58 protein-coding genes (1 of these 58 running past the window's edge) are annotated in these 55,730 nt (G+C 67.5%); 50 read left to right on the top strand and 8 right to left on the bottom strand.

Annotated features, from left to right (window positions below; all coding sequences use genetic code 11):
- A protein-coding gene (metK, locus tag H0U68_RS08180) for a methionine adenosyltransferase (protein WP_296354459.1) crosses the window boundary here: on the bottom strand, positions 1-453 show its start. 729 nt of this gene lie to the left of the window's left edge; the window shows 453 of its 1,182 coding nt (coding positions 1-453); it begins with the start codon at positions 451-453; its stop codon lies off the left edge, out of view.
- A gap of 133 nt (positions 454-586) precedes the next feature.
- Between metK and H0U68_RS08175 the strand changes: the two genes are divergently transcribed.
- Together H0U68_RS08175 and H0U68_RS08170 are read left to right on the top strand one after the other, a co-directional pair.
- Complete coding sequence (locus H0U68_RS08175) at positions 587-1,411, top strand: lysophospholipid acyltransferase family protein (RefSeq protein WP_296354457.1); 825 nt, start codon at positions 587-589, stop codon at positions 1,409-1,411.
- Positions 1,408-2,274 (top strand): lipid A biosynthesis acyltransferase, encoded by an 867-nt coding sequence (locus tag H0U68_RS08170; RefSeq protein WP_296354455.1) that lies wholly within the window; start codon positions 1,408-1,410, stop codon positions 2,272-2,274. Before H0U68_RS08175 ends, H0U68_RS08170 begins: the two co-directional genes overlap by 4 nt.
- A 23-nt stretch (positions 2,275-2,297) precedes the next feature.
- On the opposite strand, the gene H0U68_RS08165 is transcribed toward H0U68_RS08170, so the two are convergent.
- Entirely contained in the window at positions 2,298-3,206 is a 909-nt protein-coding gene (locus H0U68_RS08165) for an alpha/beta fold hydrolase (RefSeq protein WP_296354453.1), read from the bottom strand.
- Positions 3,187-3,873: a ribosome biogenesis GTP-binding protein YihA/YsxC gene (yihA, locus tag H0U68_RS08160; RefSeq protein ID WP_296354451.1), complete on the bottom strand. Its 687-nt coding sequence runs from the start codon at positions 3,871-3,873 to the stop codon at positions 3,187-3,189. Before yihA ends, H0U68_RS08165 begins: the two co-directional genes overlap by 20 nt.
- A gap of 87 nt (positions 3,874-3,960) precedes the next feature.
- On the opposite strand from yihA, the gene H0U68_RS08155 reads away from it, so the two are divergent.
- From H0U68_RS08155 to H0U68_RS08135, 5 genes are all read left to right on the top strand, one after another.
- Positions 3,961-4,647, top strand: a complete 687-nt coding sequence (locus H0U68_RS08155; protein WP_296354449.1) for a c-type cytochrome — start codon at positions 3,961-3,963, stop codon at positions 4,645-4,647.
- 101 nt (positions 4,648-4,748) lie between these two features.
- Entirely contained in the window at positions 4,749-6,881 is a 2,133-nt protein-coding gene (locus tag H0U68_RS08150; protein ID WP_296354447.1) for a cytochrome c biogenesis protein ResB, read from the top strand.
- A complete protein-coding gene (gene ccsB, locus H0U68_RS08145; protein WP_296354445.1) occupies positions 6,878-8,248 on the top strand; it encodes a c-type cytochrome biogenesis protein CcsB in 1,371 nt (456 codons plus the stop codon). The genes H0U68_RS08150 and ccsB overlap by 4 nt, the downstream gene beginning before the upstream one ends.
- A 78-nt stretch (positions 8,249-8,326) precedes the next feature.
- The gene (gene msrP, locus H0U68_RS08140) at positions 8,327-9,325 is read left to right on the top strand and encodes a protein-methionine-sulfoxide reductase catalytic subunit MsrP (RefSeq protein WP_296354443.1); all 999 of its coding nucleotides are present in this window, start codon (positions 8,327-8,329) and stop codon (positions 9,323-9,325) included.
- A gap of 93 nt (positions 9,326-9,418) precedes the next feature.
- On the top strand, positions 9,419-10,081 hold the full coding sequence (locus H0U68_RS08135; protein ID WP_296354441.1) for a protein-methionine-sulfoxide reductase heme-binding subunit MsrQ: 663 nt from the start codon (positions 9,419-9,421) through the stop codon (positions 10,079-10,081).
- Here the strand turns inward: H0U68_RS08135 and lysA are convergent.
- Complete coding sequence (lysA, locus tag H0U68_RS08130; protein ID WP_296354439.1) at positions 10,045-11,334, bottom strand: diaminopimelate decarboxylase; 1,290 nt, start codon at positions 11,332-11,334, stop codon at positions 10,045-10,047. The genes H0U68_RS08135 and lysA overlap by 37 nt on opposite strands.
- Positions 11,331-11,567 (bottom strand): lipoprotein, encoded by a 237-nt coding sequence (locus H0U68_RS08125; RefSeq protein ID WP_296354437.1) that lies wholly within the window; start codon positions 11,565-11,567, stop codon positions 11,331-11,333. The genes lysA and H0U68_RS08125 overlap by 4 nt, the downstream gene beginning before the upstream one ends.
- A 12-nt stretch (positions 11,568-11,579) precedes the next feature.
- On the opposite strand from H0U68_RS08125, the gene cyaY reads away from it, so the two are divergent.
- The gene (gene cyaY / locus H0U68_RS08120; protein WP_296354435.1) at positions 11,580-11,912 is read left to right on the top strand and encodes an iron donor protein CyaY; all 333 of its coding nucleotides are present in this window, start codon (positions 11,580-11,582) and stop codon (positions 11,910-11,912) included.
- On the opposite strand, the gene H0U68_RS08115 is transcribed toward cyaY, so the two are convergent.
- The gene (locus H0U68_RS08115; protein WP_296354433.1) at positions 11,902-14,406 is read right to left on the bottom strand and encodes a penicillin-binding protein 1A; all 2,505 of its coding nucleotides are present in this window, start codon (positions 14,404-14,406) and stop codon (positions 11,902-11,904) included. The two genes, cyaY and H0U68_RS08115, sit on opposite strands and share 11 nt — an antisense overlap.
- Positions 14,407-14,671: 265 nt before the next feature.
- Here H0U68_RS08115 and H0U68_RS08110 point away from each other — a divergent pair, with 265 nt between their 5' ends.
- From H0U68_RS08110 to hisA, 31 genes are all read left to right on the top strand, one after another.
- Entirely contained in the window at positions 14,672-15,751 is a 1,080-nt protein-coding gene (locus tag H0U68_RS08110) for a pilus assembly protein PilM (RefSeq protein WP_296354431.1), read from the top strand.
- Positions 15,748-16,380: a PilN domain-containing protein gene (locus tag H0U68_RS08105; protein ID WP_296354429.1), complete on the top strand. Its 633-nt coding sequence runs from the start codon at positions 15,748-15,750 to the stop codon at positions 16,378-16,380. Before H0U68_RS08110 ends, H0U68_RS08105 begins: the two co-directional genes overlap by 4 nt.
- A 5-nt stretch (positions 16,381-16,385) precedes the next feature.
- The gene (locus H0U68_RS08100) at positions 16,386-17,054 is read left to right on the top strand and encodes a type 4a pilus biogenesis protein PilO (RefSeq protein WP_296354427.1); all 669 of its coding nucleotides are present in this window, start codon (positions 16,386-16,388) and stop codon (positions 17,052-17,054) included.
- On the top strand, positions 17,051-17,593 hold the full coding sequence (locus tag H0U68_RS08095) for a pilus assembly protein PilP (RefSeq protein WP_296354412.1): 543 nt from the start codon (positions 17,051-17,053) through the stop codon (positions 17,591-17,593). The genes H0U68_RS08100 and H0U68_RS08095 overlap by 4 nt, the downstream gene beginning before the upstream one ends.
- The gene (locus tag H0U68_RS08090) at positions 17,590-19,710 is read left to right on the top strand and encodes a type IV pilus secretin PilQ (RefSeq protein WP_296354410.1); all 2,121 of its coding nucleotides are present in this window, start codon (positions 17,590-17,592) and stop codon (positions 19,708-19,710) included. Before H0U68_RS08095 ends, H0U68_RS08090 begins: the two co-directional genes overlap by 4 nt.
- 25 nt (positions 19,711-19,735) lie before the next feature.
- Positions 19,736-21,622: a hypothetical protein gene (locus H0U68_RS08085; protein WP_296354408.1), complete on the top strand. Its 1,887-nt coding sequence runs from the start codon at positions 19,736-19,738 to the stop codon at positions 21,620-21,622.
- Between the two features lie 47 nt (positions 21,623-21,669).
- Positions 21,670-22,182: a shikimate kinase gene (locus tag H0U68_RS08080; protein ID WP_296354465.1), complete on the top strand. Its 513-nt coding sequence runs from the start codon at positions 21,670-21,672 to the stop codon at positions 22,180-22,182.
- A 9-nt stretch (positions 22,183-22,191) separates the two neighbouring features.
- Positions 22,192-23,310 carry a 3-dehydroquinate synthase gene (aroB, locus tag H0U68_RS08075; protein ID WP_296354406.1) on the top strand — a complete coding sequence of 373 codons (1,119 nt, stop codon included), beginning with the start codon at positions 22,192-22,194 and terminating at the stop codon, positions 23,308-23,310.
- An 8-nt stretch (positions 23,311-23,318) separates the two neighbouring features.
- The gene (locus tag H0U68_RS08070) at positions 23,319-24,449 is read left to right on the top strand and encodes a deoxyguanosinetriphosphate triphosphohydrolase (RefSeq protein WP_296354404.1); all 1,131 of its coding nucleotides are present in this window, start codon (positions 23,319-23,321) and stop codon (positions 24,447-24,449) included.
- Positions 24,450-24,517: 68 nt separating this feature from the next.
- A complete protein-coding gene (locus H0U68_RS08065; RefSeq protein WP_296354403.1) occupies positions 24,518-25,165 on the top strand; it encodes a hypothetical protein in 648 nt (215 codons plus the stop codon).
- Positions 25,166-25,176: 11 nt separating this feature from the next.
- A complete protein-coding gene (locus H0U68_RS08060) occupies positions 25,177-25,719 on the top strand; it encodes a DUF1415 domain-containing protein (protein WP_296354401.1) in 543 nt (180 codons plus the stop codon).
- Positions 25,716-26,594: an SAM-dependent methyltransferase gene (locus H0U68_RS08055; RefSeq protein WP_296354400.1), complete on the top strand. Its 879-nt coding sequence runs from the start codon at positions 25,716-25,718 to the stop codon at positions 26,592-26,594. The genes H0U68_RS08060 and H0U68_RS08055 overlap by 4 nt, the downstream gene beginning before the upstream one ends.
- A gap of 33 nt (positions 26,595-26,627) precedes the next feature.
- Positions 26,628-27,329, top strand: coding sequence for a transposase (locus H0U68_RS08050; protein WP_296354398.1), 702 nt, complete (start codon positions 26,628-26,630; stop codon positions 27,327-27,329).
- Between the two features lie 128 nt (positions 27,330-27,457).
- Positions 27,458-32,191, top strand: a complete 4,734-nt coding sequence (locus H0U68_RS08045) for a glutamate synthase-related protein (protein WP_296354396.1) — start codon at positions 27,458-27,460, stop codon at positions 32,189-32,191.
- A gap of 17 nt (positions 32,192-32,208) precedes the next feature.
- Entirely contained in the window at positions 32,209-33,675 is a 1,467-nt protein-coding gene (locus H0U68_RS08040; RefSeq protein ID WP_296354394.1) for a glutamate synthase subunit beta, read from the top strand.
- Positions 33,676-33,755: 80 nt separating this feature from the next.
- Positions 33,756-34,571, top strand: coding sequence for an ABC transporter ATP-binding protein (locus tag H0U68_RS08035; RefSeq protein WP_296354392.1), 816 nt, complete (start codon positions 33,756-33,758; stop codon positions 34,569-34,571).
- Positions 34,568-35,347, top strand: a complete 780-nt coding sequence (gene mlaE / locus H0U68_RS08030) for a lipid asymmetry maintenance ABC transporter permease subunit MlaE (RefSeq protein WP_296354390.1) — start codon at positions 34,568-34,570, stop codon at positions 35,345-35,347. Before H0U68_RS08035 ends, mlaE begins: the two co-directional genes overlap by 4 nt.
- 7 nt (positions 35,348-35,354) lie before the next feature.
- Positions 35,355-35,843, top strand: coding sequence for an outer membrane lipid asymmetry maintenance protein MlaD (gene mlaD / locus H0U68_RS08025; protein WP_296354388.1), 489 nt, complete (start codon positions 35,355-35,357; stop codon positions 35,841-35,843).
- On the top strand, positions 35,840-36,724 hold the full coding sequence (locus tag H0U68_RS08020) for a VacJ family lipoprotein (protein WP_296354386.1): 885 nt from the start codon (positions 35,840-35,842) through the stop codon (positions 36,722-36,724). Before mlaD ends, H0U68_RS08020 begins: the two co-directional genes overlap by 4 nt.
- A 39-nt stretch (positions 36,725-36,763) precedes the next feature.
- Positions 36,764-37,411 (top strand): ABC transporter substrate-binding protein, encoded by a 648-nt coding sequence (locus H0U68_RS08015; RefSeq protein WP_296354384.1) that lies wholly within the window; start codon positions 36,764-36,766, stop codon positions 37,409-37,411.
- 21 nt (positions 37,412-37,432) lie between these two features.
- On the top strand, positions 37,433-37,705 hold the full coding sequence (locus tag H0U68_RS08010) for an STAS domain-containing protein (RefSeq protein ID WP_296354463.1): 273 nt from the start codon (positions 37,433-37,435) through the stop codon (positions 37,703-37,705).
- Positions 37,706-37,762: 57 nt separating this feature from the next.
- Positions 37,763-38,704, top strand: a complete 942-nt coding sequence (locus H0U68_RS08005) for an ABC transporter ATP-binding protein (RefSeq protein ID WP_296354380.1) — start codon at positions 37,763-37,765, stop codon at positions 38,702-38,704.
- Positions 38,701-39,456 (top strand): ABC transporter permease, encoded by a 756-nt coding sequence (locus H0U68_RS08000; protein ID WP_296354378.1) that lies wholly within the window; start codon positions 38,701-38,703, stop codon positions 39,454-39,456. The genes H0U68_RS08005 and H0U68_RS08000 overlap by 4 nt, the downstream gene beginning before the upstream one ends.
- 2 nt (positions 39,457-39,458) lie before the next feature.
- The gene (locus H0U68_RS07995) at positions 39,459-39,704 is read left to right on the top strand and encodes a BolA/IbaG family iron-sulfur metabolism protein (protein WP_296354376.1); all 246 of its coding nucleotides are present in this window, start codon (positions 39,459-39,461) and stop codon (positions 39,702-39,704) included.
- Between the two features lie 37 nt (positions 39,705-39,741).
- Complete coding sequence (murA, locus tag H0U68_RS07990; protein WP_296354374.1) at positions 39,742-41,007, top strand: UDP-N-acetylglucosamine 1-carboxyvinyltransferase; 1,266 nt, start codon at positions 39,742-39,744, stop codon at positions 41,005-41,007.
- An 11-nt stretch (positions 41,008-41,018) separates the two neighbouring features.
- Positions 41,019-41,669 (top strand): ATP phosphoribosyltransferase, encoded by a 651-nt coding sequence (gene hisG, locus H0U68_RS07985; protein ID WP_296354372.1) that lies wholly within the window; start codon positions 41,019-41,021, stop codon positions 41,667-41,669.
- A gap of 18 nt (positions 41,670-41,687) precedes the next feature.
- A complete protein-coding gene (hisD, locus tag H0U68_RS07980) occupies positions 41,688-43,007 on the top strand; it encodes a histidinol dehydrogenase (protein ID WP_296354370.1) in 1,320 nt (439 codons plus the stop codon).
- 33 nt (positions 43,008-43,040) lie between these two features.
- A complete protein-coding gene (gene hisC / locus H0U68_RS07975) occupies positions 43,041-44,120 on the top strand; it encodes a histidinol-phosphate transaminase (RefSeq protein WP_296354368.1) in 1,080 nt (359 codons plus the stop codon).
- Positions 44,117-44,740, top strand: coding sequence for an imidazoleglycerol-phosphate dehydratase HisB (gene hisB, locus H0U68_RS07970; RefSeq protein WP_296354366.1), 624 nt, complete (start codon positions 44,117-44,119; stop codon positions 44,738-44,740). Before hisC ends, hisB begins: the two co-directional genes overlap by 4 nt.
- Positions 44,737-45,387 (top strand): imidazole glycerol phosphate synthase subunit HisH, encoded by a 651-nt coding sequence (gene hisH / locus H0U68_RS07965; protein ID WP_296354364.1) that lies wholly within the window; start codon positions 44,737-44,739, stop codon positions 45,385-45,387. The genes hisB and hisH overlap by 4 nt, the downstream gene beginning before the upstream one ends.
- Positions 45,388-45,423: 36 nt before the next feature.
- A complete protein-coding gene (hisA, locus tag H0U68_RS07960; RefSeq protein WP_296354362.1) occupies positions 45,424-46,164 on the top strand; it encodes a 1-(5-phosphoribosyl)-5-[(5-phosphoribosylamino)methylideneamino]imidazole-4-carboxamide isomerase in 741 nt (246 codons plus the stop codon).
- Here the strand turns inward: hisA and H0U68_RS07955 are convergent.
- Positions 46,127-46,828 (bottom strand): TetR/AcrR family transcriptional regulator, encoded by a 702-nt coding sequence (locus H0U68_RS07955; protein ID WP_296354360.1) that lies wholly within the window; start codon positions 46,826-46,828, stop codon positions 46,127-46,129. The genes hisA and H0U68_RS07955 overlap by 38 nt on opposite strands.
- A 46-nt stretch (positions 46,829-46,874) precedes the next feature.
- On the opposite strand from H0U68_RS07955, the gene H0U68_RS07950 reads away from it, so the two are divergent.
- The 11 genes from H0U68_RS07950 to tatC all read left to right on the top strand — a co-directional run bounded on the left by H0U68_RS07950 (position 46,875) and on the right by tatC (position 54,728).
- On the top strand, positions 46,875-48,200 hold the full coding sequence (locus H0U68_RS07950; RefSeq protein WP_296354359.1) for a hypothetical protein: 1,326 nt from the start codon (positions 46,875-46,877) through the stop codon (positions 48,198-48,200).
- 7 nt (positions 48,201-48,207) lie between these two features.
- On the top strand, positions 48,208-49,704 hold the full coding sequence (locus H0U68_RS07945) for an AMP-binding protein (protein ID WP_296354356.1): 1,497 nt from the start codon (positions 48,208-48,210) through the stop codon (positions 49,702-49,704).
- A 44-nt stretch (positions 49,705-49,748) separates the two neighbouring features.
- Positions 49,749-50,732: a tripartite tricarboxylate transporter substrate binding protein gene (locus H0U68_RS07940; RefSeq protein ID WP_296354354.1), complete on the top strand. Its 984-nt coding sequence runs from the start codon at positions 49,749-49,751 to the stop codon at positions 50,730-50,732.
- A gap of 37 nt (positions 50,733-50,769) precedes the next feature.
- Positions 50,770-51,549 carry an imidazole glycerol phosphate synthase subunit HisF gene (hisF, locus tag H0U68_RS07935; RefSeq protein WP_296354352.1) on the top strand — a complete coding sequence of 260 codons (780 nt, stop codon included), beginning with the start codon at positions 50,770-50,772 and terminating at the stop codon, positions 51,547-51,549.
- 7 nt (positions 51,550-51,556) lie between these two features.
- Positions 51,557-51,946: a phosphoribosyl-AMP cyclohydrolase gene (gene hisI / locus H0U68_RS07930; RefSeq protein ID WP_296354350.1), complete on the top strand. Its 390-nt coding sequence runs from the start codon at positions 51,557-51,559 to the stop codon at positions 51,944-51,946.
- Between the two features lie 5 nt (positions 51,947-51,951).
- On the top strand, positions 51,952-52,320 hold the full coding sequence (locus tag H0U68_RS07925) for a phosphoribosyl-ATP diphosphatase (protein WP_296354349.1): 369 nt from the start codon (positions 51,952-51,954) through the stop codon (positions 52,318-52,320).
- Positions 52,317-52,688: a hypothetical protein gene (locus H0U68_RS07920; RefSeq protein ID WP_296354345.1), complete on the top strand. Its 372-nt coding sequence runs from the start codon at positions 52,317-52,319 to the stop codon at positions 52,686-52,688. The genes H0U68_RS07925 and H0U68_RS07920 overlap by 4 nt, the downstream gene beginning before the upstream one ends.
- A gap of 13 nt (positions 52,689-52,701) precedes the next feature.
- The gene (locus H0U68_RS07915) at positions 52,702-53,064 is read left to right on the top strand and encodes a histidine triad nucleotide-binding protein (RefSeq protein WP_296354343.1); all 363 of its coding nucleotides are present in this window, start codon (positions 52,702-52,704) and stop codon (positions 53,062-53,064) included.
- Positions 53,065-53,154: 90 nt separating this feature from the next.
- Positions 53,155-53,394, top strand: coding sequence for a Sec-independent protein translocase subunit TatA (gene tatA, locus H0U68_RS07910; RefSeq protein ID WP_296354341.1), 240 nt, complete (start codon positions 53,155-53,157; stop codon positions 53,392-53,394).
- 22 nt (positions 53,395-53,416) lie between these two features.
- Positions 53,417-53,869 carry a Sec-independent protein translocase protein TatB gene (gene tatB / locus H0U68_RS07905; RefSeq protein ID WP_296354339.1) on the top strand — a complete coding sequence of 151 codons (453 nt, stop codon included), beginning with the start codon at positions 53,417-53,419 and terminating at the stop codon, positions 53,867-53,869.
- A 61-nt stretch (positions 53,870-53,930) separates the two neighbouring features.
- Positions 53,931-54,728, top strand: coding sequence for a twin-arginine translocase subunit TatC (gene tatC, locus H0U68_RS07900; protein ID WP_296354337.1), 798 nt, complete (start codon positions 53,931-53,933; stop codon positions 54,726-54,728).
- Positions 54,729-54,741: 13 nt separating this feature from the next.
- On the opposite strand, the gene H0U68_RS07895 is transcribed toward tatC, so the two are convergent.
- Positions 54,742-55,730: trypsin-like peptidase domain-containing protein (locus tag H0U68_RS07895; RefSeq protein ID WP_296354335.1), on the bottom strand; the 989-nt coding region annotated here is incomplete at its 5' end.

Raw genomic sequence — 55,730 nt, 5'->3', positions numbered from 1 at the left:
GCGCTCCACCAGCCGGTGGGCGTAGTGGATCGGCGCGGGCATGAGTTCGGGCGTCTCGTCGCAGGCAAAGCCGAACATCAGGCCCTGGTCGCCGGCGCCGGTGTTCAGGTGGTCGTCGCTCGCGTGGTCCACGCCCTGGGCGATGTCGTTGGACTGCTTGTCGTAGGCCACCAGCACCGCGCAGCCCTTGTAGTCGATGCCGTATTCGGTGTTGTCGTAGCCGATGCGCTTGATGGTGTCGCGCGCCACCTGGATGTAGTCGACGTGCGCGTTGGTGGTGATCTCGCCGGCCAGAACGACCAGGCCCGTGTTGGTCAGGGTTTCGGCCGCGACCCGGCTGCGCGGGTCCTGCTTGAAGATGGCGTCCAGGATGGCATCGGAGATCTGGTCGGCCACCTTGTCGGGGTGTCCTTCCGAAACCGATTCGGACGTGAAAAGGAAATCGTTCGCCATTTGAATACACTCCGCTGATTTGAAGGAAAGGCGCGTTGCCTTTCCGCCGGAGCCTGGGGCGAACGCTTTAGCAGTATCTTTAAGTCGCCCTGCAAGTAGTTCATAACTCGGCGACCGGATCATTCTAACCACAGTGAAAAGCCTGTTTAAAGTGATGGCTCTGTTGCCGCTGTGGGTGTTACACACCATCGGAAGCGGCCTCGGCTGGCTGGCGTTTTGCCTGTCGCCGACCTACCGCCGGCGCTTCGTCGCCAACGCCGCGCAGGCGGGCTACGGCTTCGCCAATGTGCATGCCGCGGTGGCCGCCGGCGGCCGCCTGATCGCGGAAGTGCCGCGCCTGTGGTTCGGCGCGCCGGTGCGCATGGAATGGGACGGTGCCGAGCTGATCGAGGCGGCCCGCGCCGCCGGCCGCGGCATCGTCTTCCTGACGCCGCACCTGGGCTGCTTCGAGGTCACGGCGCAAGGCTATGCCGCGCGCTTCGGCACCATCACCGTTTTATACCGGCCGGCGCGCAAGCCCTGGCTGCGCGAACTGGTGGATACGGCGCGCGCGCGCACGCGGCTGGAGACGGCGCCGACCACGCTGGCCGGCGTGCGCCAGATGCTGCGCACCCTGCGCGCCGGCGGCGCGGTCGGCCTGCTGCCCGACCAGGTGCCGCCGCAGGGCCTGGGCACGTGGGCGCCGTTCTTCGGCCGCGAGGCCTTCACCATGACCCTGCCGGCGCGGCTGGTGCAGCAGACCGGCGCTGCGCTGCTGCTGGCCTGGGGCGAACGCCTGCCGTTCGGCCGCGGGTATCGCATCCACCTGCGCTCCTGGGAAGGCGAGCTGCCCGCCGACCCACAAGCCGCCGCCGCGCAGGTCAACCTGCGCATGGAGCGCCTGGTACGCGAATGCCCGCAGCAGTACCTGTGGGGCTATGCGCGCTACAAGACGCCACGGGCGGAGAGAGCGCCTTGATCAGTTATCTGGGAATCGGCTTCATGCGGCTGATCGCGCCGCTGCCGCTTGCGTGGGTGCGCGCCATGGGCACGGCGCTCGGCCTGCTGCTGTACGTGCTCGTGCAGCCGCGGCGCAAGGTGGTGCGGACCAACCTGCGCCTGTGCTTTCCCGAGTGGAGCGAGGCGCGCCGGCGCACGGTGGAACGCCAGGTGTTTATGCGCTTCGCACAGGCCTGGCTGGACCGCGCCTGGCTGTGGCATGCCAGCCCCGAGGTGACGCGCCGCCGGCTGGTGGTGACGGGCGAGGTGCGCGAATTGGCCGGCACCGAGCCCACCATCCTCTTCGCGCCGCACTTCGTCGGCATGGATGCCGGCGTCACGGGTCTCTCGCAGCAGCTGCCGCGCCGCATGGTCGGCATCTACACGCACCAGAGCAACAAGGTGCTGGACGCCTGGATCCTGCGCGGGCGGCACCGCTTCGGCAACGCGCGGCCGCTGCGCCGCAGCGACGGTGTGCGCGAGCTGGTGTCGGCGCTGCGCCAGGGCGAGCTGATGTACTTGCTGCCCGACATGAATTTCGGGCCCGAGGAATCGATCTTCGTGCCGTTCTACGGCGTGCAGGCGGCCACGGTTCCCTCGCTCTCGCGCTTCGCGCGGCTGGGGCGCGCGAAGGTGGTGCCGGTGGTCACGCGCATGACCCCCGGCGGCTACGAGGTGCGCGTGCACGCGGCCTGGCCCGCGTTTCCCAGCGGCGACCTGCAGGCCGACACGGCGCGCATGAACGAGCGCCTGCAAGGCTACATCGACGCCATGCCGGACCAGTACTACTGGGTGCACAAGCGCTTCAAGACGCGCCCGCCCGGCGAGCCGCCGGTGTACTGAAGCCGCCCGATCGCGCTACTGCGCTATTGGGCCAGGAAGGCCGCGAGCCGTTCGGCGATGAACTGGGGCCGCTCATGGACCACCCAGTGCGAGGCACCGGGAATCTTCTCCAGCGTGAGCCGCGGGACGTAGCCGTCCAGGCCGTCGACCAGCTCGGGCGGCAGGGCGGCGTCTTCCATCGCCCACAGCACCAGGGTCGGCACGTCCACCGTCAGCATTTCGCGCGGCAGCTCCACCGCGGACGCGGCGCGATCTTCCGGTGTCGCCGGGCGCAGCGGCGAGGCGCGGTACCAGTTCAGCCCGCCTGTGAGGCTGGCGTCCCAGACGGCGCGGTAGCGCTGCTTGAGTTCCTCGGTCAGCCAGGGCGCGCCGCCCCACTGGGTGAAAAAGCCGAATAGGCGGCGGTAGCCGTCTTCGCGCAGCAGGGCTTCCGCGTCGGGGCGGACCAGGAAATTCATGTAGGCACTGGCCTTCCGCTGCTTGGCGCTGGTCTTCAGCTCGCGCAGGAAGGTGCCCGGGTGCGGCGAGTTGACGATGGCCAGCTTGTCCAGCAGCTGCGGCATGCGGTTGGCCAGGCTCCAGGCCACGGCGCCGCCCCAGTCGTGCGCCACCAGGCAGCCGAGCGGGGCGCCGCCGGCTTCGATGGCGATCAGCGCGGCCAGGTCCTGCACCAGGTGCTTGGGCCGGTAGGCCTCCACGTCCTTCGGCTGGCTGGACTGCTCGTAGCCGCGCAGGTTGGGCGCCACGCAGCGCCAGCCGCCCTGCGCCGGCTGCGCGAAATGTTGGAGCAGTTCGTCCCAGACGAAGGCCGCCTCGGGAAAGCCGTGCAGGAACACCAGCACCGGCCGGCCGCGAACGCCCGCGGCGCGGCAGCTCAGCGTGATGCCGTGCGGCAGGGCTTGCTGGTAGGTTTCAATCGGCGGCTGCACCATCGGCGGGCTCTTCCTTGTGCGTCCACTGCCACAGGGCGAGGGCAGTCTCCTCGACGCCCTGGCGCTTCAGGGCGGAGAACAGTTTCACCTCGCCGCCGGCGGTTTGCAGTCGCGCGATGGACAGCGCTTTCTGCCCTTCGCTCTTGTTGAGCTTGTCGGCCTTGGTCAGTAGCACCAGGAAGTGCATTCCGGCTTCGACGCGCGGGCGGATCACCTCCAGCAGGATGTCGTCCAGCTCGGTCAGGCCATGGCGCGGGTCGCACAGCATCACCACGCCGCGCAGGTTGCCCCGGCTCATCAGGTAGTTGGCCATGACCTCCTGCCAGCGGATCTTGTCGGCCTTGGGCACGGCGGCGTAGCCGTAGCCGGGCAGGTCGGCCAGTATCGCGTCGGTGATGTTCTGCTTGCCCAGCGTGAACAGGTTGATGGCCTGGGTGCGGCCCGGCGTCTTGGAGGCGAAGGCCAGGCGCTTTTGCTGGGTCAGCGTGTTGATGCAGGTGGACTTGCCGGCATTGGAGCGGCCCACGAAGGCGATCTCCGGGTAGGCATGGTCGGGCAGGTGCTCCAGCCGGGGAGCGGTGGTGAGGAAATGCGCGGTGTGCAGCCAGGCCAGGGCGCGCGCCTCGGGCGAGGGGGTGGTGGCGCGGGCGCCCGTGGGAGTGGTCATGTGAGCTGGGCGGTGGCCGTGGCGGCCGGAAGCGGCATTGTAGAATCCCAGGGTTTTGCGCCCCACAAACCGAAGATACGCTCGCTTATGAAGTCGCTCGCTTCCCTGCTGTTCGCCGCGCTCGTCGCTGCCGCACTCCCGGCCCTGGCCCAGCAGCCTGCCGCCACCGGCGCGCCCGCGGCAACGCCGACCCAGGCCCAGGCTCCCGCGGCACCGGCCGTGCCGGTGTCCCCGAGGGCCGATGCCGCCGCGGGAGAAGCGAAGTACACCGCCGTCTGCGCGGCCTGCCACGGCGCCGACGGCAACTCCGGCACGCCGGCCAACCCCAAGCTGGCGCAGCAGCACCCCGACTACATCGTCAAGCAGCTGCAGGAATTCAAGAGCGGCAAGCGCCCCAGCCCCATCATGCAGGGCTTCGCGTCGCAGCTGAGCGATGCCGACATGAAGAACATCGCCGGCTTCGTCGGCGCCAAGAAGGCCAAGGCCGGCTTCGCCAAGGACAAGGAACTGGTGGCGCTGGGCGAGCGCATCTACCGCGGCGGCATCGCCGACCGGCAGATCGCCGCCTGCGCCGGCTGCCACAGCCCCACCGGCTCGGGCGTTCCGGCCCAGTACCCGCGCCTGTCCGGCCAGCATGCCGACTACACCGCCGCCCAGCTGGCCGCATTCCGCGACGGCGCGCGCAAGAACAGCCTGCAGATGACGCAGATCGCCGCCAAGATGAACGACCGCGAAATCCGCGCCGTGTCCGACTACGTCGCCGGCCTGCGCTGAATCGCCGGACGCGCCGCTGAACTAACCGCCGACAACCACATCCAAAAAGGGCGGGCACCTCGCACGGGGGCCCGCCTTCTTTTTTCCTCTCCCAACACCGCATGAACGCCACCACCCAGGGCATGACGATCCGCCGCGGCCCGCAGGCCCTGCGCTCGGCCCTGGAGCTGCTGTCGTCCATGCGCTTCGCGATCGCGCTGCTCACGCTGATCTGCATCGCCTCCATCATCGGCACGGTGCTCAAGCAGCAGGAGCCGCTGGGCAACTACGTCAACCAGTTCGGCCCGTTCTGGGCGCAGCTGTTCCTGTCGGCGCGGCTGAACACCGTCTACAGCGCCTGGTGGTTCCTGCTGATCCTGGCCTTCCTGGTGGTGAGCACCTCGCTGTGCATCGCCCGCAACACGCCCAAGATACTGGCCGACCTGAAGACCGCCAAGGAGAACATCCGCGAGCAGAGCCTGCGGTCCTTCCCCCACAAGGCCGAAGCGCCGCTCAACGAGCTGCCCGAGGCGGCGGCACGGCGCATCGGCGCGGGCCTGGCCAGGGCTGGCTGGAAGGTGAAGCTGCAGCAGCGCGAAGGCGTGCCAGCGGGGCAGGGCGCGGGCTGGATGGTGGCGGCGCGCAAGGGCGCGGCCAACAAGATCGGCTATCTGTCGGCGCATAGCGCCATCGTGCTGATCTGCCTGGGCGGCCTGCTCGATGGCGACATGATCGTGCGCGGCATCATGTGGTGGGGCGGCAAGACGCCCTACAACGGCGGCGGCATGGTGTCCGAGGTGCCGGCGCGGCACCGCCTGCCGGCCAATAACCCGGCATTCCGCGGCAACCTGCTGGTGGCCGAAGGCACGCAGTCGTCCACCGCGGTGCTGAACCAGTCCAACGGCATCGTGCTGCAGGACCTGCCGTTCGCCATCGAGCTGAAGAAGTTCGTGGTGGAGCACTACTCCACCGGCATGCCCAAGCTGTTCGCCAGCGAGATCGTGCTGCACGACCTGGACACCGGCGCGAAGACGACCGCGCGCGTCGAGGTGAACCACCCGGTGTCGCACCGTGGCGTGGAGATCTACCAATCGAGCTTCGACGACGGCGGCTCCACCGTGCAGCTGCGCTCGGTGCCGATGGACGGCGTGTCCAAGCCGTTCGACATCGAAGGCGTGGTGGGCGGCGTGTCGCAGCTCACGCGCGGGCAGGGCAACGCCGCCGACAAGATGGCGCTGGAGTACACCAGCCTGCGCGTCATCAACGTGGAAAACCTGTCGGGCAACGGCGCGGGTGGCACCGATCCGCGCAAGGTGGACCTGCGCGCCTCCATCGACGCGCGGCTGGGCGCCGGCAACAAGACCACGAACAAGAAGGAGCTGCGCAACGTCGGCCCCAGCATCGGCTACAAGCTGCGCGACGCGGCCGGCCAGGCGCGCGAGTTCCACAACTACATGCTGCCGATGGACCTGGGCGACGGCGTGCCGGTGTTCCTCATGGGCATGCGCGAGACGCCGGCCGAGGCCTTCCGCTACCTGCGCGTGCCGGCCGACGAGAACGGCACGCTGGACGGCTTCGTGCGCCTGCGCGCGGGCCTGGCCGACGGCGCGCTGCGCGAAGAGGCGGTGCGCCGCTATGCCGGCAAGGCCACCGACGCGTCGCGGCCCGAGCTGGGCCAGCAGCTGGCGGCATCGACCCTGCGCGCGATGGCGCTGTTCGCCGGCGCCGAAGCCGGCGGCGGCAAGCCCACCGGCGGGCTGCAGGCGGTGTCCGAATTTTTGGAAGTCAACGTGCCCGAGGCCGAGCGCCAGCGCGCCGGCGAAGTGCTGGTGCGCATCATCAACGGCGCGCTGTTCGAGCTGGCGCAGATCACGCGCGAACGCGCCGGCCTGAAGCCGCTGGAGCCGGATGCGAAAACCCAGGCCTTCATGACGCAGGCCGTGCTGGCGCTGAGCGACGTGCCGCTGTATCCCGCGCCCATGGCCTTCCAGCTGAAGGACTTCAAGCAGGTGCAGGCCAGCGTGTTCCAGGTGGCGCGCGCGCCGGGGCACTACATCGTCTACCTGGGCTGCGGCTTGCTGATCCTGGGGATTTTTGCCATGCTGTACATCCGCGAGCGCCGGGTCTGGGTTTGGCTCAGCCGCGACGGCGGAGGCACGCAGGCGCGCATGGCGCTATCGAGCAACCGCAAGACCATGGAAACCGACCGCGAGTTCGCGCGGCTCAAGCAGTCTTTGCTGGGAGTGCAGGAATGAACACCGCCACGACGACCCCCGACCACCATCCGGAGCTCTCCGGGTCTCACCGGACCATCACCACCTTCGCGCTGGAGCCGGGCTTCCTCGCCCGGCGCAACTGGTTCGACTGGCTGTTCGCGCTGGCCGTGGTCGCCGGAGGCGCCTTTGCCTTCGCGCAGTACGGCCAGTACATGGACGTGTACGAGAAGGGCATCCTGCTCGGCGCCGTGCCCGCGGCCATCTGGCTGGGCTGGTTCTGGCGGCCGCTGCGCGTGCTGATGCTGGTGGTGGCCGGCGCGGCCCTGCTGGGCATCGTCTCCTACCAGGGCAGCCTGGCGCGCGCGGACAACGTGTTCTGGCTGAAGTATTTCCTGTCGAGCCAATCGGCCATCCTGTGGATGAGCATGCTGTTCTTCATGAGCACGGCCTTCTACTGGATCGGCATGTTCTCGCGCAACCAGAGCGCCGCGATGGAGACGATCGGCTCGCGCCTGGCCTGGACCGCCGTCGGCATGGCGCTGGTCGGCACCCTGGTGCGCTGGTACGAGAGCTACCTGGTGGGCAGCGACATCGGCCACATCCCGGTGAGCAACCTGTACGAGGTGTTCGTGCTGTTCTGCTGGCTCACCACCACCTTCTACCTGTACTTCGAGGACCAGTACCGCACGCGCGCGCTGGGTGCCTTCGTCATGCTGGTGGTCAGCGCCGCGGTCGGCTTCCTGCTCTGGTACACGGTGGTGCGCGAGGCGCACGAGATCCAGCCGCTGGTGCCGGCCCTCAAGAGCTGGTGGATGAAGCTGCACGTGCCGGCCAACTTCATCGGCTACGGCACCTTCGCGCTGGCTGCCATGGTGGCCTTTGCCTACCTGATCAAGCAGCACGCCGGCGAGACGCGCTGGTACAAGCTGGCGCCGCTGTGGCTGCTTGGCGTGGTGCTGTGCTTCGAGCCGGTGGTGTTCCGCACCAAGGCGGCGGCATCGGGCAGCGGCTACTGGGCGGTGTACTTCGGCATCGCGTCGCTGATCGTCGCGGGCATCCTGCTGACGCGCCGGCACATCGCCGGGCGCCTGCCGCCCCTGGAAGTGCTGGACGACGTGATGTACAAGTCCATCGCCGTGGGCTTCGCCTTCTTCACCATCGCCACCGTGCTGGGCGCGCTGTGGGCGGCCGAGGCCTGGGGCGGCTATTGGAGCTGGGACCCCAAGGAGACTTGGGCGCTGATCGTCTGGCTGAACTACGCGGCCTGGCTGCACATGCGGCTGATGAAGGGCCTGCGCGGCACGGTGTCGGCCTGGTGGGCGCTGGGTGGCCTGGTAGTCACCACCTTCGCCTTCCTGGGCGTCAACATGTTCCTGTCGGGGCTGCACAGCTACGGCGAACTCTGAGCGCGGCCGCTCAACGCGGTTGAATCCATGTAAGAACGGCCGGCGTATCCAGACCAACGGCCAGGAACAGGAGATGCCATGCTGATCAAGACGGACCGCGACGGATTCAATCACCCGATTTCCAGCGAGATCACCCCGCAGGCGGTGTACCGCGACCGCCGCCAGATCATGAAGTGGATGGCCACGGGCGCCGCCGGCGCCGCGCTGGCCTCGTGGGCCGGGCGCCAGGCGATGGCGCAGCAGGTGCAGCGCCCCGGCAAGCTGGCGGCGCTGCAGGCCGTGAAAAGCGGCGTGGCGGGCGCGGCGACCATGGAAAAGGTCACCGAGTACAAGGACGCCACCAGCTACAACAACTTCTACGAATTCGGCACCGACAAGGCCGACCCGGCGAAGAATGCGCACACGCTGAACACCAAGCCGTGGACGGTGGAGGTCGACGGCCTGGTGAAGAAGCCGGCCAAGTACCAGCTGGAAGACCTGCTGAAGCTGAGCGCGCAGGAAGAGCGCATCTACCGCCTGCGCTGTGTCGAAGGCTGGTCGATGGTGGTCCCGTGGGTGGGCTACTCGCTGGCCAAGCTGATCGAGCGCGTGGAGCCGCTGGGCAACGCCAAGTACGTGGAATTCATCAGCCAGGCCGATCCCAAGACCATGCCCTTCGTCGGATCGCGCGTGCTGGACTGGCCGTACACCGAGGGCCTGCGCATCGACGAAGCCATGAACCCGCTGGCGCTGCTAACCTTCGGCATGTACGGCGAGGTGCTGCCCAACCAGAACGGCGCGCCGGTGCGCCTGGTGGTGCCATGGAAGTACGGCTTCAAGAGCGGCAAGAGCATCGTGCGCATCCGCTTCACCGACAAGGAGCCGCACACCGCGTGGAACAAGGCCGCGCAGCAGGAGTACGGCTTCTATTCCAACGTGAATCCGAACGTCGACCACCCGCGCTGGTCGCAGGCCACCGAGCGCCGCATCGGCGAAGACGGGCTGTTTGCCAAGAAGCGCAAGACGCTCATGTTCAACGGGTATGAAGCGCAGGTGGCGCAGCTCTACGCGGGCATGGACCTCAAGAAGAACTTCTGAGTCCGGCCTGGCTGCGCGTCAGCTGCGACCGATTCGGTAAGAACATGCGGGTCCACCGCGACATAGACGCATGACCGATTCGAAAGGATGCTGATGGCCGCCTCGCTCTCCAAAGCCTTGATGCACCCGGCGACCAAGCCGGTGGTGTTCGTGCTGTCCCTGCTGCCCTTCGCCTGGCTGTTCTACGGCGCCCTCACCAACAACCTGGGTGCGAACCCGGCGGAATACCTGATCCGCGCCACTGGCGACTGGACCTTGCGCTTCCTGTGCATCACGCTGGCCGTGACGCCGCTGCGGGTGGTCGGCGGCCTGCCCACGCTGGCGCGGCTGCGGCGCATGCTGGGCCTGTTCGTGTACTTCTACGTGGTGGTCCACCTTTTCAGCTACAGCTGGTTCGACATGGGCTTCGACGTCCCGGAGATCGCCAAGGACATCGCCAAGCGGCCGTTCATCCTGGTGGGCTTCTCCGCTTTCTTGCTGCTCACGCCGCTGGCCGCCACCTCGTTCAACCGCGCGGTGAAGGCGCTGGGCGCCAAGCGCTGGCAGGCGCTGCACAAGCTGGTCTACGCCATCGCCGGCTTGGGGCTGCTGCATTTCTTCTGGATGCGCGCGGGCAAGAACAACTTCGCCGAAGTCGCGGTCTACGCGGCCATCCTCGCCGTGCTGCTCGGCTGGCGCGTGGCGCAGTTCCTGAAGAAGAAAAGGAAGCTGGCCGCGGCTCAGCCCGCCGGCAGCAGCTTTTCCTTGCGCAGCTGATCGTCGATGGTTTCGCGCTCGCGGATCAGCGTGGCTTTGGCGGCATCCACCAGCACCTCGGCGGCGCGGCCGCGGGTGTTGTAGTTGCTGGCCATGCTCATGCAGTACGCGCCGGCCGACAGCACGGCCAGCACGTCGCCAGGCTGAGTGGCCAGCGTGCGGTCGCGGCCGATCCAGTCGCCGCTTTCGCACACCGGGCCGACCACGTCGTAGGTGCCGCCAGCGCCGTTGGGCGCTTCGCGCACCGGCATGATGGCGTGGAAGGCCTGGTACATGGCCGGGCGCGGCAGGTCGTTCATGGCGGCGTCGATCACGACGAACTGCTTTTGCTCGCCGGGCTTCAGGTACAGCACCTCGGTGAGGCAGATGCCCGCGTTGCCCACCAGCGAGCGGCCGGGCTCGGCCATCACCATGCGGTCGCCGTAGCCGCGCGCATCCAGCTTCGCGAACAGCTGCTTCCACAGCGCGTCGGCCTGCGGCGGCTGGTTGTCCTCTTCATAGCCGATGCCCAGGCCGCCGCCGAAGTCGACGTGCTGCAGCCGGATGCCAGCGGCTTCCACCGCGGCCACCATGTCCAGCACCCGGTCCAGCGCGTCCAGGAACGGCGCCGATTCGGTGATCTGCGAGCCGATGTGGCAGTCGATGCCGGCCACATTCAAGCCGGGCAGGCCGGCCGCGTGGCGGTACGCCTGCACCGTGCGGTCGCTGGCAATGCCGAACTTGTTGCCCTTCAGGCCGGTGGAGATGTAGGGGTGGGTTTTGGCGTCCACGTCGGGGTTGACGCGCAGGCTCACGGTGGCGGTGCGGCCCACGCGCGTCGCGACCTCGTTCAACACGTCGAGCTCTTCCTCGCTCTCGACGTTGAAGCAGCCGATGCCCAGTTCCAGGGCGCGCTGCATCTCGGCGCGCGTCTTGCCGACGCCGGAGAAGATCACGTCGGCCGGCTTGCCGCCCGCGGCGAGGGCGCGTTCCAGTTCGCCGCCCGACACGATGTCGAAGCCGCAGCCGGCCTGCGCGAACACCTGCAGCACGGCAAGCGACGAGTTCGCCTTCACGGCGTAGAAGATCTTCGCCTTGCGCCCGGCGAAGCCGCGCTGGTAGGCGCCCAGTGCCGCCAGCATGGCCGCCTTGGAATAGACGAACAGCGGCGTGCCGTGCTCGCGCGCCAGGGCGGACAGCGCCACCTGTTCGGCGTGCAGTTCGCCATCGCGGTACGCGAAATGCGGACCGCCGGGAAGTTGGATGTCTTTCATTCGACGCGTACCGGAGAAGCGGTGCCCGTGGGCGGAGCGGAAGCGGGCGCGGCCGGTGCGCCAGCGGGGCTGAGGGTCTGGGGCAGCGTGGCACGCCCGGACGCCTGCGCGCCCGTGGGCAGCATCAGCGGTCCCTTCTGGCCGCAGGCCGCCAGCATCGCGACCATGCAAGCCGCAAGGGCAAGCCGCCGCGCCGGCGCGCTGACTAGAATTTCGGGAACAACATTGAACATCGGCGGATTGTAATGAGCGATTTCGACTACCTCGACCGCGCGGAAGCGCTGCTGACGCACATCGAGGCCTGCTGCGATCGCATCAACGACCGCACCGACGCCGACATCGACAACCAGCGCACGGGCGGCATGGTCACGCTGAGTTTTCCGAACGGCAGCCAGATCATCGTCAACATGCAAAAGCCCCTGGAAGAGGTGTGGATGGCGGCACGCGCCGGCGGTTTCCATTACAAGCTGGACGCCGCGGGGCAATGGCGCGATACCAAGACGCGCGGCGAATTCCTCGCAGACCTGTCGCGCTACGCCGGCGAGCAGGCCGCCCTGGTGCTGGATTTCAGTTCCTGAACAGGTCCAGGATGCTGCGCCGCTCCTCGTTTTGCGGGCGGGTGGGCGGCTGGCCGTCGGAGTTCATCAGGCTGCGGTCGCCGGGCACGCCGGGCACGCCGGGCGTGCGTTCGCCCGAGGGACCGGCGACGCGCGGCGTGCCGGGATCCACGTGCGCGCCGCCGCCCGCATCCACCGGGGCGCCGCCGCCGCCGGACGACATGCCCACGCTGCCGACACCGCCGCCGCGCGCATATTCCTCGTAGTACCACTCGCCGTTGACGTTGACCACGCCCTCGGGCGCGGTGGGCTCCATCTGCGGCACGCCCTTGAGCGCCGTCTGCATGTAATCGATCCAAACCGGCAGGCTCAGGCCGCCGCCGGTTTCCTTGTCGCCCAGCGACTTGGGCTGGTCGTAGCCCATCCAGACGACCGCCACCACCGTCGGGTGGAAGCCGTTGAACCAGGTGTCGATGGAGTCGTTGGTGGTGCCGGTCTTGCCGTACAGGTCGGGGCGCTTGAAGGTCTGGTACACCTTGGCCGCAGTGCCCGAGCGCGTGATCTCGCCCAGCAGGCGGTCCATGACGAAGGCGTTGCGCGCATCGATGGCGCGCACCGATTCATTGGGCAGCGGCGGTTGGCTTTCCACCAGCACCTTGCCCTTCTGGTCGACGATCTTGGTGATCAGCCAGGGGTTGACGCGGTAGCCGCCGTTGGCGAACACGGCATAGCCGGTGGCCATCTGCATCGGCGTGACCGAGCCGGCGCCCAGCGCCATCGTCAGGTAGGGCGGGTGCTTTTCCGCCTCGAAACCAAAGCGCGTGATCCACTCCTGCGCGTTCTGCGCGCCCACCGCCTGCAGCACGCGGATCGACACCATGTTCTTGGACTTGGCCAGCGCCGTGTGCAGCGGCATCGGGCCTTCGAATTTGCCGTCGTAGTTCTTCGGCTCCCAGGGCTGGCCGCCGGTGACGCCGGCGTCGAAGAACAGCGGCGCGTCGTTCACCATGGTGGTGGGCGTGAAGCCCTTTTCCAGTGCGGCCGAATAGATGAAGGGCTTGAAGCCCGAGCCCGGCTGGCGCCACGCCTGCGTGACGTGGTTGAACTTGTTCTTGTTGAAGTCGAAGCCGCCCACCAGCGCGCGCACGCCGCCGTCGCGCGGGTCCAGCGCCACGAAGGCGCCTTCCACTTCGGGCAGCTGGGTGATCTCCCAGGTGCCCTTGGCGGTTTTCATCGCGCGGATCACCGCGCCGCGGCGGATCTTGATCTTGGGCGGTGCCTTGTCCGACAGGCCCGACTGCCCCGCCCGCAGGCCTTCGCCCATGATCTCCATGCGCTCGCCCGTGAGGCGCGTGGCGACGATCTTCTTCGGGTTGGCTTCCAGCACCACGGCGGCCAGCACGTCGCCGTTGTCCGGATGGTCGGACAGCGCGTCCTCGACCGCCTCGTCCAGTTCCTTGGGGTTGGAGGGCAGGTCGACGAACTCCTCGGGGCCGCGGTAGATCTGCCGCTTCTCGTAGTCCATGATGCCCTTGCGCAGGGCCTTGTACGCGGCTTCCTGCTCGTCGGCCTTGACGGTGGTGAACACGTTCAGGCCGCGCGTGTAGGTGTCGTCGCCGTACTGCGCGAACATCAGCTGGCGCACGGTCTCGGCGATGTATTCGGCGTGCACCGGCAGCGTGGGCGCGCCCGAGCGGATCTTCAGCTCCTCCTTCTTCGCGACTTCGGCCTGTTCGGCGGTGATGAAGCCGTTGTCCTGCATCCGCTCGATGATGTAGAGCTGGCGCTGGCGTGCGCGCGCAAAGTTGGTGATGGGGTTGTTGCCCGAGGGTGACTTGGGCAGGCCGGCCAGCATGGCGGCCTCGGCGATGCTGATGTCCTTCAGGGGCTTGCCGAAATACGCTTCCGAGGCGGCCGCGAACCCGTAGGCGCGGTTGCCCAGGAAGATCTGGTTCATGTAGATCTCGAGGATCTGGTTCTTCGTCAGCAAGTGTTCAAGCTTGAACGTGAGCAGCACCTCGTACAGCTTGCGCGTGAACGTTTTTTCCGACGACAGGTACACGTTGCGCGCCACCTGCATGGTGATGGTGGAGGCGCCCTGGCTCTTGGCGCGCCCCAGGTTGGCGATGCCGGCGCGCAGCAGGCCCTTGTAGTCCACGCCGCCGTGCGAATAGAACCGCGCGTCCTCGATGGCCAGCACCGCGTTCTTCATCACCGCGGGAATCTGGTCGATCGGCGTGAGGTTGCGGCGCTCCTCGCCGAATTCGCCGATCAGCGTGCCTTCGACCGAGAAGATGCGCAGCGGCAGCTTGGGGCGGTAGTCGGCCAGCTCGGACAGGTCCGGCAGGTTGGGGTAGGCAACGGCGAGCCCGAGGCCCACGACGGCCGCCACGGACACGATGCCGGCCAGCGCCAGCCCGCCGATCCACATCGCGACCCGCAACAAGGTGCGGACCAGCGGCGAGCGGGCGGAACGGGAGGAGCCGGGATCGGGGGTAGGTGAATCAGAGGACATACGTCTCCAAGGGCATCCCTGGCCGGCCGATTATAGAAACCGGACGGCGGGCTAAATGGGATTGAGTAAGCCGTTTTTCTACATTGCAGTGAGCGGATGCCAAGGATTTCACAGCTCGGCAGCACTGCGGGCTGGCTCGTCAGTTTTTGGCAACGGGAAGTTGAGCACGGCGGAAAAATCCTTTGGCGACAAGGATGTTACTGCTAGCATTGAAGTGGAATCTTAAGTTTGTTACGCATTAGAAATACTGCTTCAGGAGGCCGGCTTGATCTCTTTGGGTTCATTGTTCAGAAAGCAGCAGCCCCCCCTGCTGGGCCTGGACATCAGCTCGTCCAGTCTGAAGCTGGTCGAGCTCGGCCGTGACAGCGACGGCAACCTGATCCTGGAACGCTGCGCCATCGAGCCATTGGAGCGCGGCTGGATCACGGACGGCAATGTCGAGAAATTCGACGAAGTCGCCGAGGCCATGCGCCGGGTGGTGAAGAAAAGCGGCAGCCGCACCAGGAACGTCGCGATGGCGCTTCCCGCTTCCGCGGTCATCACCAAGAAAATCATTCTGCCAGGGGGCTTGACCGAGCAGGAGCTCGAAGTCCAGGTCGAATCCGAGGCCAACCAGTACATCCCCTTCTCGCTGGACGAGGTCAGCCTCGACTTCTGCGTGGTGGGCCCCAGCCCCTCGTCCGCCGGCGACGTGGAAGTGCTGATCGCCGCCTCCCGCCGCGAGAAGGTGCAGGACCGCCAGGGCCTGGCCGAAGCCGCCGGGCTGAAGCCGGTGATCGTTGACGTCGAATCCTATGCCTCGCGCCTGGCCGCCAGCCGCCTGATCCAGTCGCTGCCCAACGAGGGGCTGGACCTGATGGTGGCGCTGTTCGAAGTCGGTGCCTCCAACACCAGCATGCAAGTGCTGCGCAACGACGAAGTGCTGTACGACCGCGACCAGGCGTTCGGCGGCGCGCAGCTCACACAGCTGGTCGTGCGGCAATACGGCTTCTCGCAGGAAGAGGCCGAGACCAAGAAGCGCAGCGGCGACCTGCCCGAGGACTACGAGTCCAGCGTTCTCAAGCCCTTCGTGGACAGCATGTCGCAGGAAATCGCGCGCGCGCTGCAGTTCTTCTTCACCAGCACGCCGCACAACCGGGTCGACTACATCCTGCTGGCCGGCGGCTCCGCCGCCCTGCCGGGCCTGACCAACGCGGTGACGGCGCAGACCTCGTTCGCCTGTTCCCTGGCCGACCCGTTCCAGGGCATGCAGTTCGGCTCGCCGGTGCGCGAAAAGAAGGTGCGGCGTGAGGCGCCGTCCTATCTCACCTCGTGCGGCCTGGCCATGCGGAGGTTCGAGCAGTGATCCTGATCAACCTGCTGCCGCACCGCGAAGCGGCCCGCAAGCGCCGCAAGGAAAACTTCTATGCCGCGCTCGGCGCCTCGGCGCTGGCCGGCGGCATCGTGGCCGGCATGGTGTTCCTCTGGTTCGCCGCGCAGATCTCCACCCAGCAGACCCGCAACGCCGTGCTGCAAAGCGAGATCAAGCGGCTCGAGGCGCAGATCAAGGACATTGCCAACCTGCAGCAGGAAATCGCCGCCCTGCGCGCGCGCCAGCAGGCGGTGGAAGACCTGCAGGCCGACCGCAACATGCCGGTGCACCTGCTCAACGAACTGGTCAAGCAGCTGCCCGACGGCGTCTACGTCACCACCTTGAAGCAGGAAGCGCAGACCGTCGCCATCCAGGGCGTGGCGCAGTCCAACGAGCGGGTGTCCGAGCTGCTGCGCAACCTGGGCAACAACAGCCCCTGGCTGACGCGCCCGGAGCTGGTCGAAATCGTGGCCGGCAGCGTCAGCCTGGGCGGACGCGACCAGCGCCGCGTGTCCAACTTCAACATTCGCGTGCGCCTGCTGCGTTCCAGCGAAATCCAGAAACCGGGCGCCGCAGCGAGCGGTGCCGCGGCATCGGCTTCCTCCGTTCCGGCCAAGACCTGACCGCCATGGCAACTCTTTCCGCACCGAAACTGGATACAGGCGCACTGCAGCAATCGCTGCGCGCGCAGTTCCAGGGCCTCAACCGCAACGACCCGTCCTCCTGGCCCGCGCTGCCGCGCGCGCTGCTGTATCTCGCCCTCATGGCCGCCATCGTCGTGGCCCTGTGGTTCGCCTGGCTGAACACCTCGGCCGACGAGCTGGAAGCGGAGCAGAAAAAGGAACTGGCGCTGCGTGAAGATTACAAGAAGAAGCTGGCGCAGGCGGTGAACCTGGAGGCCTTGCGCAAGCAGCGCGAACAGGTGCAGCAGTACGTGACGCAGCTGGAAAAGCAGCTGCCCAGCAAGGCTGAAATGGACGCACTGCTGTCGGACATCAACCAGGCCGGCCTGGGCCGCAGCCTGCATTTCGAGCTGTTCCGCCCCGGCCTGGTGAACGTCAAGGAGTACTACGCGGAGCTGCCGATCACCTTGCGCGTCACCGGCAAATACCACGACGTCGGCGCCTTCGCTTCGGACATCGCCTTTCTGTCGCGCATCGTGACCTTGAACAACCTGGGGATTTCTCCCGCCAAGGACGGTGTGCTGACCCTTGACGCCACGGCCAAGACCTTCCGCTACCTCGACAAGGACGAGATCGCTGCGCAGCAGAAGGCTGCACCGGCGACGAAGAAATGAAGGCCCGCACCCTCTCCTTGACCCTGCTGGCCGCGCTCGGCCTGTCGGCCTGCGGCAGCTCCGACCAGGACGAACTCGCCAAATGGATGGCCGAGCAGCGCGTCCAGACCAAACCCAATATCCAGCCCATTCCGGAGCCGAAGAAATACACGCCCGAGCCGTACACGCAGGAAGCCGCGACCGACCCGTTCAGCAACCAGAAGCTGGCACAGGCCCTCAAGCGGGAATCGACACAAAGCGCGGCCAGTTCCGCGCTGATCCAGCCGGAACTCAACCGCCGGCGCGAGCCCCTGGAAGGTTTTCCGCTGGATGCCATGAGCATGGTGGGCAGCCTGGTCAAGCTGGGCCAGCCTGTGGCGCTGGTGCGGGTGGACAACCTGCTCTACCAGGTGCGGCCGGGCAACTACCTGGGACAGAACTATGGACGCATTACCAAAGTGACAGAAAGCGAACTGGTGCTGCGCGAGCTGGTGCAAGACGCCGCCGGCGAATGGACGGAGCGCACGGCTGCGCTGCAGCTGCAAGAGAGGTCGAAATGAACCAATACAACGCAACCCCCTGGCGCCGGCTGATCGCGGTGCTCGGCTTCCTGCTGGCGTCCTGCTTCTGCCTGGGTGCCGCCGCGCAGCCGGCGATCGAGGCGGTCACCGGCTCGATCCAGGGCGGCTCCGAAATCGTGCGCATCGATTTCTCGCAGCCGCTCGCCGCGGTGCCCGCCGGCTTCGCCGTGCAAAGCCCGGCGCGCATCGCGCTGGACATCCCCGGCGCGACCAACGCCATGGGGCGCTCGGCGGTGGACATCAACGTCGGCAACGTGCGTTCGGTGAACGTGGTGCAGTCGGGCGACCGCACCCGTCTGGTACTGAACCTCAAGAGCGCCACCGGCTACAAGACCCAGCTGCAAGGCAAGTCGCTGCTGGTGCTGCTGGACACCTCGGGCGCCGTGGCCGCCAGTGCCGCGCCCGCGCCCGTCTTCGCCGAAAGCCGCAACCGCGACACGCAGCCGCTGCGCGACCTGGACTTCCGCCGCGGCCCCGACGGCTCCGGCCGCGTGGTGGTCGATCTGCCCAGCAACCAGGTGGGTGTCGACATCCGCCAGCAGGGCCAGGCGCTGGTGGTGGAATTCCTGAAGTCCACGCTGCCCGAAGGCCTGCGCCGACGCATGGACGTGTCCGATTTCGGCACGCCGGTGAACACGGTGACCACCTTCCAGAGCGGTGACCGGGTGCGGGTGATGATCGAGCCCAAGGGCGCGTGGGAGCACAGCGCCTACCAGAGCGACAACCAGTTCGTGATCGAGGTGCGGCAGCAGAAGATCGACCCGAACAAGGTGAGCCAGGGGCCGGGCTACACCGGCGAGAAGCTGTCGCTCAACTTCCAGAACATCGAAGTGCGGGCGCTGCTGCAGGTGATCGCCGACTTCACCAACTTCAACGTGGTCACCTCCGACTCCGTCAGCGGAGCGGTGACGCTGCGCCTGAAGGACGTTCCATGGGACCAAGCGCTGGACATCATCCTGCAGGCCAAGGGCCTGGGCATGCGCAAGTCCGGCAACGTGCTGTGGATCGCGCCGAAGGACGAGATCGCCTCCAAGGAAAAGCTGGAGCTCGAATCCCGCGCCGCCATCCAGAGCCTGGAGCCGCTGCGCACGCAGTCCTTCCAGCTGAACTACACGAAGGCCGCGGACATCGCGGTGCAGCTCACCGGCTCCGGCAGCGCCCGCCTGCTTAGCGTGCGCGGCAGCGTGATCGCGGAAGCGCGCACCAACCAGATCTTCGTGACCGATGTGCCCAATCGCCTGGAAGCGGTGCAGCAGCTGATCTCCAAGATCGACATCGCCGTGCGCCAGGTGCTGATCGAGGCGCGCATCGTCGAAGCGTCGGATACGTTCGGCAAGTCGCTCGGCGTGCGCCTGGGCGGCAGCGACCTGCGCGGCATCCGTGGCGGCGACCCCGGCTACTCCGTGGGCGGCAACAACCGGGTTTCGATCGGCGGCACCTACGACGCGGTGTCCATGCAGAACACCGAAACCGAGAACAAGCTCTCGACCGTGAACACAACCTTGTTCAACCTCCCGGCGGTCGGCCAAGGCGGATTTGCACCGGCAAGTTTTGCGCTGTCGTTGTTCAGCGCGGCTGCCAACCGTTTTCTGAATCTTGAGCTGTCCGCGCTCGAAGCCGACGGCAAGGGCAAGCTGGTGTCCAGCCCGCGCATCGTGACTGCGGATCAGACCAAGGCATTGATCGAGCAAGGCACGGAAATCCCTTACCAAAGGTTTACCTCCAGCGGCGCCACGTCCATCGATTTCCGGCGCGCGACGCTCAAGCTCGAGGTCACGCCGCAGATCACGCCGGAAGGCAACATCATTCTCGACCTGGACATCAACAAGGATGCCATCGGACAGGTCATCGAAGGCGCCATCACCATCAACACCAAGAAGGTGAAAACCCAGGTGTTGGTGGAGAACGGCGGCACCGTCGTCATCGGCGGCATCTTCGAGCTGGTCGAGACCGAATCAGAGGCTCGCGTGCCTCTGCTGGGCGATGTCCCCTATCTGGGGAATTTGTTCAAGAACAAGGGGCGCTCCTCCAAAAAGCAGGAGATGCTGGTGTTCATCACCCCCAAAATGATTTCCGACCGCGCCGCGGCACGTTAACCAGATCAATCACCACCACCCATCCATGAGTTCCACCATGCGTTTCTTCTCCTATCTGGTGACATTACTACTTGCGACCATGCTCGCCGCGTGCGGCGGAGGCGGTGGTTCACCCGGCGTCATCGTCGGCCCGCAAGCGCTCGCAACCAACGCTCCGACCCCTTTGACGATCCTGATCGGCACGGCGCGTTCCTTTTCGATCACCGGCGGCAAGGCCCCCTATAGCGCGATCAGCAACAACGAACTGGTCGCCGTCGCCGGCGTGGAGGGCGGCACTCTGTACATCGGCACGGTCGGCATCGGTACTGCCACGATCACGGTGCGCGACGTCTTCGGCGCCACCATCACGATTCCGTTGACGAGTGCCCAGGCCCGCCCGCTGGGAACCTCGGCGCCAAGCAATATCACATTGGAAATGGGTGCGTCGCAGACGTTCAGCGTATCGGGTGGCGCACCTGGATACAGCGCGCGCAGTGCCAACACCAACATTGCATCGGCTTCCATCATCGGCGGCAGCCTGCGGGTCACCGGCGTGACGCCGGGCACCACCAGCGTGCTGGTGACCGACGGGATCGGAACCACAGTGTCGATCGGTGTGACGGTGACCACGGTCGGCAACATCGCGCTCTTCACCACGGCGCCCGCGACCCTAACGCAGTCCATCAACACCACGGCCACCTTCTCGGTGGGTGGCGGCGTTCCGTTCACCGGCGGGGCAGCCTACCAGGTGAGCTCCAGCAACAACGGTGTGGCAACGGCCACCCTGAGCGGCAACACGCTGACGGTCCATACTGCTGCGGTGGGCAGCGCCACCATCACCATCCGCGACAGCGTGAACGCGACCGTGGTCGTGACTGTCACCGTTCCCTCGCCGGGCAGCGTGTTCACGACGGCGCCCGCCGCGGTGACGATCGGCATCGGCTCGCACCCGACATACGACGTCGGCGGCGGTCTGGCCCCCTACACGGTTGTGACCAGCAACGCGGCGGTGGCAACGGCTTCGCTGAGCGGCACGGTGCTCACGATCAATGGTGTCGGCGCCGGCACAGCGAACATCATCGTGCGCGACAGCCTGGGCTCGACCGCCACGATCGGCGTGACGGTGCCGGCAGCGAACAACTCCACGTCGACGAGCCTGTTCACGACGGCTCCTGCAACCATCACAATGGCTGCAGGCACCTCGCAGAACTTCACCGTCAGCGGCGGCACGGGGTCCTACTTCCTCACGAGCAACAACGTCAGTGTCGCTACCGTGTCGCCCGCCACCAGCAATGGCCCGATGACGATCACCGGCGTTGCTGCCGGAACGGCGCAAATCCAGATCCAGGACAGCGCCGGCGCGAGTGTTCTCACTGTGGGCGTGACCGTGACGCCCGCGGGTACCGTGGTGCCGCTGACGACGACAGCTCCGTCAGGAGGCGTCACTGTTGCCTTGAATACGACGTCGAACTACGATGTCAGTGGAGGCACGGCACCTTACTCCGTCTCGAGCAGCAATCCGAGCGTAGTCACCGGCGCGATCATGTCCGGATCGGTTCTGCGCCTGACGGGCATGACCAGCGGTTCTGCCGTCGTGACAGTGTTCGACAGTGCCGGCGCATCGAAGCAGATCAGTGTGACGGTGAACCAGCCGGGACCGGTTTTGCAGCTGCTTCCTGCTGCGTTCTCGGTCAGCGAGACATACAGCGGAAACGTCGTGCTGAACATCTTTGGAGGCACCGGCCCGTACAAGGTGCTGACCGGCGATCTGGCTCGCGCTCCGGTGTCTATCGCTGGCAGCCAGGTCACGGTGACCCTCAGCAACCAGTGCGTGAGTGCCGATACAGCGGTGACGATTACCGTGATCGACAGTCTGGGTGCATCGGCGACCAGCGCTTTGACCATCGTCGACAACGGTGGCACGTGCCCTTGACGCTTGACCGCTAGCCTCTAGGGATCCGCCTGGCCGGCTTTTCCCTCATCGGCCTCCCCGGCAGTGGTAAATCCACTGCCGGACGCCAGCTGGCTCGCCGGCTGGCGTTGTCGTTTCTGGACTCCGATCACCTGATCGAGCAGCGCATCGGCTGCTCGATCCGTTCTTTTTTCGAACGCGAAGGCGAGGCCGCCTTCCGCGACGTCGAGGAAGAAGTGATCAGCGATCTGGTTGCGCAAGGAGGAGGCGTGCTTGCCACAGGCGGCGGGGCCGTGTTGCGGCCTGCCAACCGGCAGCGGCTGCACGCCGGCGGTTCCGTCGTCTACCTGCATGTTTTACCGGACGAGCTGTTTCGCCGGCTCAAGCGCGACACGCAGCGTCCGCTGCTGCAGGTTGCCGACCCGCTGGCGCGCCTGCGCGAGATGTACGAGCAACGCGACCCGCTCTACCGCGGGACGGCGCATTTCGTCGTGGAAGCGGGGCGGTCGTCGGCAGCCACCCTGGCAAACATGGTCCTGATGCAGCTGGAGCTGGCCGGCGCCTTGCCGCCGCGCCCGTAAACTGCGGGCATGCCCCCGCTTTCCGACAGTCCTTCCAATCCCGTCGCCTTGCAGCGCGTCCCCATCGACCTGGGGGAGCGCAGCTATGCCATCGACATCGGCGCCGGCCTGCTCGACGACCCGCGCAGCTGGGACGGCCTGCCTGCCGCCGCCGCGGCACTGATCGTCACCAACACCGTGGTCGCGCCGCTGTACGAGGCGCGGCTGCGCGCCGCGCTTGCGAACCGCTACAAGACCGTGCACACGGTCACGCTGCCGGACGGCGAAGACCGCAAGGACTGGAGCACGCTCAACCTCATTTTCGACGCGCTACTGGCCAACGGCTGCGACCGCAAGACCGTGCTGTTCGCCCTTGGTGGCGGCGTGGTGGGGGACATGGCCGGCTTTGCCGCCGCCTGCTACATGCGTGGCGTGCCGTTCGTGCAGGTCCCCACCACCTTGCTGGCGCAGGTCGACTCGTCGGTTGGCGGCAAGACGGCGATCAACCATCCGCTGGGCAAGAACATGGTCGGCGCGTTCTACCAGCCGCAGCGCGTGGTGTGCGATCTCGACGTGCTGAACACGCTGCCGCTGCGCGAACTGAGCGCGGGATTGGCGGAAGTGATCAAGTACGGCCCGATCGCCGACGCCGCGTTCCTGGACTGGATCGAAACCAATATCGACGCGCTGCTGGCGCGCGACCCCGCGGCACTCGCCCATGCCGTGCGCCGCAGCTGCGAGATCAAGGCCTGGGTGGTCGGCCAGGACGAGCGCGAAGGCGGCCTGCGCGCCATCCTGAATTTCGGCCACACCTTCGGCCACGCGATCGAGGCCGGCATGGGCTACGGGCAGTGGCTGCACGGCGAAGCTGTGGGCTGCGGCATGGTGATGGCGCTGCAGCTGTCGCAGCGGCTGGGCCTGGTGGATGCGGCTTATGTGCGGCGGGTGACCACCCTCATCGAGCGTGCCGGGCTGCCGGTCACCGGACCCGCGCTGGGCGCGGACCGCTACCTGGAGCTGATGCGCGTGGACAAGAAGGCCGAAGGCGGCGAGATTCGCTTCGTGGTCATCGCGCGCCCGGGCGAGGCGGCGGTGCGCGGCGCGCCCGACGCGCTGGTGCGCGACGTGCTCGCAGCCTGCTGCCGCTGAAGCCTGGCATGGCGCTCGCACCGTACGCCAGCGATCCCGCGCGTTCGCGCGGCAGGCGCTTTCCGGAGGCGCCGGCGCCCACGCGCACCGAGCACCAGCGCGACCGCGACCGGATCGTGCATTCCACCGCGTTCCGGCGCCTGGTCTACAAGACCCAGGTGTTCCTGAACCACGAGGGCGACCTGTTCCGCACGCGGCTGACGCATTCCATCGAGGTGGCGCAGCTGGCGCGCTCCATGGCGCGGCCGCTGGCGCTGAACGAAGACCTGGTGGAAGCGATCGCGCTGGCGCACGACCTGGGGCACACGCCGTTCGGCCATGCGGGGCAGGATGCGCTCAACGATTGCATGGCCGGCCACGGCGGCTTCGAGCACAACCTGCAAAGCCTGCGCGTGGTCGATGCGCTGGAGGAGCGCTACCCGCGATTCGACGGCCTGAACCTCACCTTCGAGACGCGCGAGGGTGTGCTCAAGCACTGCTCGCGCGCCAATGCGCAACTGCTGGAAGCCAGGGAGCCCAACGGCGTGGCGCGGCGCTTCCTGGACCGCACGCAGCCGGGGCTGGAGGCGCAGCTGTGCAACCTGGCCGACGAGATCGCCTACAACGCGCACGACATCGACGACGGCGTGCGTTCCGGTCTCATCACGCTGGAGCAGGTGCGCGGGGTCGAACTGTTCGACCACTACTGCCGCGAGACGCTGGGTGAGCATCCGCAGCTGCAAGGCCGCCGCCTGCTGTACGAGGCGATCCGCCGCATGCTGAGCGCCCAGGTGTACGACGTCATCGCCGCGACGCGGGTGGCGATCGCGCGCGCGGCGCCGGCGGACGCGGACCAGGCGCGCGCAGCGCCGCCGCTGGTGCTGTTCAGCGACGCCATGCGCGCGCGCTCGGCCGAACTGAAGCGCTTCCTGCTGGCCAACCTGTATCGCCACCCGCAGGTCATGGCCAAGACCGACCAGGCCAAGCAGGTGGTGCGCGAGCTGTTCGCCGCGTACCGGGAAGTGCCGGGCGAGATGCAGGCAGGCTTTGCCGCCCGCGCCGATGCGCCGCGCGCCGTGGCCGACTACATCGCCGGCATGACTGATCGTTTCGCGCTGCGCGAGCACGAGCGCCTGACCGGGCGCAAGCTGCCCCTGTAGGCTGGTTGGCCTGTCTCTCTCCCGTCCATCCCCTATCATCGGCCGCAAGTACGGGTGGATACATTTTCATGAGCTTTCTCAACCAACTGAAGTCGCAGGCCAAGGCGGCGCAGGGCCAGCGCGAGCAGCAGGACTCGCAACTGGAGGAGCGTGCCGCAAAAACCGAGGCCGCCTGCGATGCGGTGTTGTCGTATCTGAAGGATCTGGCGCGCCAGCTCAACGTGCTGCAGCCGTCCGCGCCGCCGTTCAGCCTGGACGGCAAGACGCCGTGGCCGGCGATGAAGCTGGTGGATTTCCGGGTGGACGCGCGCCGCAAGAGCGTGCGCGGCCGCGAGTCGTGCGCCTACATCGCCATGGGCGGGCAGGTGGTTCCGCAGATCGGCGAACCGGTGGCCGGCGTGGTCAGCGTCAACTTTCCGCCCGACCTGCAGCGCGTGGAGTCGCGCCTGGCCATGGGCCCGGTGAAGCACGACCGGCAGGAGGTGCGCGACCCGGCCAAGAACGTGCTGCGCGCGATCCGCTTCGAGTACATGACGCAGACGCGCGCCAGCGTGCACGTGACCGCCGAGCACGATGACGGCCAGCTCGCGTTCCGCCTGCTCAACACCGCGGGCTTCGAGATCGTCAACGCGCGCTGGCCGGCCGAGCGGGTCAACCAGTCGCTGCTGGACGAGCTGGCCAAGCGCATCGTGTCGGAACCCAGCCGGTTCGCGTGAGTCCCACGTCCATGCAAGCTGTTGTGGAGGCCACCCGCCGGTGGCTGGAGCGCGCCGTGATCGGCCTCAACCTGTGCCCCTTCGCCAAGGCGGTGGTCGTGAAGCAGCAGGTGCACTTCGCCGTTAGCTACGCACGCGACGTGCCGGGTGTGCTCGAGGACCTGGGGCGGGAGCTGGACGCGCTGCTGGCCTGCGTGCCGCAGCAGCGGGACACCACCTTGCTGATCGTGCCGCATGGGTTCGACGATTTCCTGGACTTCACCGCGCTCGTACAGCCGGCGCAGCGCCTGCTGCGCAAGCGCCGGCTGGAAGGTGTTCTCCAGCTGGCCGAATTCCATCCGCGCTATGTGTTCGCGGGCAATGAGGACGACGATCCGGGCAATCGGACCAACCGCGCGCCGTATCCCATCCTGCACCTGCTGCGCGAAGACAGCATCGACCGTGCGGTCAGCGCGTTCCCGGATCCGGCGGACATCTACGAGGCCAACGTCGCGACCCTTGAGCGCCTGGGCGCCGAGGGCTGGGCGGCTTTGGACGTGGGGCCGGCGCGATGACGGCGAAGCACAAGGAAAAGCAGAAGGAGAAGCCCGTGGCGGCGGAACTGCAGGAGTTGCGACCCGGCCAGTCGGTCGAGCTGCTGAAGGAGCTGCACGTCCTCACCCGCGAAGGGCGGATGAACCAGGACTCGCGCCGCAAGCTCAAGCAGGTCTACCACCTGTACCAATTCATCGAAAAGCTGTTGCTGGAGCTGCCGCCGTCGCCCGAAGGAGAAGGCCCGACGGTGGCGGACCATGGCGCCGGCAAGTCGTACCTTGGGTTCATCCTGTACGACCTGTTCTTCAAGCAGCGCGACGCGGGGCACATCTGGGGCATCGAGACGCGCGACGACCTGGTGCAGCGCTCGCGCGAACTGGCGGCCCGGCTCGGGTTCGCGCGCATGTCGTTCCTCAACATCAGTGCGGCCGATGCGGCCGATGTGCCGGGCCTGCCCGAGCGCTTCGACGTCGTCACGGCGCTGCATGCCTGCGACACGGCCACGGACGACGCCATCGCGTTCGGCCTGCGCAAGAACGCGCGCTGCATGGTGCTGGTTCCGTGCTGCCAGGCTGAAGTCGCCGCCTGCCTGCGGCAGAACAAAGCCTTGTCGCTGTCGCGCACCCCGCTGGCCGAGCTGTGGCGGCATCCGCTGCACACCCGCGAGCTGGGCAGCCAGCTCACCAATGTGCTGCGCTGCCTGTACCTGGAAGCCATGGGTTACCAGGTGACCGTGACCGAACTGGTGGGCTGGGAGCACAGCATGAAGAACGAGCTGATCCTGGCCAGACACACCGGCCAGCGCAAATCCAGTGCCGCCGAACGCCTGCGCGCCGTGCTCGCGGAGTTCGGCCTGCAGGACCTGGAGCGGCAACGCTTTCCAGCCCTCCAATAATTGGGGTCAGACTCCAATTTATGATGGGTCGATATGGCCCGTCTCCCACGCCTCACTGTTCCCGGTTACCCGCACCACATCATCCAGCGGGGAAACAACCGGCAGGCGATCTTCGCGTCGAATGCAGACTACGAGGTGGTGCTCGGCCTGCTGGACGAACACGCCAGGAAGCATCAGGTCGCGCTGCATGCCTATGTGCTGATGAGCAATCACTTCCATCTGCTGGCGACGCCCCAATCCGACGACGGCGTGCCGAAGTTGATGCAGGCCGTAGGACGCAGCTACGTGCGTTATTTCAACCAGCGGCATGCGCGCACCGGCACGCTGTGGGAGGGCCGCTACAGGTCCACCCTGATCCAGGCCGAGCGCTATCTTTTGGCGTGCATGGTTTACATCGATCTGAATCCGGTGCGTGCCGGGATGGTCGCCGACCCGGCCGACTATCCGTGGTCCAGCCACGCGCATTACGTCGGCAAGCGGCCCGACAAGCTGGTGACACCGCATCCGCTGTACTGGGAGCTGGGGAACACGCCATTTGCGCGCGAGGTGGCTTACCAGCAGCTCGTCCGCAGTGGTTTGTCTTCTGCGCAGCAGAAGGCGCTCACTGACTCGGCGATACGGGGCTGGGCTCTAGGAGAGCAGGACTATGTGCAAGACCTGCAGCGAAGGACGGAAAGGCGGGTCAGCAAGGGAAGGGCGGGGAGGCCACCGTTGCTTGGTCCTCTCGCAGATTAATCCGTCCCTAATTTACTTGGCAGTTAAGAGTTGGTAAATTAATTAGAATCTGACCCCAATTATTTTGCTTGGCGTTCGTGTTGCACTGCACTATCCTCGGGTTTCCCCGAGCTTTTCAGGAGTGCGCCATGACGACGGCCGCAGAGATTTCGCATCTTCAGGAACAAGGCCTTTACACCGGTGCCAATGAGCACGATGCCTGCGGCGTCGGCTTCGTCGCGCACATCAAGGGCGAGAAAAGCCACGAGATCATCCGGCAGGCGCTCAAGATCCTGGAGAACCTGGACCACCGCGGCGCGGTGGGCGCGGACAAGCTGATGGGCGACGGTGCGGGCATCCTGGTGCAGCTGCCCGATGCGCTCTACCGCGAAGAACTCGCCAAGCAGGGTGTGGAGCTGCCGCCCCCTGGCGAGTACGGTGTCGGCATGATCTTCCTGCCCAAGGAGCACGCCTCGCGTCTGGCTTGCGAGCAGGAACTGGAGCGCGCGGTCAAGGCTGAAGGGCAGGTGCTGCTGGGCTGGCGCGACGTGCCGGTGGACCGCGACATGCCCATGTCGCCGGCCGTGCGCAAGAAGGAGCCGGTGATCCGCCAGATCTTCATCGGCCGCGGCGACGACGTGATCGTGCAGGACGCGCTGGAGCGCAAGCTCTACGTCATCCGCAAGACGGCCAGCGCAGCCATCCAGAAGCTGCGGCTCAAGCACTCCAAGGAGTACTACGTCCCCAGCATGTCCAGCCGCACCGTCATCTACAAGGGCCTGCTGCTGGCCGAGCAGGTCGGCCAGTACTACCACGACCTGCGCGACGCACGCTGCATCTCCTCGCTGGGCTTGGTGCACCAGCGCTTTTCCACCAACACCTTTCCCGAGTGGCCGCTGGCCCACCCGTACCGCTACGTCGCGCACAACGGCGAGATCAACACGGTCAAGGGCAACTACAACTGGATGCGCGCGCGCGAAGGCGTCATGTCCTCGCCGGTACTGGCCGCCGACCTGAAGAAGCTGTACCCCATCAGCTTCCCCGACCAGTCCGACACCGCCACCTTCGACAACTGCCTGGAACTGCTCACCATGGCCGGCTACCCGCTGTCGCAGGCGGTGATGATGATGATCCCCGAGCCGTGGGAGCAGCACACGCTGATGGACGAGCGGCGCAGGGCTTTCTACGAGTACCACGCCTCCATGCTGGAGCCCTGGGACGGTCCGGCGTCCATTGTGTTCACCGACGGCCGCCAGATCGGCGCCACGCTGGACCGCAACGGCCTGCGCCCCTCGCGCTACTGCGTCACCGACGACAACCTGGTGATCATGGCGTCGGAGACCGGCGTGCTGCCGGTGCCGGAAAACCGCATCGTGCGCAAGTGGCGCCTGCAGCCCGGCAAGATGTTCCTGATCGACCTGGAACAGGGCCGCATGATCGACGACGAGGAACTGAAAGCGTCGCTGGCCAACGCCAAGCCCTACAAGCAGTGGATCGAGAACCTGCGCATCAAGCTCGACGACCTGTCCGATACCTCGGGCCAGGCACCCGGCAGCGAGGTCACGCTGCTGGATCGCCAGCAGGCCTTCGGCTACACGCAGGAGGACATCAAGTTCCTGATGTCGCCGATGGCGCAGGCCGGCGAGGAAGGCATCGGCTCCATGGGCAACGACAGCCCGCTGGCCGTGCTGTCGGACAAGAACAAGCCGCTGTACAACTACTTCAAGCAGCTGTTCGCGCAGGTGACCAACCCGCCGATCGACCCGATCCGCGAAGCCATCGTGATGTCGCTGGTGTCCTTCATCGGACCCAAGCCCAACCTGCTGGACATCAACCAGGTCAACCCGCCGATGCGGCTGGAAGTCAGCCAGCCGGTGCTCGACTTCGCCGACATGCAGAAGCTGCGCGAAATCGAAAAGCACACGCACGGCAAGTTCCGCAGCTACACGCTGGACATCACCTACCCGCTGGCCTGGGGCCACGAAGGCGTGGAAGCGAAGCTGGCGTCGCTCAACGCGGAGGCGGTGGATGCACTGCGCAGCGGCAAGAACATCCTGATCATCAGCGACCGCGGCGTGGGCGACGCGCAGGTGGCGATTCCGGCGCTGCTGGCGCTGTCGTCGGTGCACCAGCACCTGATCCGCGAGGGCCTGCGCACGACCGCCGGCCTGGTGGTGGAAACCGGCTCGGCGCGCGAGGTGCACCACTTCGGCGTGCTGGCCGGCTACGGCGCGGAGGCCGTGCATCCCTACCTGGCGATGGAAACCCTGGTGTCCATCCACAAGGACCTGCCGGGCGACTTGTCGGCCGACAAGGCCATCTACAACTACGTGAAGGCGATCGGCAAGGGCCTGTCGAAGATCATGTCCAAGATGGGCGTGTCCACGTACATGAGCTACTGCGGCGCGCAGCTGTTCGAGGCCATCGGCATCAACAGCGACACCATCGAGAAGTACTTCACCGGCACCTCCAGCCGCATCGAGGGCATCGGCGTGTTCGAGATCGCGCAGGAGGCGATCCGCCTGCACAAGGCGGCTTTCGGCGACGACCCGGTGCTGGCCGGCATGCTGGACGCCGGCGGCGAATACGCCTGGCGCACCCGCGGCGAAGAGCACATGTGGACGCCCGACGCCATCGCCAAGCTGCAGCACAGCGCGCGTGCCAACAACTTCGGCACCTACAAGGAATACGCGCAGATCATCAACGACCAGAGCCGCCGGCACATGACCTTGCGCGGCCTGTTCGAGTTCAGGATCGATCCGTCCAAGGCCATTCCGGTGGACGAAGTGGAATCGGCCAAGGAGATCGTCAAGCGCTTTGCCACCGGCGCCATGTCGCTCGGCTCCATCTCCACCGAGGCGCATTCCACGCTGGCCATCGCCATGAACCGCATCGGTGGCAAGAGCAACACCGGCGAGGGCGGCGAGGACCCGGCGCGCTACCGGCAGGAACTCAAGGGCATCCCGATCAAGGCCGGCCAGACCATGGCTGACATCATCGGCAGCGAGGCGGTCGCGGTCGACATTCCGCTGCAGGCGGGCGATTCGCTGCGCTCGCGCATCAAGCAGGTCGCCTCGGGCCGCTTCGGCGTGACGGCGGAATACCTGTCCTCGGCTGACCAGATCCAGATCAAGATGGCTCAGGGCGCCAAGCCGGGCGAGGGCGGCCAGCTGCCCGGCGGCAAGGTGTCCAAGTACATCGGCATGCTGCGCTACTCGGTGCCCGGCGTCGGCCTGATCTCGCCGCCGCCGCACCACGACATCTATTCCATCGAAGACCTGGCGCAGCTGATCCACGACCTGAAGAACGTGGCGCCGCATGCCTCCATCAGCGTCAAGCTGGTGTCCGAAGTGGGCGTGGGCACCATCGCCGCGGGCGTGGCCAAGTGCAAGGCCGACCACGTGGTGATCGCCGGCCACGACGGCGGCACCGGCGCCTCGCCCTGGTCGTCGATCAAGCATGCCGGCAGCCCCTGGGAAATCGGCCTGGCCGAAACCCAGCAGACCCTGGTGCTGAACCGCCTGCGCGGGCGCATCCGCGTGCAGGCCGACGGCCAGATGAAGACCGGCCGTGACGTCGTCATCGGCGCGCTGCTGGGCGCCGACGAATTCGGCTTCGCCACCGCGCCGCTGGTGGTGGAAGGCTGCATCATGATGCGCAAGTGCCACCTGAACACCTGCCCGGTGGGCGTGGCCACGCAGGACCCGGCGCTGCGCGCCAAGTTCGCCGGCAAGCCCGAGCACGTGGTGAATTTCTTCTTCTTCGTGGCCGAGGAAGTGCGCCAGATCATGGCGCAGCTGGGCATCCGCAGCTTCGACGAGCTGATCGGCCGCAGCGACCTGCTGGACACCCGCAAGGGTTTGTCGCACTGGAAGGCGCGCGGCCTGGACTTCTCCCGCCTGTTCGCGCAGCCCAAGGTGCCCGTGGAGGTGTCGCGCTTCCACACCGAAGCGCAGGACCACAAGCTGGACAAGAGCCTGGACCGCGTGCTGATCGAGAAGTCGCGCCCAGCCATCGAGCGCGGCGAGAAGGTGCAGTTCATCGAGGTGGCGCGCAACGTCAACCGTTCGGTCGGCGCCATGCTGTCGGGCGCGCTGACCAAGGTGCATCCCGAAGGCCTGCCCGACGACTCCATCCGCATCCAGCTGGAAGGCACCGGCGGGCAGTCGTTCGGCGCGTTCCTGGCGCGCGGCATCACGCTGTACCTGATCGGCGACGCCAACGACTACACCGGCAAGGGCCTGTCGGGCGGCCGCATCGTGGTGCGCCCGAGCATCGACTTCCGCGGCGTCGCCACCGAGAACATCATCATCGGCAACACGGCGCTGTACGGCGCCACCTCCGGCGAGGCGTTCTTCAGCGGCGTGGCGGGCGAGCGCTTCGCGGTCCGCCTGTCGGGCGCCACCGCTGTGGTGGAGGGCACCGGCGACCACGGCTGCGAATACATGACCGGCGGCACCGTTGTCGTGCTGGGCAGGACCGGCCGCAACTTCGCCGCCGGCATGTCGGGCGGCGTGGCCTACGTGTACGACGAGGACGGCCAGTTCGCCGGCCGCTGCAACACGGCGATGGTGTCGCTCGACCGCGTGGCCAGCGTCTCGGAGCAGAAGGCGGCCTCGGCCGGCACCAAGCTGCACCGCGACCAGGCCGACGAGACGCTGCTCAAGAAACTGCTGGAAGAGCACAACCGCTGGACCGGCAGCCGCCGTGCGCGCGAACTGCTGGACAACTGGCCGGTGGCCCGCACCAAGTTCGTGAAGGTGTTCCCCAACGAATACAAGCGCGCGCTGGCCGAGATGCACCTGCGCGACGTTGCACTCGCGAGCGACGGCAACGAAACCAAGCTGGCCATGCCGCACGACGAGCCGGTCGCGGCGAAATAAGAGGACGGACACGCACCATGGGAAAAGTCACCGGCTTCATGGAGTACGAACGCGTCGAGGAGGGCTACAAGCCCGCGCCCGAGCGCGTGAAGCACTACAAGGAATTCGTCATCGGCCTGAGCGACGAGCAGGCCAAGGTGCAGGGCGCGCGCTGCATGGACTGCGGCACGCCGTTCTGCAACAGCGGCTGCCCGGTCAACAACATCATTCCGGACTTCAACGACCTGGTGTACCGGCAGGACTGGGCCAACGCCTGGGCGGTGCTGGACTCCACCAACAACTTCCCGGAGTTCACCGGCCGCATCTGCCCCGCGCCCTGCGAGGCGGCCTGCACGCTGAACGTGAACGACGACGCGGTCGGCATCAAGTCGATCGAGCACGCCATCATCGACCGTGCCTGGGAACACGGCTGGGTGAAGCCGCGCGTCGCGCGCATCAGGACCGGCAAGAAGGTGGCGGTGGTCGGCTCCGGCCCGGCCGGCATGGCAGCGGCGCAGCAACTCGCGCGCGCCGGCCACGACGTGACCCTGTTCGAGAAGAATGACCGCGTCGGCGGCCTGCTGCGCTACGGCATTCCCGACTTCAAGATGGAGAAGTCCCATATCGATCGGCGCGTCGAGCAGATGAAGGCCGAGGGTGTCACCATCCGCACCGGCGTGATGATCGGCAAGCTGCCCAAGGACTCCAAAGTCACCAACTGGGCCAAGGACACCATCGCGCCCGAGCAGCTGCAAAAGGACTTCGACGCCGTGCTGCTGGCCGGCGGCGCCGAGCAGTCGCGCGACTTGCCGGCACCGGGCCGCGAGCTGGACGGCATCCATTTCGCGATGGAGTTCCTGCCGCAACAAAACAAAGTGAACGCCGGCGACAAGGTCAAGGGCCAGCTGCGCGCCGACGGCAAGCACGTCATCGTGATCGGCGGCGGGGACACCGGCTCGGACTGCGTGGGCACCAGCAACCGCCATGGCGCGGCGAGCGTCACGCAGTTCGAGCTGATGCCGCAGCCGCCGGAAGAAGAGAACCGGCCGCTCACCTGGCCGTACTGGCCGTACAAGATGCGCACCAGCTCCAGCCACGAGGAAGGCTGCGAGCGCGAATTCGCCATCGCCACCAAGGAGTTCATCGGTGAAAAAGGCAAGATCACGGCGCTGAAGACCGTCCGCGTGGAGTGGAAGGACGGCAAGATGGTCGAAGTGCCCGGCAGCGAGCAGGTGCTCAAGGCCGACCTGGTGCTGCTGGCCATGGGGTTCGTGAGCCCGGTGCAATCCATCCTGGAAGGCTTCGGCATCGACAAGGACGCGCGCGGCAACGCCAAGGCCACGACCGACTTCACCGGCGGCTACGCCACCAGCGTGCCCAATGTGTTCGCCGCCGGCGACATGCGCCGCGGCCAGAGCCTGGTGGTGTGGGCGATTCGCGAAGGCCGGCAGGCCGCGCGGTCGGTCGACGAATTCCTGATGGGATTCAGCGACCTGCCCCGCTGACGTTGGGCTAACTAACGCCTGTCGAAGAGTCTTTTGTAGAACAAGGACTTATCATCCAGGGTTTCCCCCCAATCCCCTGGATGACCGAATCCGACCCGAATGCGCTGGTCGAATGCCGCAACCTGAGCTTCGGTTACGGCCAGCGCCTGATCCTCGACGACGTGAGCTTCACCGTGCCCCGTGGCAAGGTGACGGCGCTCATGGGCGCGTCGGGCGGGGGCAAGACCACGGTGCTGCGCCTGATCGGCGGCCAATTGCGCGCCACACGCGGCACGCTGCTGTTCGACGGCCGGGAGGTCGGCACGCTGGACCAGAAAAGCCTGTACGCCATCCGGCGCCGCATGGGCATGCTGTTCCAGTTCGGCGCCCTGTTCACCGACCTGAGCGTGTTCGACAACGTGGCGTTCCCGCTGCGCGAGCACGCCGGCCTGCCCGAGGCGCTGGTGCGCGACATCGTGCTGATGAAGCTCAACGCCGTCGGCCTGCGCGGCGCGCGCGACCTGATGCCCGGCGAAATCTCCGGCGGCATGGCGCGGCGCGTGGCGCTGGCGCGGGCCATTGCACTCGACCCTGACCTGGTGATGTACGACGAGCCGTTCGCCGGACTCGACCCGATCTCGCTGGGGACGGCCGCGCAGCTGATCCGCCGCCTGAACGACACCCTGGGCATCACCAGCATCGTGGTCTCGCACGACCTGGAGGAAACCTTCCGCATCGCCGACCGCGTGATCGTGCTGGCCAACGGCAAGGTGGCGGCGCAGGACACGCCAGAGGAGATGCGCCGCTCCACCGATCCGCTGGTGCACCAGTTCGTGAATGCGGAGCCCGAAGGTCCGGTGCGCTTCCACTACCCCGGCCCCGGCGTGGCCGAGGATTTCAGCGCGGGGCTGCGATGAGCTGGGGACCCTCGGCCGTCGGCTTCGCGGTGCGCTCCCGGCTCGCCGGCCTGGGCTATGGGTCGCGGCTGTTCGTGCGCCTGCTGGCGCTGTCGGGTGCCTGCCTGCGCCGCTTCGGGCTGGTGCGCGACCAGATCCATTTCCTGGGCAACTACTCGTTGGCCATCATCACGGTGTCGGGCCTGTTCGTCGGCTTCGTGCTGAGCCTGCAGGGCTACTACACCCTGCAGCGCTACGGCTCGTCCGAGGCGCTGGGGCTGCTGGTGGCCCTGAGCCTGGTGCGCGAGCTGGGGCCGGTGGTCACGGCGCTGCTGTTCGCCGGCCGCGCCGGCACCGCGCTCACCGCCGAAATCGGGCTGATGAAGGCGGGCGAGCAGCTCTCCGCCATGGAAATGATGGCGGTCGACCCGGTGCAGCGCATCCTGGCGCCGCGCTTTTGGGGCGGCGTCATCGCCATGCCGCTGCTGACGGCGGTGTTCAGCGCGGTCGGCATCCTTGGGGGCTATGTTGTCGGCGTGCTGCTGATCGGGGTGGACCCGGGCGCCTTCTGGAGCCAGATGCAGGGCGGCGTGGACGTGCTCAAGGACGTCGGCAACGGCGTCATCAAGAGCTTCGTGTTCGGCGTGGCCGTGACCTTCATCGCGCTGCTGCAGGGCTACCTGGCGGTGCCCACGCCCGAAGGCGTCTCCCGCGCCACCACGCGCACCGTGGTGACCGCTTCACTCGTGGTGCTGGGCCTGGACTTCGTGCTCACCGCGATGATGTTCAGCCTCTGAGGTAAATATGGAACGTTCGAAAAATGACATCTGGGTCGGCCTGTTCGTGCTGCTGGGCGCGGCCGCCCTCGTGTTCCTGGCGCTTAAGGCGGCCAACCTGCTGAGCCTGAACTTCGAGTCCACCTACGCGGTGGTCGGCAAATTCGACAACATCGGCGGCCTGAAGGCGCGCGCGGCCGTGAAGAGCGCCGGCGTGGTGGTCGGCCGGGTCGACTCCATCGCCTTCGACGACAAGGGCTACCAAGCCCGCGTGACGCTGGCGTTGCAAAGCCGCCACAGGTTTCCGAAGGACAGCTCGCTGAAAATCCTCACCAGCGGCCTGCTGGGCGAGCAGTACATCGGAATCGAAGCCGGGGCCGACGAAAAGGTCTTGGCTGCCGGCGATACCATCGCCTCCACCCAGTCCGCCGTCGTCCTGGAAAACCTGATCGGCCAGTTCCTCTACAACAAGGCCGCCGACGGCGGCAACGCGGCGCAGGCGCCTGCCAAGAAATGATGTACAACCCACTCGCCTTCCCGCTCGTTCCCCACCGCGCCGCGGCGGCCGCATTGCTGGCCGCCCTGGCCCTGGCGGGCTGCGCCACCGGCCCCAACGCCGATCCGCGCGACCCGTTCGAGCCCATGAACCGCCACATCTCGGTCTTCAACGAAGGCGTGGACGCGGTGGTGCTCAAGCCGGTGGCCACGGCCTACCGCGAAGGCGTGCCGCCGCTGATCCGCACCGGCGTGGCCAACTTCTTCGGCAACCTGAGCGACCTCTGGTCGGCCGTCAACAGCGCGCTGCAGCTGAAGCTGCAGAACGCCGCCGAGAACTTCATGCGGGTGAACGTCAACACCCTGTTCGGCCTTGGTGGCCTCATCGACGTGGCCAGCGAGCTGAACATCGAGCGCCACCGCGAGGACTTCGGCCAGACGCTGGGGCGCTGGGGCGTGCCTGCCGGCCCGTACATCGTGCTGCCGTTTCTTGGCCCCTCCACGCTGCGCGACACGCTGGCACTGCCGCTCGACCGCAAGGGCGACCCGCTTTCCTACTTGAACGCCGACCCGGCGCGCGAAGTCCTGTACGGCCTGCGCATCGTGGACCAGCGCTCCAACCTGCTGCGCGCCAGTTCGGTGCTGGACCAGGCCGCGCTGGACAAGTACAGCTTCACGCGCGATGCGCACCTGCAGCGCCGCCGCGCGCAGGTGTTCGAGAACAAGCCCGCGCCGTCCGGCAGTCCGGACAGCGGCCAGTTGCCGGCGTCGGACGGCCAGCAGCCGACGTCGCCGACGGACGGCCAGGTGCCGCGCGAAGACGATCCGGCCGTCCCCGCGGGGGCTGCGCCGTCGGCCGGACAGGGCGCCGTCCCACAGGCTCCTGCCGCACCGTCGCGTTGAATCCCCAAGCTTGCGTGCAAGACAAATGAAGGTGAGCGAATGAACCGACGATTCCTGGGCCGCCTGGCGGCCGCCTCCCTGGCGCTGCTGGCCATGGTGCATGTGCCGGCGCAGGCGGCCGACGAGGCGCCGGACGCCCTGATCAAGCGGCTGTCCGATGAAGTGCTGCAGCAGATCCGCAGCGACAAGGCTTTGCAGGCCGGCAACCTGGAGCGTGTTCTTCAAGTGGTGGACAGCAGGCTCATGCCCAACGTGGACTTCCGCCGCATGACCGCCGCGGCGGTCGGCCCGGCCTGGCGGCAGGCCACGCCGGAGCAGCAAAAGCGCCTGCAGGACGAATTCAAGACGCTTCTGGTGCGCACCTATTCGGGCGCGCTGGCGCAGGTGAGCGACCAGACGGTGAGCGTCAAGCCGCTGCGCGCCGAGCCGGCCGACACCGAGGTGATCGTGCGCACCGAAGTCCGCGGACGCGGCGACCCGATCCAGTTGGACTACCGGCTGGAGAAGACGCCCGGCCAGGGGGCCGGCTGGAAGATCTACAACCTGAACGTGCTGGGCGTGTGGCTGGTCGATACCTACCGCAGCCAGTTCGCCCAGGAGATCAACGCCAAGGGCGTGGACGGGCTGATCGCCTCGCTGGCCGAGCGCAACAAGACCAACGCCGCGGGTCCGGCCAAGAAGGGCTGACGCATGGCGCCAGCGCAGGCCATGCTGGTGCTGCCGGCCGAACTGATGCACGAGCAGGCGACCGCCTGCTGCCGCATGCTGGCCCAGGCGCTGCGCGCGCAGCCCGGCGACCAGGCGGTGGCCGACGCCTCGGCCCTGGAGCGCTTCGATTCGTCCGCGCTGGCCGTGCTGCTGGACTGCCGGCGCGAGGCGCTGGCGCTCGGCAAGCGCCTGCTGGTCAGCCGCATGCCGCGGCGCCTGCACGACCTGGCCATGCTCTACGGCGTGGCCGACCTGCTGCCGTCCGCGCCGTAGGTCTCTGGCGTGCTGCCCGGCGACGCCGGGTGCCGCTGGCTAGAATGGCCGGTTCCCATGACCGCGATCTCGTTCCAATCCGTCTCCAAGATCTACCCAGGCGCACGCGGTCCCTTCAATGCGCTCGACGGCGTCAGCTTCGACATCGCCGAAGGCGAATTCTTCGGGCTGCTCGGCCCGAACGGCGCCGGCAAGACCACCCTCATCAGCATCCTGGCCGGCCTGGCGCGCGCCAGCGGTGGGAGCATCACCGTGCGCGGCTTCGACGTGCAGGCCGATTACGCGCAGGCGCGCCGGCAGCTGGGCGTGGTGCCGCAGGAGCTGGTGTTCGACCCGTTCTTCACGGTGCGCGAGGCGCTGCGCATCCAGTCGGGCTACTTCGGCTTTCGCAAGAACGACGCCTGGATCGACGAGCTGCTGCACAGCCTGGGCCTGGCCGACAAGGGCGACGCCAACATGCGGCAGCTGTCGGGCGGCATGAAGCGCCGCGTGCTGGTGGCCCAGGCGCTGGTGCACCGCCCGCCGGTGATCGTGCTGGACGAGCCCACCGCCGGCGTCGACGTGGAGCTGCGCCAGACCCTGTGGCAGTTCATCGCCAGGCTGAACCGTGAAGGCCACAGCGTGCTGCTGACCACGCACTACCTGGAAGAGGCCGAGGCGCTGTGCGGCCGCATCGCCATGCTGAAGGCGGGCCGCGTGGTGGCGCTGGAGCGCACCAGCGACCTGCTGAAGGCCGCGTCCAGCAACGTGCTGCGCTTCAAGCTCGACGGCGCGCTGCCGGCGGCATTCCAGGGCAAGGCGCGCGTCACCGGCCGCATCGTGCAGTTGCCCGCGCACGACGCGCACGAGATCGAGCAGTACCTGGCCGTGATCCGCCAGGCCGGGCTGCGGGTCGAGGACGTGGAAGTCCGCAAGGCGGACCTGGAGGACGTGTTCCTGGACGTCATGGCCGACCGGGGCGCGTATCAAGAGGCGATGGCTGCCGAGGTGCCCCTGTGACCGGCTGGGAGACCCTGCTGTACAAGGAGGTGCTGCGCTTCTGGAAGGTGGCCTTCCAGACGGTGGCCGCGCCGGTGCTCACGGCGCTGCTGTACCTGCTGATCTTCGGCCACGTGCTGGAAGGGCACGTGAAGGTGTACGACCGCATCGAGTACACGGCCTTTCTGGTTCCCGGCCTGGTGATGATGAGCGTGCTGCAGAACGCCTTCGCCAACAGCTCGTCGTCGCTGATCCAGAGCAAAATCATGGGCAACCTGGTGTTCGTGCTCGTCACGCCGCTGTCGCACTGGAGCTGGTTCGTGGCCTACGTGGGTTCGTCCATGGTCCGCGGGCTGGCGGTCGGCCTCGGCGTCCTCTTCGTCACCGTATGGTTCACCCCGCTGGGCTTCGCCGCGCCGCTTTGGATTCTGGTGTTCGCCGTGCTGGGCGCCGGCATGCTGGGCGCGCTGGGCTTGGTTGCCGGCCTGTGGGCCGAGAAGTTCGACCAGATGGCGGCCTTCCAGAATTTCGTGATCGTGCCCATGACGTTCCTGTCGGGCGTGTTCTATTCCATCCATTCGCTGCCCGCGTTCTGGCAGGGTGTGAGCCACCTCAACCCGTTTTTCTACATGATCGACGGCTTCCGCTACGGCTTCTTCGGCGTGAGCGACGTGTCGCCCTGGCTGAGCCTGGGCGTCGTCGGCACGGCGATGCTGGTGGTGGGCGGGGTGGCCGTGCACCTGCTGCGCATCGGCTACAAGATCAGAGGATGACCATGACCGCCGACCAACTGCGCGACATCATCGCCGCCGGCCTCCAGTGCGACCACATCGAGGTCGAGGGCGACGGCCGCCACTGGCAGGCCGTGATCGTTTCCCCCGAATTCGAGGGCAAGCGCGCGATCCAGCGCCACCAGCGCGTTTACGTCACGCTCGGTGCGAAAATGCACACCGACGAGGTCCATGCCCTGTCGATGAAAACCATGACGCCCGCCGAATGGGCGGCGTCGACCCCCGAATGACCGCCGCCCCGCGGGGCGGCAACCACACTGGATTGCGATGGACAAGCTTCTGATCCGCGGGGGCCGCCAGCTCAATGGCGAACTCCGGATTTCCGGCGCCAAGAATGCGGCGCTGCCCGAACTGTGCGCCGCGCTGCTCACCTCGGATCCCGTGATCCTCGAGAACGTGCCGCGCCTGCACGACGTGGCCACCATGCTCAAGCTCATCCGCAACATGGCGGCCAAGGCCGACGTGCTGGAAAACGGCGACGTGCGGCTCGACGCCGGGCCGCTGAGCTTTCCCGAAGCACCCTACGAGATGGTGAAGACCATGCGCGCCGCCGTGCTGGCGCTGGGCCCGCTGCTGGCGCGCTTCGGCGAGGCCACGGTGTCGCTGCCGGGCGGTTGCGCCATCGGCTCGCGCCCGGTGGACCAGCACATCAAGGGCATGCTGGCCATGGGCGCCGACATCACGGTTGAGCACGGCTACATGATCGCCAAGCTGCCCAAGGGCCGCGAGCGGCTGAAGGGCGCGAGCATCACCACCGACATGGTCACCGTCACCGGAACCGAGAACTTCCTGATGGCCGCCACGCTGGCCGAGGGTGAGACGGTGCTGGAGAACGCGGCGCAGGAGCCGGAAATCATTGACCTGGCCGAGATGCTCATCAAGATGGGCGCGAAGATCGAGGGCCACGGGACCGCCCGCATCCGCATCCAGGGCGTGGAGCGCCTGCACGGCTGCACCCACGCCGTGGTGCCCGACCGCATCGAGGCGGGCACCTTCCTGTGCGCGGTGGCAGCCGCCGGCGGCGACGTGCTGCTGCGCGGCGCGCGCGCCGATCACCTGGACGCCGTCATCGACAAGCTGCGCGATGCCGGCGCGCAGATCGAGAGCGTGCCAGAAGGCATCCGCATCCGGGCCCAGGGCCGCATGCGCGCGCAGAGCTTCCGCACCACCGAGTACCCGGGCTTTCCCACCGACATGCAGGCGCAGTTCATGGCGCTCAACGTGGTGGCCGAAGGCTCGTCCAAGGTGACCGAGACCATCTTCGAGAACCGCTTCATGCACGTCAATGAACTGGTTCGCCTGGGCGCGCGCATCCAGGTGGACGGCAAGTCGGCGGCGATCGACGGCACCCAGGAGCTGTCCGGCGCCACCGTGATGGCGACCGACCTGCGCGCCTCCGCCGGCCTGGTGATCGCCGGCCTGGTGGCCGACGGCGAGACGCTGGTCGACCGCATCTACCACCTGGACCGCGGCTACGAGTGCATGGAAGACAAGCTGCGCTCCATCGGCGCCGACATCGAGCGGATTAAATAAGAGCAGAACGGATGATCACCCTCGCGCTGTCCAAGGGACGCATCTTCGACGAGACCCTGCCGCTGCTGAAAGCGGCCGGCATCGCCGTGCTGGAAGACCCCGAGACCTCGCGCAAGCTGATCCTCTCGACCAACTTGCCGGACGTGCGCGTGGTCATCGTGCGCGCCACCGACGTGCCGACCTACGTGCAGTACGGCGGCGCCGACCTGGGCGTGACCGGGCTGGACACGCTGATCGAGTACGGCGCGGACGGCGGCGGCGGCCTGTACCAGCCGCTGGACCTGAAGATCGCCAAGTGCCGGGTCAGCGTGGCGGTGCGCGCCGACTTCGACTACGCCAGCGCGGTGCGCCAGGGCGCGCGCCTGCGCGTGGCCACCAAGTACGTGAACATCGCGCGCGAATTCTTCGCCGCCAAGGGCGTGCACGTGGACCTGATCAAGCTGTACGGCAGCATGGAACTGGCACCTCTCACCGGCCTGGCCGACGCCATCGTGGACCTGGTGTCCACCGGCGGCACGCTCAAGGCCAACCACCTGCTGGAAGTCGAGCGCATCATGGACATCAGCTCGCGGCTGGTGGTGAACCAGGCCGCGCTCAAGCTCAAACAGGAGCCGATCCGCCGCTTGATCGACGCGTTCGCCGCCGCGACCGCGCAGCGTTGAATCCTTGACGTTGAGGCCATGACCTTTTCCGCCCGCCCGCTTCGCCTGTCCACCGCCGACGCCGGCTTCGATGCCGCCTTGCAGCAGCGCCTGCACTGGTCGGACGAGACCGACGGCGAAGTGGAGCAGGCGGTGGCATCCATCCTGGCCAACGTGCGCAAGCGCGGCGACGCGGCGGTGCTGGAGTACACGCAGCGCTTCGACCGGCTGGCCGCGGCGTCGCTGCCGGAACTGGAGCTGCGGGCCGACGAATTGAAGGCGGCGTTCGACGCGCTGCCCGGCGCGCAGCGCGAGGCGCTGCAGATTGCCGCGGTGCGCGTGCGCAGCTACCACGAGGCGCAGAAGAAGGCCTGCGGCGAAAGCTGGAGCTACCGCGATGCCGACGGCACGCTGCTGGGCCAGAAGGTCACGCCGCTGGACCGCGTGGGCATCTACGTGCCGGGCGGCAAGGCGGCGTATCCGTCCTCGGTGCTGATGAACGCCATTCCGGCGCACGTGGCCGGCGTGCCCGAGATCATCATGGTGGTGCCCACGCCGGGCGGCGAGAAGAGCCCGCTGGTGCTGGCCGCCGCCTACGTGGCGGGCGTGACGCGCATCTTCACCATCGGCGGCGCGCAGGCGGTGGCGGCGCTCGCCTACGGAACCCAGACCGTGCCGCGCGTGGACAAGGTCACCGGCCCGGGCAACGCCTACGTGGCGAGCGCGAAACGCCGCGTGTTCGGCCAGGTCGGCATCGACATGATCGCCGGGCCCAGCGAGATCCTGGTGCTGGCCGACGGCAGCACGCCGGCCGACTGGGTGGCGATGGACCTGTTCTCGCAGGCCGAGCACGACGAGCTGGCGCAAAGCATCCTGTTGTGCCCCGACGCTGTCTACATCGACGAGGTGCAGGCCGCCATCGACCGGCTGCTGCCGGAGATGCCGCGCGCGGAGATCATCGCCAAATCGCTCAACGGCCGTGGCGCGCTGATCCTCACGCGCTCGCTGGACGAGGCCTGCGCCATCAGCAACCGCATCGCGCCCGAGCACCTGGAAATCGCCAGCACCGAGCCGCAGCGCTGGGAGCCGCAGCTGCGCCATGCCGGCGCCATCTTCCTGGGCAGCTTCACCAGCGAATCGCTGGGCGACTACTGCGCCGGCCCCAACCACGTGCTGCCCACCAGCGGCACGGCGCGTTTTTCCAGCCCGCTGGGCGTGTACGACTTCCAGAAGCGCAGCAGCCTGATCGAGGTGAGCGAGGCCGGCGCGCAGACGCTGGGCGCGGTCGCCTCCATCCTCGCGCACGGCGAGGGGCTGCAGGCCCACGCGCGCGCCGCCGAAATGCGCCTGAAGCGCTGACATTCCCGACGACCCACCACCGGCATCCACCGCATGAGCAATCGCCTCGACACCCTGATCGCCACCCGCATCCGCCAGGACGTGAAGTCGATGCACGCCTATACCGTGCAGGATGCGCGCGGCATGATCAAGCTGGACGCGATGGAGAACCCGCACCGGCTGCCGCCCGAACTGCGGCGTGCTCTCGGCGAGCGGCTGGCCGAAGTGGCGCTGAACCGCTACCCCGGCGAGCGCGTGCAGGCGCTGCGCGAGGCGCTGGCCAGGCACGCCCGCATGCCGGCCGGCTTCAGCCTGATGCTGGGCAACGGGTCGGATGAATTGATCTCGCTGCTGGCCATGGCCTGCGACCTGCCGGGTGCCTCCATCCTGGCGCCGCTGCCGGGCTTCGTCATGTACGGCATGAGCGCGCAGCTGCAGGGCCTGAAGTTCATCGGCGTGGACCTGACGCCGGAGTTCGAACTGGACGAGCGCGCCATGCTGGAAGCCATCGAGCAGCACCAGCCGTCCATCGTCTACCTGGCCTATCCGAACAACCCCACGGCCAACCTGTGGGACGACGCCGTGATCGAGAAGGTCGTCGCCGCCGCACCCGGCTTCGTGGTGATCGACGAGGCCTACCAGCCGTTCTCCAGCCGCAGCTACATCGACCGCGTGGCGCGCCACGAGCACGTGCTGCTGATGCGCACCATGAGCAAGTTCGGCCTGGCCGGCGTGCGCATCGGCTACATGATGGGCCCGCAGGCGCTGGTGGCCGAAATCGACAAGGTGCGCCCGCCCTACAACATCAGCGTGCTGAATGCCGAGGCGGCGCTGTTCGCGCTGGAGCACGAGGCCGTGTTCGCCGCCCAGGCGCGCGACCTGCGCCACGAGCGCGAAGGCATCCAGCGCACGCTGGCGGCGCTGCCGGGCGTGAAAGCCTGGCAGAGCGACGCCAACATGGTGCTGGTGCGGCTGCCCGACGCCGACCGCGCGTTCGAGGCCCTGAAGGCCGGCGGCGTGCTGGTCAAGAACGTTTCTAAAATGCACCCGCTGCTGGCCAACTGCCTGCGCCTGACCGTCGGCACCGCCGACGAGAATGCCCAGATGCTGGCGGCCCTGCAAGCCTCGCTATGACCACCGACATCGCCACCTCCACTGCCGCCGGCCCCAGGATCGCCCAGGTCACCCGCAACACCGCGGAGACCAGGATCACCGCGCGCGTCAACCTGGACGGCACCGGCCAGGCGAAGCTCGCCACCGGCATCGGATTTTTCGACCACATGCTCGACCAGATCGCCCGCCACGGGCTGATCGACCTGGACATCGCGGCCGACGGCGACCTGCACATCGACGGCCACCACACGGTGGAAGACGTGGGCATCACGTTCGGCCAGGCGGTCCTGCAGGCGGTGGGCGACAAGAAGGGCATCCGCCGCTACGGCTATGCCTACGTGCCGCTGGACGAGGCGCTGTCGCGCGTGGTGATCGACTTCTCCGGCCGTCCCGGGCTGGTGATGAACGTGCCGTTCAAGGGCGGCATGATCGGCACCTTCGACACCCAGCTGGCGCACGAATTCTTCCAAGGCTTTTGCAACCACGCCTTCGTCACGCTGCACATCGACAATCTGCGCGGCGAGAACGCGCACCACCAGTGCGAGACCGTGTTCAAGGCGTTCGCCCGGGCGCTGCGCTTCGCGCTGGAGATCGACCCGCGCGCGGTCGGCACCATTCCGTCCACGAAAGGCTCGCTTTGAGCCGCAGGACCGTCGCCGTCGTGGACTACGGCATGGGCAACCTGTTCTCGGTGTCCCAGGCGGTGCGGCATGTGGCCCAGGCCACCGGCTTCGAGGTGGTGGTGACGGCGCGCCCCGAGGAAGTACGCGCGGCCGAACGCGTGGTGCTGCCGGGGCAGGGCGCCATGCCGGACTGCATGCGCGAATTGCGCGAGTCCGGCCTGCAGGAATCGGTGCTGGAAGCGGCCGCCGCCAAGCCGCTGTTCGGCGTGTGCGTGGGCATGCAGATGGTGCTGGACCGCAGCCACGAAGGACCCACGGATGGGCTGGGGCTGATCCCCGGCGAGGTGCTGCGCTTCGACCTGGAATCGCAGCTTCAGCCCGACGGCAGCCGCTACAAGGTGCCCCAGATGGGCTGGAACCAGGTCTGGCAGGCACAACCGCATTCCTTGTGGGACGGTGTCGCGGACGGTAGCTACTTCTACTTCGTGCATAGTTACTATGCCCGCCCGTCGGATGCACGCCACAGCGTAGGGGAAGCCGATTACGGCCCCCGCTTTACCGCCGCGGTTGCCCGCGATAATATTTTCGCGACCCAGTTCCACCCTGAAAAAAGCGCCGACCAGGGACTCGCCCTTTATCGCAACTTCCTTCACTGGATGCCCTGACCCTCGCCCTGCGGGTTCCTGCCCCGCCCGACCTTTATGCTTCTGATACCAGCGATCGACCTGAAAGACGGCCATTGCGTGCGCCTCAAACAGGGCGACATGGACCAAGCCACCATCTTCAGCGAGGACCCCGCGGCCATGGCGCGCAACTGGCTGGCCAGGGGCGCGCGCCGCCTGCATCTGGTGGACCTGAACGGCGCGTTCGCCGGCAAGCCGCAGAACATGACGGCGATCAAGAGCATCCTGCGGGCGGTGGGCGACGACATCCCGGTGCAATTGGGCGGCGGCATCCGCGACCTGGACACCATCGAGAAATACATCGACGCCGGGCTGCGCTACGTGATCATCGGCACCGCCGCGGTGAAGAACCCGGGCTTCCTGAAGGACGCCTGCACCGCGTTCGGCGGCCACGTGATCGTGGGGCTGGACGCCAAGGACGGCAAGGTCGCCACCGACGGCTGGAGCAAGCTCACCGGCCACGAGGTGGTGGACATCGCGCGCAAGTTCGAGGACTACGGCGTGGACTCCATCGTCTACACCGATATCGGCCGCGACGGCATGCTGACCGGCATCAACATCGAGGCCACGGTGAAGCTGGCGCAGTCGCTCAGCATCCCGGTCATCGCCTCGGGCGGGCTGTCCAACATGGCCGACATCGAGAAGCTGTGCGCGGTGGAAGCCGAAGGCATCGAGGGCGTGATCTGCGGGCGCGCCATCTATTCCGGCGACCTGGACTTCGTCAAGGCGCAGGAGCGCGCCGACCAGCTGGCGAGCTGACGCCCGCCGGCGTCGCGATGCCGGTGAGCGCGTAGCTGACCACCTGCTCGGCGACCGCCTCGATGGACAGGGCGCCGCCGGGTCGGTACCAGCGCGCGATCCAGTTCACCGCCCCCAGCAGCGTGAGTGAAGCCAGCTTGGGATCGCAGGGGCGGATCGAGCCGTCGTCCACCCCCCGCTGAATGAGCTCGCGCAGGCCGCGGTCGAAAGCGTCGCGGCATCCCAGGACCTGGGTCACCTGCTCGTCGCTGAATTCGCGCGAGTCCAGGAACATCACCGACTGGAAGTTTCCGTCCATCACGTGCAGTGCATAGCGTTGCAGGCACACGGAAAGACCCTGCAGGCCGTTCGCGCCGCCGTCGTCGCGCAAAGCCTCTTCCACCACGCGCTGGGCACCCTGGTGGGCCACCAGCGAGCAGGCGAACAAGAGGCTCTGCTTGTCTTTGAAATAGTAGTAGAGCGCCGCCTTGGTGAGCGCCAGGCTTTGCGCCACGTCGGTCAGCGAGGTGCGCATGTAGCCATTGCGGTTGAACAGCTCCGCCGCCGCGGCGAGGATGGCTTCGCGCTTTTGTTCCTGGACCGCATCGGGCGCCGCATTGCCCGGTCCCCAGCGGAAGTTGGCCGGGGTATCCGAGCGATCTTCTGGGGTATGGAGTTTTCTCATGGGAGAATTAATCTTACCCTTGGGTAAATTCAGGGCGGTGAGACCAATGATAGACAGGGAAGGCCGGATACCCGGCTACTACGACAGCCCGTGGCCCGCCGAGTGCGGCGGACCGCGCCGGCAGAAGGCGCCCCGTTCGGCGGGCATCGGCTTGCGCCAGGGCGAGCGGCTGGCCCAGGTGACGCGCCACAACGGCGAGTGGAACGTCATGATGGTGCTGCGCGCTCCTGGCGAGCTATACCTGCTTTACAACAACCACCTGGACAGCGCCGAGCGCTATGCCGCGGTGGAACGGCTCGATCCGCTGACGCTGGAGACCATTTCCGCGTCGCCCAGGCTGCCGGCGGGCGGGCACACCTGGTGCGGCGGGATCGTGGTGCACGAGAACGGCTACCTGTACGCGAACAACGGCAACCGGTGCTTCAAGCTGGACAGGGACTGCCAGGTCGTCGCCCAGGCGGTGCTGCCGCAGGACGCGGCATACAACAGCCTGCTGGTGATGCACGACGGCATGCTGGTCATGAAGAACATCGAGCGCGACGCTTCGCGCGCCTCGAAGTTCGTCGTGCTGGAGGCCGAGCGGCTGGAGCAGGTCGGCCCGGAGATCGCGATTCCCGAGGTGTCCATGGGCCGCATCGCGATGGGCACGGACGCCGGCGGCCAGCGGGTGTACGTGCCGGGCAGCCACCATTTCTACAGGTACCGCTACGAGAGCGGCACGCTGGCGCTGGACGAGGGCTGGCAGCCGCTCTACCGCACGCTGCCGGACGACGCGCAATCCTTTTCCTGGGATTCGTGCATCACCCCGGGCGCGTGCTGGTGCCAGGACAACGGCGACAACGAAGCCAATGTGGCGATCTTCTCCACGCCGCAGGTCGGTGCCGTGCGCCCGCGCCGGGGCGCCGCGTTCCACGGCCTCGCGTCCAGCCCGCAGAAGCTGATCCGCATCGACACGGCGAACACTGCGGACGGGGCCCGGATGGAGGTGCTGGACATGTTCGGCCTGCCGCGCGGCAGCATCTTCAGCCCGCCGGGGTTCGACCCGGTGCGCCAGGTCGCGATCGGCTTCGACACGGGCAACGGCTGGATCGGCGGCTGGCGCCACACGGCCGGCGGCTTCGAGAAGCTATGGGCCAAGCCCTGCCGCATTTCCATGCAGATGATCCTCTTTCCGGACACCGGCGAAGTGATGGTCAACGACTTCCAGCGCGGTCGCGACGAACTGGTGCTGCTCGACGTGGAGACCGGGGCCGAGATAGGCCGCGTCGCCACGCAGAGCACCACCGCCAATGGGATGTTCCTCTCCGCCGGCTGGCACCGGGACGTCATGTACTGCTCGATCGGCTCGATTGCCCGCATTTTCGTGGAGTGACCTCGGTATGAATTTCCTGGACATGGTGAAGCAGCACCCGGGGGGGGTGGATGCACCCGCCATCACCTTCGGCGACGGACCCGCGATCTCCTACGGGGAACTGCTCCAGCGCGCCGACGACGTCGCCCAATGGCTGCGCGCCGCCGGCGTGCAGCCGGGCGACAGGATCGCGCTGGTGGCCAAGAACGGACCCTGGTTCTTCGAGCTGCTGCTGGCCTGCTGCGCCATCGGCGCCGCGCTGGTGCCGATCAACACGCGGCTCTCGCCGTCGGAGATCGGCGGCATCCTGGACGACTGCGCGCCGAGCCGCATCGTGGCGGACTCCGCCGGCATGGCTGGCGTGCCGGGCCGCTTCGGCTCGCTCGACGCGGCCGAGAGCCTGGGGCGCGCGCCGGAGGCGCAGGGCGCGGCGGCCGCATCGCCGCAGCGCGCGGAAGCAACCGCCGTGCTGCTGCAGATGTACACCTCCGGCACCACGGGCAAGCCCAAGGGCGTGATGCTGACGCACGCCAACATCGCGTCCATCGCGCAGACCGGCGCGCGCGCGCTCGGGGCGTTCAACCCGGAAGACCGGGCGCTGGTGTGCCTTCCGCTGTTCCACATCGCCGGCGTCGACTGGGCGCTGTTCTCGCTCATCTCGGGCGCGCACATCTTCCTGCACGGCGAGGTGCAGGCCGCGGCGATCGTCGACGCCATGGTGCAGCACCGGATCACCAAGACGCTGCTGGTCCCGGCCGTGATCCGCATGGTGACCGAGGAAATGGAGCGCAGGTGCGTGCACGTGGAGTCGCTCGGCGCCCTGTGCTTCGGCGCCTCCGCCATGCCCGAGGAGTTGATCGCGCGCGCGCGCGCCGCGTTTCCCCGCGCCCGCATGTACCACGTGTACGGCATGACCGAGAGCACGGGCATGTTCACCGCGCTCGACCCCGCGGAAATCGAGGCCGGGCGGCGCCTGCTGTCGTGCGGCAAGGCATTCGACACGGGCGAGATCCGTGTCGTGGACGAGCGCGGCAAGGCGGTGGCCGCGGGCGCCGTCGGCCACATCGTCTACCGGGGGCCGCAATGCATGCTTGGCTACTGGGGCAACACGCAGGCGACGGCATCCACGGTGCTGGACGGCTGGCTGCAGACCGGCGACCTGGGCTCGCTGGACGAGGAAGGATTCCTGTACGTGCGCGACCGGATCAAGGACGTCATCGACACCGGCGGGGAGAAGGTGTCTCCCGCGGAAGTCGAGAACGTGCTGGCCGCGCATCCCGCCATCGCCGACGTCGCGGTCATCGGCTGCCCGGATCCCCGCTGGGGCGAGGCCGTGACGGCCGTGGTCGTGCGCCGCCAGGGCGAGCACCTGCTGCTGGAGCAGCTGCGCGCGTTCGCGCGCGACCGGCTGGCCGGCTTCAAGCTGCCGCAACGGCTGGTGTTCATGGCGCAGCTGCCGCGCAATGCCTCGGGGAAGGTGTTGAAGCACGTGCTGCGCGACCAGCTGGGCAGCGGCCTGGAATGACGGACAACGCATAGCAACAACGAACGACAACAGGGAGGACCCACGTGAACGAGAGCAACAAGACGTCCCGCCGCACGGCCATGCTGGCCGTGCCCGCGCTGCTGGCCGGGCTGGGCACGGTCAGAGCCCAGCCCGCGTGGCCGACGCGCCCGATCCGCTGGGTCGTGGGCTATCCGCCTGGCGGCATCACCGACGTGATGGCGCGCCTCATGGCGCAAAAGGTCGGTGCCGACATAGGCCAGCAGATCACCATCGAGAACCGGCCCGGCGCGAGCAGCAACATCGCGGCGCTGGAAGTGGCGCGTGCCGGCGGCGAGGGGCAGGCCTTCCTGTTCGCGCCCACCGGTGTGGAGACGGCCAATCCGTGGCTCTACAAATCGCAGCTGGTGCCGTCGCGCGACCTGCAGCCCGTCTGCGCCGTTGCGTCCAGCCAGCTGTACCTCGTTGCCCGCCCCGACCTGCCCGGCAGCGACGCGCGAGCCTTGGTCGCCCAGGCGCGTTCGACGCCCGGCCGCATGACGTATGCGTCGGCCGGCAATGCCACGCCTCCGCATCTTGCGGGCGAGCTGTTCAAGCAGCAGGCGCAGATCTTCGTGACGCACATTCCCTACCGCGGCGCCGCGCCCGCGCTGCAGGACGTGGCCTCCGGGCAGGTGGATTTCGTCTTCGACCCGGGAAGTGCCTTGCCCTTCATCCGGGCCGGCAAGGTCAAGCTGCTGGGGGTGGCCAGCGCACGCCGCTCGCCTTTCTTCCCCGAGACGCCCACGCTGGCCGAACAGGGCGTGAAGGCCTCCGAGCTGGACATCTGGTATGGCCTGTGGGCTCCGCCGGCGACGCCGGCCGACGTGGTCGGCACGCTGGGCAACGCGGTGCGCAAGGCGCTCGTGGACGCCGACGTGCGCCAGCGCTTCGCGACCTTCGCGGCCGAACCGCAATGGCTGGACCAGCGCGGCTTCAAGACGCTGCTGAACCGCGAATCCGAGATGCTGGCGTCCCTGATCAAGGCACGCGGCATCGCGGCCGAGTAGCCGCGGCCTGCCCGGCGATGAAACCTAGAATGGCGGCATGCTCGCAAAACGCATCATTCCCTGCCTGGACGTCACCGGCGGGCGCGTCGTCAAAGGCGTCAACTTCCTCGAACTGCGCGACGCCGGCGACCCGGTGGAGATCGCCGCGCGCTACAACGAGCAGGGCGCCGACGAACTCACCTTCCTGGACATCACCGCCACCAGCGACGACCGCGACCTGATCCTGCACATCATCGAGGGCGTCGCCTCGCAGGTGTTCATTCCGCTCACGGTGGGCGGCGGCGTGCGCACGGTGGAAGACGTGCGGCGCCTGCTGAACGCGGGTGCGGACAAGACCAGCTTCAATTCCGCCGCCATCGCCAATCCCGACGTGATCACCGCGGCGTCGGCCAAGTACGGCGCGCAGTGCATCGTGGTGGCGATCGACGCCAAGCGGCGCAGCGCCGGCGAGGCCGCCACCCGCGGGCCGGGCTGGGACGTGTACAGCCACGGCGGGCGCCGCAACACCGGCCTGGACGCGGTGCAGTGGGCCGCCGAGATGGCGCGGCGCGGCGCCGGCGAGATCCTGCTGACCAGCATGGACCGCGACGGCACCAAGGCCGGCTTCGACCTGGAACTCACCCGCGCCGTCAGCGACGCGGTGCCGGTGCCGGTGATCGCCTCGGGCGGCGTCGGCAACCTGGACCACTTGGCCGACGGCATCCAGCAGGGCGGTGCCGACGCGGTGCTGGCTGCCAGCATCTTCCACTACGGCGAATACACCGTGGGCCAGGCCAAGGCGCGCATGGCCGAGCGCGGCATTCCGGTTCGGCTCTAATAGCGCCATGGATTGGCTGGACGAAATCAAGTGGGACGCCCAGGGGCTGGTCCCCGTCATTGCGCAGGAAGCGTCGTCCGGCGACGTGCTGATGTTCGCCTGGATGGACCGCGAAGCCCTGCGCGAGACCGCGGCGCTCGGGCGCGCCGTGTACTTCAGCCGCTCGCGCGCGAGGCTGTGGTTCAAGGGCGAGGAATCGGGCCACGTGCAGCAGGTGCACGAAATCCGCATGGACTGCGACAACGACGTGCTGCTGCTCAAAGTCACCCAGCACGGGCACGATCCGTCCATCGCCTGCCACACCGGCCGCCACAGCTGCTTCTTCCATCTTTACAAGGACGGCGCCTGGCATGCGGTCGAGCCGGTCTTGAAAGATCCCTCGGCCATCTACACCTGAGCACCATGCGCTCCAACGATTCGCTCGCCCGGCTGGCCGCCATCATCGAAAGCCGCAAGCCCGCCAATGGCGGCGACCCCGAGGCCAGCTACGTGGCGCGGCTGCTGCACAAGGGCCCGGACGCCTTCCTCAAGAAGATCGGCGAGGAAGCCACCGAGGTGGTCATGGCTGCCAAGGACGCGGACCATGGCGGCGCGCCGCACAAGCTGGTCGGCGAGGTGGCCGACCTGTGGTTCCACTCGATGATCGCGCTGGCCCACTACGGCCTGTCGCCGGCCGACGTGATCGCCGAACTGGAGCGCCGCGAAGGCATGAGTGGTCTGGAAGAAAAAGCCCTGCGCAAGGCGCTCGGGCGCGAAGGAGCAGGCGAATGAACCGACGCATGGGCGGACAGCAGGACATCACCACCATCGACGCGAAGACCTCGGGCGACCGCACCATGATGAACGTGCTGTACGCCATGCACGCCGTGGCGCCGTTCACGCTGTGGTCGGCGTCGGTGGTGGCGCTGATCATCAACTACGTCAAGCGCGGCGACGAACACGACGCGCTGTACACGGCGCACCACGACTACATGATCTCCACCTTCTGGTGGACGATGCTGTGGCTGCTGGTGTCCAGCCCGCTGTGGCTGCTGTTCTTCGTGCCGGGCGCGACCGCCTGGTTCGTGATCGGCGCCTGGTACGTGTACCGTTTCGTGCGCGGCTGGCTGCGCTTCGACAGCCTGCGCATGCCCTCTTGAAAGAGCCACCGGTATGAGCCATTCCGACCCGAACTGCATCTTCTGCAAGATCGCCGAGGGCAAGATCCCCTCGCGCAAGGTCTACGAAGACGAGGAGATGTTCGCCTTCCACGACATCAACCCGTGGGCGCCGGTGCACTTCCTGATGATTCCCAAGGAGCACATCGTGTCGATTGCCCACGTCGAGGAGCGCCACGCGGCGATGCTCGGGCGCATGATGGCGCGGGTGCCCCAGCTGGCCCAGCAGGAGGGCTGCGTGCCGTACCCGGACGGCGGCTTCCGGCTGGTGTCCAACGTCGGCGAACACGGCGGCCAGGAGGTGCACCACCTGCACTTCCACGTGATCGGCGGCCCCCGCCCGTGGAAGAAAGGCTGAGCTTGAGCTCGGCACTTTGCCGCAAGTGAACTTCCGGCGCGGGTCTAGAATCCACCTCATTGCATTACTGTCGCGTCCGTAGGAGACACCATGGGTTCGTTTTCCATTTGGCACTGGCTGATCGTGCTGTTGATCGTCGTGCTGGTGTTCGGCACCAAGAAGCTCAAGAACATGGGCGGAGACCTCGGCGGCGCCGTCAAGGGGTTCAAGGACGGCATGCGCGACGGCTCCGCGCCCGACACGCCGGTGCCGCCCGCCGGCCAGGTGACGGCGGCGCAGCAGCCCGTCGACAAGGGCACCATCGACGTCGAAGCCAAAAACCGTTCCTGAGCCGAGCGGTTTCCCAGCGCCCATGATCGACCTCGGCCTCTCGAAGATGATGCTCATCGGCGCCGTGGCGCTGATCGTCATCGGGCCGGAGAAACTGCCGCGCGTGGCGCGCACTGTCGGCACGCTGCTGGGCAAGGCCCAGCGCTACGTGAACGACGTGAAGGCGGAGGTCAACCGCTCGATGGAGCTGGACGAGCTGCGCAAGATGAAGGAATCGGTGGAGACCGCCGCGCGCGACGTCGAAACCTCCATCCACTCCACCGCCGCCGATTTCGAGAAGCACTGGGAGGATGCGACCTCCACCGCGCTGGACCAGCGGCCGCCTGGTTTCCCCGAGTACCGGCACCCGAAGAAGAAATGGCGCCTGAAGCAGGGCGCCGTGCCGCACTGGTTCAAGGCGCGCAGCGGTGTGCGCACCCGCGCGCTGTCGGGCGCGGCGCGCGTGGCGAAGTACCGGCCGCAAAAATTCAACTGAGCGGCCGCGCCGGCGATCCTGTTCCTTCTTTCCGCGCGGATGCGCCGGCCAACGATTCCCCATGTCCTCTTCCCCGCCCGATCCCAAAGACGAACTCGAAGGCACCGAGCAGCCCTTCGTCGAACACCTGTTCGAGCTGCGCGACCGGCTGATCAAGGCCGCCCTCGCGGTGGGGGTGATGGCGGCGCTGCTGGCGCTGTACCCCGGGCCGTCGGCGCTGTACGACCTGCTGGCCGCGCCGCTGGTGGCCTACCTGCCCAAGGGCGCGACCCTGATCGCCACCTCGGTCATCTCGCCGTTCATCGTGCCGCTGAAGATCATGTTCATGGCGGCCTTCCTGCTGGCGCTGCCGGTCGTGCTCTACCAGGTGTGGGCCTTCGTCGCGCCCGGCCTGTATTCGCACGAAAAGAAGCTGGTGATGCCGCTGGTGATCTCCAGCAGCATCCTGTTCTTCATCGGCGTCGGGTTCTGCTACTTCTTCGTGTTCGGCCAGGTGTTCAAGTTCATCCAGGGCTTCGCGCCCAAGAGCATCACGGCGGCGCCTGACATCGAGGAGTACCTGAGCTTCGTGCTGGGCATGTTCCTGGCCTTTGGCTTGGCCTTCGAGGTGCCGGTGGCGGTCATCCTGCTGGTGCGCATGGGCGTGGTGCAGGTGGCGCAGCTGCGCGCCTGGCGCGGGTACTTCTGGGTCCTCGCGGCCGTGGCCACGGCGCTGGTCACGCCGCCGGATGCCGGTTCCATGCTGATCCTGCTGGCGGTGGTGGGGGGCCTGTACGAGGTCGGCATCGTGTGCGCGCACCTGTTCGTGCGCACCACCAAAGCGCCGGAAGACGACCCCGCCGAGGCGGCGAAGCCGTAAGCGCCATTCGCCATTAGCGCTGCTGGGGCGGCTGGCGCTGGTCCTGCGGCTGCTGCTTGGGCTTGGGCCGCTTGCCGGGCGTGACAGTGAGCTCGCTCGTGTCGTCGCGCCGCTGGATGCGGAATTTCGCCGGCGCGCCCGGCTTCAAGCCCGCCACGCTGCTGAGCAGTTCCGACACGGTGCTGACGTCCTTGCCCGCCACCTCCACGATCACGTCGCCGGGCCGGATGCCGGCCTGCGCAGCCGGCGCGTTCTGCAGCACGCCGGTGATCAGCACGCCCTTCTTGGCCTTCACGCCGAAGGTTTCCATCAGCTCGGGCGAGAGCTCGGCCGGCTCCACCCCGATCCAGCCGCGCGTGACCACGCCTTCCTTGACGATGCCTTCCAGCACCAGCTTGGCGGTGGACACCGGAATGGCGAAGCCGATGCCCATGCTGCCGCCCGAGCGCGAATAGATCGCGGTGTTGATGCCCATCAGGTTGCCGTTCACGTCGACCAGGGCGCCGCCCGAGTTGCCGGGGTTGATGGCCGCATCGGTCTGGATGAAGTTCTCGAAGGTGTTGATGCCCAGCTGGTTGCGCCCCAGCGCGCTCACGATGCCGCTGGTCACCGTCTGTCCGACGCCGAAGGGGTTGCCGATCGCCAGCACCTGGTCGCCCACCTGCAGGCTGTCGGAGTTGCCCAGCGTGATGACCGGCAGCCGGTCCAGGGCGACCTTCAGGATGGCGAGGTCGGTGTCGGGGTCGGTGCCGATCACCTTGGCCCGCGCGTGCCGGCTGTCGTTGAGCACCACGTCGATCTCGTCGGCGCCTTCCACCACGTGGTTGTTGGTCAGGATGAAGCCGTCGGTGCTGATGATCACGCCGCTGCCCAGGCCCATCTGCGGCTCTGCGCCCTGTTCGCCGAAGAAGAAGCGGAACCACGGGTCGTTGGACGGATGGCGCTCGGGCGCCTTGCTGGTGTTGATGCTGACCACCGCCGCCGAGGCGCGCTGCGCCGCCT

Origin of the sequence: Ramlibacter sp. (assembly GCF_013697775.1) — a bacterium.
Lineage (GTDB): Bacteria > Pseudomonadota > Gammaproteobacteria > Burkholderiales > Burkholderiaceae_C > Ramlibacter.
Note: the sequence above shows the minus strand (reverse complement) of the source record. Positions and strands in the feature narration are given on the sequence as shown.

Excerpts from the sequence above, each read along its gene's own strand:
- H0U68_RS08165 (WP_296354453.1), bottom strand. The coding sequence starts at position 3,206 with ATGGTGCAGCCGCCGATTGAAACCTACCAGCAAGCCCTGCCGCACGGC.
- yihA (WP_296354451.1), bottom strand. The coding sequence starts at position 3,873 with ATGACCACTCCCACGGGCGCCCGCGCCACCACCCCCTCGCCCGAGGCG.
- H0U68_RS08155 (WP_296354449.1), top strand. The coding sequence starts at position 3,961 with ATGAAGTCGCTCGCTTCCCTGCTGTTCGCCGCGCTCGTCGCTGCCGCA.
- H0U68_RS08150 (WP_296354447.1), top strand. The coding sequence starts at position 4,749 with ATGAACGCCACCACCCAGGGCATGACGATCCGCCGCGGCCCGCAGGCC.
- ccsB (WP_296354445.1), top strand. The coding sequence starts at position 6,878 with ATGAACACCGCCACGACGACCCCCGACCACCATCCGGAGCTCTCCGGG.
- msrP (WP_296354443.1), top strand. The coding sequence starts at position 8,327 with ATGCTGATCAAGACGGACCGCGACGGATTCAATCACCCGATTTCCAGC.
- H0U68_RS08135 (WP_296354441.1), top strand. The coding sequence starts at position 9,419 with ATGGCCGCCTCGCTCTCCAAAGCCTTGATGCACCCGGCGACCAAGCCG.
- lysA (WP_296354439.1), bottom strand. The coding sequence starts at position 11,334 with ATGAAAGACATCCAACTTCCCGGCGGTCCGCATTTCGCGTACCGCGAT.
- H0U68_RS08125 (WP_296354437.1), bottom strand. The coding sequence starts at position 11,567 with ATGTTCAATGTTGTTCCCGAAATTCTAGTCAGCGCGCCGGCGCGGCGG.
- cyaY (WP_296354435.1), top strand. The coding sequence starts at position 11,580 with ATGAGCGATTTCGACTACCTCGACCGCGCGGAAGCGCTGCTGACGCAC.
- H0U68_RS08115 (WP_296354433.1), bottom strand. The coding sequence starts at position 14,406 with ATGTCCTCTGATTCACCTACCCCCGATCCCGGCTCCTCCCGTTCCGCC.
- H0U68_RS08100 (WP_296354427.1), top strand. The coding sequence starts at position 16,386 with ATGGCAACTCTTTCCGCACCGAAACTGGATACAGGCGCACTGCAGCAA.
- H0U68_RS08095 (WP_296354412.1), top strand. The coding sequence starts at position 17,051 with ATGAAGGCCCGCACCCTCTCCTTGACCCTGCTGGCCGCGCTCGGCCTG.
- H0U68_RS08090 (WP_296354410.1), top strand. The coding sequence starts at position 17,590 with ATGAACCAATACAACGCAACCCCCTGGCGCCGGCTGATCGCGGTGCTC.
- H0U68_RS08085 (WP_296354408.1), top strand. The coding sequence starts at position 19,736 with ATGAGTTCCACCATGCGTTTCTTCTCCTATCTGGTGACATTACTACTT.
- aroB (WP_296354406.1), top strand. The coding sequence starts at position 22,192 with ATGCCCCCGCTTTCCGACAGTCCTTCCAATCCCGTCGCCTTGCAGCGC.
- H0U68_RS08070 (WP_296354404.1), top strand. The coding sequence starts at position 23,319 with ATGGCGCTCGCACCGTACGCCAGCGATCCCGCGCGTTCGCGCGGCAGG.
- H0U68_RS08065 (WP_296354403.1), top strand. The coding sequence starts at position 24,518 with ATGAGCTTTCTCAACCAACTGAAGTCGCAGGCCAAGGCGGCGCAGGGC.
- H0U68_RS08060 (WP_296354401.1), top strand. The coding sequence starts at position 25,177 with ATGCAAGCTGTTGTGGAGGCCACCCGCCGGTGGCTGGAGCGCGCCGTG.
- H0U68_RS08055 (WP_296354400.1), top strand. The coding sequence starts at position 25,716 with ATGACGGCGAAGCACAAGGAAAAGCAGAAGGAGAAGCCCGTGGCGGCG.
- H0U68_RS08050 (WP_296354398.1), top strand. The coding sequence starts at position 26,628 with ATGGCCCGTCTCCCACGCCTCACTGTTCCCGGTTACCCGCACCACATC.
- H0U68_RS08045 (WP_296354396.1), top strand. The coding sequence starts at position 27,458 with ATGACGACGGCCGCAGAGATTTCGCATCTTCAGGAACAAGGCCTTTAC.
- H0U68_RS08040 (WP_296354394.1), top strand. The coding sequence starts at position 32,209 with ATGGGAAAAGTCACCGGCTTCATGGAGTACGAACGCGTCGAGGAGGGC.
- H0U68_RS08035 (WP_296354392.1), top strand. The coding sequence starts at position 33,756 with ATGACCGAATCCGACCCGAATGCGCTGGTCGAATGCCGCAACCTGAGC.
- mlaE (WP_296354390.1), top strand. The coding sequence starts at position 34,568 with ATGAGCTGGGGACCCTCGGCCGTCGGCTTCGCGGTGCGCTCCCGGCTC.
- mlaD (WP_296354388.1), top strand. The coding sequence starts at position 35,355 with ATGGAACGTTCGAAAAATGACATCTGGGTCGGCCTGTTCGTGCTGCTG.
- H0U68_RS08020 (WP_296354386.1), top strand. The coding sequence starts at position 35,840 with ATGATGTACAACCCACTCGCCTTCCCGCTCGTTCCCCACCGCGCCGCG.
- H0U68_RS08015 (WP_296354384.1), top strand. The coding sequence starts at position 36,764 with ATGAACCGACGATTCCTGGGCCGCCTGGCGGCCGCCTCCCTGGCGCTG.
- H0U68_RS08010 (WP_296354463.1), top strand. The coding sequence starts at position 37,433 with ATGCTGGTGCTGCCGGCCGAACTGATGCACGAGCAGGCGACCGCCTGC.
- H0U68_RS08005 (WP_296354380.1), top strand. The coding sequence starts at position 37,763 with ATGACCGCGATCTCGTTCCAATCCGTCTCCAAGATCTACCCAGGCGCA.
- H0U68_RS07995 (WP_296354376.1), top strand. The coding sequence starts at position 39,459 with ATGACCGCCGACCAACTGCGCGACATCATCGCCGCCGGCCTCCAGTGC.
- murA (WP_296354374.1), top strand. The coding sequence starts at position 39,742 with ATGGACAAGCTTCTGATCCGCGGGGGCCGCCAGCTCAATGGCGAACTC.
- hisG (WP_296354372.1), top strand. The coding sequence starts at position 41,019 with ATGATCACCCTCGCGCTGTCCAAGGGACGCATCTTCGACGAGACCCTG.
- hisD (WP_296354370.1), top strand. The coding sequence starts at position 41,688 with ATGACCTTTTCCGCCCGCCCGCTTCGCCTGTCCACCGCCGACGCCGGC.
- hisC (WP_296354368.1), top strand. The coding sequence starts at position 43,041 with ATGAGCAATCGCCTCGACACCCTGATCGCCACCCGCATCCGCCAGGAC.
- hisB (WP_296354366.1), top strand. The coding sequence starts at position 44,117 with ATGACCACCGACATCGCCACCTCCACTGCCGCCGGCCCCAGGATCGCC.
- hisA (WP_296354362.1), top strand. The coding sequence starts at position 45,424 with ATGCTTCTGATACCAGCGATCGACCTGAAAGACGGCCATTGCGTGCGC.
- H0U68_RS07955 (WP_296354360.1), bottom strand. The coding sequence starts at position 46,828 with ATGAGAAAACTCCATACCCCAGAAGATCGCTCGGATACCCCGGCCAAC.
- H0U68_RS07950 (WP_296354359.1), top strand. The coding sequence starts at position 46,875 with ATGATAGACAGGGAAGGCCGGATACCCGGCTACTACGACAGCCCGTGG.
- H0U68_RS07945 (WP_296354356.1), top strand. The coding sequence starts at position 48,208 with ATGAATTTCCTGGACATGGTGAAGCAGCACCCGGGGGGGGTGGATGCA.
- hisF (WP_296354352.1), top strand. The coding sequence starts at position 50,770 with ATGCTCGCAAAACGCATCATTCCCTGCCTGGACGTCACCGGCGGGCGC.
- hisI (WP_296354350.1), top strand. The coding sequence starts at position 51,557 with ATGGATTGGCTGGACGAAATCAAGTGGGACGCCCAGGGGCTGGTCCCC.
- H0U68_RS07925 (WP_296354349.1), top strand. The coding sequence starts at position 51,952 with ATGCGCTCCAACGATTCGCTCGCCCGGCTGGCCGCCATCATCGAAAGC.
- H0U68_RS07920 (WP_296354345.1), top strand. The coding sequence starts at position 52,317 with ATGAACCGACGCATGGGCGGACAGCAGGACATCACCACCATCGACGCG.
- H0U68_RS07915 (WP_296354343.1), top strand. The coding sequence starts at position 52,702 with ATGAGCCATTCCGACCCGAACTGCATCTTCTGCAAGATCGCCGAGGGC.
- tatA (WP_296354341.1), top strand. The coding sequence starts at position 53,155 with ATGGGTTCGTTTTCCATTTGGCACTGGCTGATCGTGCTGTTGATCGTC.
- tatB (WP_296354339.1), top strand. The coding sequence starts at position 53,417 with ATGATCGACCTCGGCCTCTCGAAGATGATGCTCATCGGCGCCGTGGCG.
- tatC (WP_296354337.1), top strand. The coding sequence starts at position 53,931 with ATGTCCTCTTCCCCGCCCGATCCCAAAGACGAACTCGAAGGCACCGAG.